The 54,326-nt window shown below is 71.5% G+C and carries 61 protein-coding genes and 1 pseudogene (2 of these 62 cut by a window edge); 33 read left to right on the top strand and 29 right to left on the bottom strand.

Translation table 11 applies throughout. The annotated features are described in order from the left end of the window. A protein-coding gene (locus QF037_RS38990; RefSeq protein ID WP_307033523.1) for a sensor histidine kinase crosses the window boundary here: on the bottom strand, positions 1-27 show its start. Its footprint begins 1,197 nt before the window's first position; only the first 27 of its 1,224 coding nucleotides appear in the window; the start codon lies at positions 25-27; the stop codon falls past the left edge of the window. 100 nt (positions 28-127) lie between these two features. Then, the gene (locus QF037_RS38995; protein ID WP_307033526.1) at positions 128-1,252 is read right to left on the bottom strand and encodes an ABC transporter substrate-binding protein; all 1,125 of its coding nucleotides are present in this window, start codon (positions 1,250-1,252) and stop codon (positions 128-130) included. A gap of 214 nt (positions 1,253-1,466) precedes the next feature. On the opposite strand from QF037_RS38995, the gene QF037_RS39000 reads away from it, so the two are divergent. Then, the gene (locus tag QF037_RS39000; protein WP_307033528.1) at positions 1,467-2,093 is read left to right on the top strand and encodes a PadR family transcriptional regulator; all 627 of its coding nucleotides are present in this window, start codon (positions 1,467-1,469) and stop codon (positions 2,091-2,093) included. 73 nt (positions 2,094-2,166) lie between these two features. On the opposite strand, the gene QF037_RS39005 is transcribed toward QF037_RS39000, so the two are convergent. Together QF037_RS39005 and QF037_RS39010 are read right to left on the bottom strand one after the other, a co-directional pair. Next, a complete protein-coding gene (locus QF037_RS39005) occupies positions 2,167-2,595 on the bottom strand; it encodes a type II toxin-antitoxin system Rv0910 family toxin (protein WP_266832712.1) in 429 nt (142 codons plus the stop codon). A gap of 114 nt (positions 2,596-2,709) precedes the next feature. Continuing rightward, a complete protein-coding gene (locus QF037_RS39010) occupies positions 2,710-2,835 on the bottom strand; it encodes a hypothetical protein (RefSeq protein ID WP_307033531.1) in 126 nt (41 codons plus the stop codon). Between the two features lie 198 nt (positions 2,836-3,033). Here QF037_RS39010 and QF037_RS39015 point away from each other — a divergent pair, with 198 nt between their 5' ends. The 3 genes from QF037_RS39015 (at position 3,034) to QF037_RS39025 (ending at position 5,819) form a co-directional block, all read left to right on the top strand. Further along, positions 3,034-3,564, top strand: a complete 531-nt coding sequence (locus tag QF037_RS39015) for a Clp protease N-terminal domain-containing protein (RefSeq protein ID WP_307033533.1) — start codon at positions 3,034-3,036, stop codon at positions 3,562-3,564. Between the two features lie 141 nt (positions 3,565-3,705). Further along, positions 3,706-4,710, top strand: coding sequence for an EamA family transporter (locus QF037_RS39020; protein WP_307033535.1), 1,005 nt, complete (start codon positions 3,706-3,708; stop codon positions 4,708-4,710). Positions 4,711-4,883: 173 nt separating this feature from the next. Beyond that, positions 4,884-5,819 (top strand): DMT family transporter, encoded by a 936-nt coding sequence (locus QF037_RS39025; protein WP_307033537.1) that lies wholly within the window; start codon positions 4,884-4,886, stop codon positions 5,817-5,819. Between the two features lie 39 nt (positions 5,820-5,858). Here QF037_RS39025 and QF037_RS39030 read toward each other — a convergent pair whose 3' ends face one another. Both QF037_RS39030 and QF037_RS39035 read right to left on the bottom strand, forming a co-directional pair. After that, positions 5,859-6,491 (bottom strand): FMN-binding negative transcriptional regulator, encoded by a 633-nt coding sequence (locus QF037_RS39030; RefSeq protein WP_307033539.1) that lies wholly within the window; start codon positions 6,489-6,491, stop codon positions 5,859-5,861. Next, positions 6,491-7,174 (bottom strand): pyridoxamine 5'-phosphate oxidase family protein, encoded by a 684-nt coding sequence (locus QF037_RS39035; protein ID WP_307033540.1) that lies wholly within the window; start codon positions 7,172-7,174, stop codon positions 6,491-6,493. Before QF037_RS39035 ends, QF037_RS39030 begins: the two co-directional genes overlap by 1 nt. Positions 7,175-7,222: 48 nt before the next feature. On the opposite strand from QF037_RS39035, the gene QF037_RS39040 reads away from it, so the two are divergent. Beyond that, a complete protein-coding gene (locus QF037_RS39040) occupies positions 7,223-8,554 on the top strand; it encodes an aminotransferase class I/II-fold pyridoxal phosphate-dependent enzyme (RefSeq protein WP_307033542.1) in 1,332 nt (443 codons plus the stop codon). 105 nt (positions 8,555-8,659) lie between these two features. On the opposite strand, the pseudogene QF037_RS39045 reads toward QF037_RS39040, so the two are convergent. Next, a pseudogene (locus QF037_RS39045) lies at positions 8,660-9,550 on the bottom strand (DMT family transporter); the annotation flags it as partial. 73 nt (positions 9,551-9,623) lie between these two features. Here QF037_RS39045 and QF037_RS39050 point away from each other — a divergent pair. Continuing rightward, the gene (locus QF037_RS39050) at positions 9,624-10,526 is read left to right on the top strand and encodes a LysR family transcriptional regulator (RefSeq protein ID WP_307033544.1); all 903 of its coding nucleotides are present in this window, start codon (positions 9,624-9,626) and stop codon (positions 10,524-10,526) included. A 6-nt stretch (positions 10,527-10,532) separates the two neighbouring features. On the opposite strand, the gene QF037_RS39055 is transcribed toward QF037_RS39050, so the two are convergent. Then, positions 10,533-11,000, bottom strand: a complete 468-nt coding sequence (locus QF037_RS39055; protein ID WP_307033546.1) for a pyridoxamine 5'-phosphate oxidase family protein — start codon at positions 10,998-11,000, stop codon at positions 10,533-10,535. A 139-nt stretch (positions 11,001-11,139) separates the two neighbouring features. Here QF037_RS39055 and QF037_RS39060 point away from each other — a divergent pair, with 139 nt between their 5' ends. Further along, complete coding sequence (locus tag QF037_RS39060) at positions 11,140-11,793, top strand: cysteine hydrolase (RefSeq protein WP_307033548.1); 654 nt, start codon at positions 11,140-11,142, stop codon at positions 11,791-11,793. Here the strand turns inward: QF037_RS39060 and QF037_RS39065 are convergent. Further along, on the bottom strand, positions 11,759-12,178 hold the full coding sequence (locus QF037_RS39065; protein WP_266895305.1) for a Rieske (2Fe-2S) protein: 420 nt from the start codon (positions 12,176-12,178) through the stop codon (positions 11,759-11,761). The genes QF037_RS39060 and QF037_RS39065 overlap by 35 nt on opposite strands. Positions 12,179-12,271: 93 nt before the next feature. On the opposite strand from QF037_RS39065, the gene QF037_RS39070 reads away from it, so the two are divergent. From QF037_RS39070 to QF037_RS39100, 7 genes are all read left to right on the top strand, one after another. Further along, positions 12,272-13,036 (top strand): HipA family kinase, encoded by a 765-nt coding sequence (locus QF037_RS39070; RefSeq protein WP_307033551.1) that lies wholly within the window; start codon positions 12,272-12,274, stop codon positions 13,034-13,036. Next, positions 13,033-13,449, top strand: coding sequence for a DUF3037 domain-containing protein (locus QF037_RS39075; protein ID WP_307033553.1), 417 nt, complete (start codon positions 13,033-13,035; stop codon positions 13,447-13,449). Before QF037_RS39070 ends, QF037_RS39075 begins: the two co-directional genes overlap by 4 nt. A 125-nt stretch (positions 13,450-13,574) precedes the next feature. Next, positions 13,575-14,336: a 3-oxoacyl-ACP reductase FabG gene (gene fabG, locus QF037_RS39080; RefSeq protein ID WP_307033555.1), complete on the top strand. Its 762-nt coding sequence runs from the start codon at positions 13,575-13,577 to the stop codon at positions 14,334-14,336. An 11-nt stretch (positions 14,337-14,347) separates the two neighbouring features. After that, entirely contained in the window at positions 14,348-15,109 is a 762-nt protein-coding gene (locus QF037_RS39085; RefSeq protein ID WP_307033557.1) for an SDR family oxidoreductase, read from the top strand. 192 nt (positions 15,110-15,301) lie between these two features. Then, a complete protein-coding gene (locus QF037_RS39090; RefSeq protein WP_307033559.1) occupies positions 15,302-16,885 on the top strand; it encodes an ABC transporter substrate-binding protein in 1,584 nt (527 codons plus the stop codon). Positions 16,886-16,954: 69 nt separating this feature from the next. Next, complete coding sequence (locus tag QF037_RS39095) at positions 16,955-17,638, top strand: uracil-DNA glycosylase (protein WP_307033561.1); 684 nt, start codon at positions 16,955-16,957, stop codon at positions 17,636-17,638. Between the two features lie 111 nt (positions 17,639-17,749). Further along, a complete protein-coding gene (locus QF037_RS39100; RefSeq protein WP_307033563.1) occupies positions 17,750-18,271 on the top strand; it encodes a hypothetical protein in 522 nt (173 codons plus the stop codon). A 475-nt stretch (positions 18,272-18,746) separates the two neighbouring features. Here the strand turns inward: QF037_RS39100 and QF037_RS39105 are convergent, their stop codons facing one another. The 3 genes from QF037_RS39105 to QF037_RS39115 form a co-directional block, all read right to left on the bottom strand. Further along, positions 18,747-19,232, bottom strand: coding sequence for a hypothetical protein (locus tag QF037_RS39105; RefSeq protein WP_307033565.1), 486 nt, complete (start codon positions 19,230-19,232; stop codon positions 18,747-18,749). 112 nt (positions 19,233-19,344) lie between these two features. Next, a complete protein-coding gene (locus QF037_RS39110) occupies positions 19,345-19,857 on the bottom strand; it encodes a DinB family protein (RefSeq protein ID WP_307033567.1) in 513 nt (170 codons plus the stop codon). 41 nt (positions 19,858-19,898) lie between these two features. Next, positions 19,899-20,495: a TetR/AcrR family transcriptional regulator gene (locus tag QF037_RS39115; protein WP_307033569.1), complete on the bottom strand. Its 597-nt coding sequence runs from the start codon at positions 20,493-20,495 to the stop codon at positions 19,899-19,901. A gap of 74 nt (positions 20,496-20,569) precedes the next feature. Between QF037_RS39115 and QF037_RS39120 the strand changes: the two genes are divergently transcribed. Continuing rightward, positions 20,570-21,751 carry an FAD-dependent monooxygenase gene (locus QF037_RS39120; protein ID WP_307033571.1) on the top strand — a complete coding sequence of 394 codons (1,182 nt, stop codon included), beginning with the start codon at positions 20,570-20,572 and terminating at the stop codon, positions 21,749-21,751. Positions 21,752-21,764: 13 nt separating this feature from the next. Beyond that, positions 21,765-22,670, top strand: coding sequence for a Gfo/Idh/MocA family protein (locus QF037_RS39125; RefSeq protein WP_307033573.1), 906 nt, complete (start codon positions 21,765-21,767; stop codon positions 22,668-22,670). Here QF037_RS39125 and lnt read toward each other — a convergent pair. From lnt to QF037_RS39145, 4 genes are all read right to left on the bottom strand, one after another. Further along, on the bottom strand, positions 22,594-24,159 hold the full coding sequence (gene lnt, locus QF037_RS39130; protein ID WP_307033575.1) for an apolipoprotein N-acyltransferase: 1,566 nt from the start codon (positions 24,157-24,159) through the stop codon (positions 22,594-22,596). The two genes, QF037_RS39125 and lnt, sit on opposite strands and share 77 nt — an antisense overlap. 86 nt (positions 24,160-24,245) lie before the next feature. Then, positions 24,246-24,725 (bottom strand): nuclear transport factor 2 family protein, encoded by a 480-nt coding sequence (locus QF037_RS39135; protein ID WP_307033577.1) that lies wholly within the window; start codon positions 24,723-24,725, stop codon positions 24,246-24,248. 76 nt (positions 24,726-24,801) lie between these two features. Next, positions 24,802-25,980, bottom strand: coding sequence for an FAD-dependent monooxygenase (locus QF037_RS39140; protein WP_307033579.1), 1,179 nt, complete (start codon positions 25,978-25,980; stop codon positions 24,802-24,804). Positions 25,981-26,133: 153 nt separating this feature from the next. Beyond that, positions 26,134-26,703, bottom strand: coding sequence for a chloramphenicol phosphotransferase CPT family protein (locus QF037_RS39145; protein ID WP_307033581.1), 570 nt, complete (start codon positions 26,701-26,703; stop codon positions 26,134-26,136). A gap of 50 nt (positions 26,704-26,753) precedes the next feature. On the opposite strand from QF037_RS39145, the gene QF037_RS39150 reads away from it, so the two are divergent. Further along, entirely contained in the window at positions 26,754-27,335 is a 582-nt protein-coding gene (locus QF037_RS39150) for a hypothetical protein (RefSeq protein WP_307033583.1), read from the top strand. Between the two features lie 14 nt (positions 27,336-27,349). Here QF037_RS39150 and QF037_RS39155 read toward each other — a convergent pair whose 3' ends face one another. Further along, a complete protein-coding gene (locus QF037_RS39155; protein WP_307033585.1) occupies positions 27,350-27,529 on the bottom strand; it encodes a hypothetical protein in 180 nt (59 codons plus the stop codon). Positions 27,530-27,643: 114 nt separating this feature from the next. After that, on the bottom strand, positions 27,644-28,519 hold the full coding sequence (locus QF037_RS39160) for an undecaprenyl-diphosphate phosphatase (RefSeq protein WP_307033587.1): 876 nt from the start codon (positions 28,517-28,519) through the stop codon (positions 27,644-27,646). Positions 28,520-28,791: 272 nt separating this feature from the next. On the opposite strand from QF037_RS39160, the gene QF037_RS39165 reads away from it, so the two are divergent. From QF037_RS39165 to QF037_RS39180, 4 genes are read left to right on the top strand one after another with little or no spacing between them, the layout of a single operon-like run. Continuing rightward, a complete protein-coding gene (locus tag QF037_RS39165) occupies positions 28,792-29,937 on the top strand; it encodes a Gfo/Idh/MocA family protein (RefSeq protein ID WP_307033589.1) in 1,146 nt (381 codons plus the stop codon). Continuing rightward, the gene (locus QF037_RS39170; protein WP_307033591.1) at positions 29,934-30,860 is read left to right on the top strand and encodes a DUF6807 domain-containing protein; all 927 of its coding nucleotides are present in this window, start codon (positions 29,934-29,936) and stop codon (positions 30,858-30,860) included. Before QF037_RS39165 ends, QF037_RS39170 begins: the two co-directional genes overlap by 4 nt. Beyond that, a complete protein-coding gene (locus QF037_RS39175; RefSeq protein ID WP_307033592.1) occupies positions 30,854-31,561 on the top strand; it encodes a cupin in 708 nt (235 codons plus the stop codon). Before QF037_RS39170 ends, QF037_RS39175 begins: the two co-directional genes overlap by 7 nt. 50 nt (positions 31,562-31,611) lie before the next feature. Beyond that, entirely contained in the window at positions 31,612-32,400 is a 789-nt protein-coding gene (locus QF037_RS39180) for an alpha/beta fold hydrolase (protein ID WP_307033595.1), read from the top strand. Positions 32,401-32,415: 15 nt separating this feature from the next. On the opposite strand, the gene QF037_RS39185 is transcribed toward QF037_RS39180, so the two are convergent. Next, complete coding sequence (locus tag QF037_RS39185; RefSeq protein WP_307033596.1) at positions 32,416-32,886, bottom strand: winged helix-turn-helix transcriptional regulator; 471 nt, start codon at positions 32,884-32,886, stop codon at positions 32,416-32,418. Between the two features lie 145 nt (positions 32,887-33,031). Here QF037_RS39185 and QF037_RS39190 point away from each other — a divergent pair, with 145 nt between their 5' ends. Beyond that, positions 33,032-34,201 carry a thiolase family protein gene (locus tag QF037_RS39190; protein ID WP_307033598.1) on the top strand — a complete coding sequence of 390 codons (1,170 nt, stop codon included), beginning with the start codon at positions 33,032-33,034 and terminating at the stop codon, positions 34,199-34,201. Between the two features lie 98 nt (positions 34,202-34,299). On the opposite strand, the gene QF037_RS39195 is transcribed toward QF037_RS39190, so the two are convergent. Further along, the gene (locus QF037_RS39195) at positions 34,300-35,067 is read right to left on the bottom strand and encodes a TVP38/TMEM64 family protein (protein WP_307033600.1); all 768 of its coding nucleotides are present in this window, start codon (positions 35,065-35,067) and stop codon (positions 34,300-34,302) included. Between the two features lie 49 nt (positions 35,068-35,116). Between QF037_RS39195 and QF037_RS39200 the strand changes: the two genes are divergently transcribed. The 3 genes from QF037_RS39200 (at position 35,117) to QF037_RS39210 (ending at position 38,229) form a co-directional block, all read left to right on the top strand. Further along, positions 35,117-35,839 carry a DNA alkylation repair protein gene (locus QF037_RS39200; protein WP_307033601.1) on the top strand — a complete coding sequence of 241 codons (723 nt, stop codon included), beginning with the start codon at positions 35,117-35,119 and terminating at the stop codon, positions 35,837-35,839. Positions 35,840-36,092: 253 nt separating this feature from the next. After that, positions 36,093-37,262 (top strand): elongation factor Tu, encoded by a 1,170-nt coding sequence (gene tuf, locus QF037_RS39205; protein WP_307033603.1) that lies wholly within the window; start codon positions 36,093-36,095, stop codon positions 37,260-37,262. A 121-nt stretch (positions 37,263-37,383) separates the two neighbouring features. After that, complete coding sequence (locus tag QF037_RS39210; RefSeq protein WP_307033606.1) at positions 37,384-38,229, top strand: spermidine synthase; 846 nt, start codon at positions 37,384-37,386, stop codon at positions 38,227-38,229. Here the strand turns inward: QF037_RS39210 and QF037_RS39215 are convergent. The 4 genes from QF037_RS39215 to QF037_RS39230 form a co-directional block, all read right to left on the bottom strand. Continuing rightward, on the bottom strand, positions 38,191-39,531 hold the full coding sequence (locus QF037_RS39215) for an MFS transporter (RefSeq protein WP_307033608.1): 1,341 nt from the start codon (positions 39,529-39,531) through the stop codon (positions 38,191-38,193). The two genes, QF037_RS39210 and QF037_RS39215, sit on opposite strands and share 39 nt — an antisense overlap. Positions 39,532-39,552: 21 nt before the next feature. After that, a complete protein-coding gene (locus QF037_RS39220; protein WP_307033610.1) occupies positions 39,553-40,518 on the bottom strand; it encodes a hypothetical protein in 966 nt (321 codons plus the stop codon). 72 nt (positions 40,519-40,590) lie between these two features. Then, on the bottom strand, positions 40,591-41,610 hold the full coding sequence (locus QF037_RS39225; RefSeq protein WP_307033611.1) for a hypothetical protein: 1,020 nt from the start codon (positions 41,608-41,610) through the stop codon (positions 40,591-40,593). 66 nt (positions 41,611-41,676) lie between these two features. Further along, on the bottom strand, positions 41,677-42,561 hold the full coding sequence (locus QF037_RS39230; RefSeq protein WP_307033613.1) for a hypothetical protein: 885 nt from the start codon (positions 42,559-42,561) through the stop codon (positions 41,677-41,679). 71 nt (positions 42,562-42,632) lie between these two features. Between QF037_RS39230 and QF037_RS39235 the strand changes: the two genes are divergently transcribed. Further along, positions 42,633-43,085, top strand: a complete 453-nt coding sequence (locus QF037_RS39235) for a DUF4442 domain-containing protein (RefSeq protein ID WP_307033615.1) — start codon at positions 42,633-42,635, stop codon at positions 43,083-43,085. Positions 43,086-43,137: 52 nt separating this feature from the next. Here QF037_RS39235 and QF037_RS39240 read toward each other — a convergent pair whose 3' ends face one another. Then, complete coding sequence (locus tag QF037_RS39240; RefSeq protein ID WP_307033617.1) at positions 43,138-44,019, bottom strand: UTP--glucose-1-phosphate uridylyltransferase; 882 nt, start codon at positions 44,017-44,019, stop codon at positions 43,138-43,140. Between the two features lie 458 nt (positions 44,020-44,477). On the opposite strand from QF037_RS39240, the gene QF037_RS39245 reads away from it, so the two are divergent. The 3 genes from QF037_RS39245 (at position 44,478) to QF037_RS39255 (ending at position 48,673) form a co-directional block, all read left to right on the top strand. Beyond that, positions 44,478-46,184, top strand: coding sequence for an RICIN domain-containing protein (locus QF037_RS39245; protein ID WP_373463867.1), 1,707 nt, complete (start codon positions 44,478-44,480; stop codon positions 46,182-46,184). A gap of 177 nt (positions 46,185-46,361) precedes the next feature. Further along, positions 46,362-47,963 carry a carboxylesterase/lipase family protein gene (locus QF037_RS39250; protein WP_307033621.1) on the top strand — a complete coding sequence of 534 codons (1,602 nt, stop codon included), beginning with the start codon at positions 46,362-46,364 and terminating at the stop codon, positions 47,961-47,963. 65 nt (positions 47,964-48,028) lie between these two features. After that, positions 48,029-48,673 carry a DedA family protein gene (locus QF037_RS39255; protein ID WP_307033624.1) on the top strand — a complete coding sequence of 215 codons (645 nt, stop codon included), beginning with the start codon at positions 48,029-48,031 and terminating at the stop codon, positions 48,671-48,673. 97 nt (positions 48,674-48,770) lie between these two features. Here QF037_RS39255 and QF037_RS39260 read toward each other — a convergent pair whose 3' ends face one another. After that, on the bottom strand, positions 48,771-49,298 hold the full coding sequence (locus QF037_RS39260) for a gamma carbonic anhydrase family protein (RefSeq protein WP_307037591.1): 528 nt from the start codon (positions 49,296-49,298) through the stop codon (positions 48,771-48,773). A gap of 109 nt (positions 49,299-49,407) precedes the next feature. Here QF037_RS39260 and QF037_RS39265 point away from each other — a divergent pair, with 109 nt between their 5' ends. Continuing rightward, positions 49,408-50,160, top strand: a complete 753-nt coding sequence (locus QF037_RS39265; protein WP_307033626.1) for an acyltransferase — start codon at positions 49,408-49,410, stop codon at positions 50,158-50,160. 11 nt (positions 50,161-50,171) lie between these two features. Here QF037_RS39265 and QF037_RS39270 read toward each other — a convergent pair whose 3' ends face one another. Continuing rightward, positions 50,172-51,029 (bottom strand): EamA family transporter, encoded by an 858-nt coding sequence (locus QF037_RS39270; protein ID WP_307033628.1) that lies wholly within the window; start codon positions 51,027-51,029, stop codon positions 50,172-50,174. A gap of 93 nt (positions 51,030-51,122) precedes the next feature. Between QF037_RS39270 and QF037_RS39275 the strand changes: the two genes are divergently transcribed. Both QF037_RS39275 and QF037_RS39280 read left to right on the top strand, forming a co-directional pair. Further along, positions 51,123-51,695 (top strand): helix-turn-helix domain-containing protein, encoded by a 573-nt coding sequence (locus QF037_RS39275; RefSeq protein WP_307033630.1) that lies wholly within the window; start codon positions 51,123-51,125, stop codon positions 51,693-51,695. 20 nt (positions 51,696-51,715) lie between these two features. Then, positions 51,716-52,273: a YbaK/EbsC family protein gene (locus QF037_RS39280; protein ID WP_307033633.1), complete on the top strand. Its 558-nt coding sequence runs from the start codon at positions 51,716-51,718 to the stop codon at positions 52,271-52,273. 10 nt (positions 52,274-52,283) lie between these two features. On the opposite strand, the gene QF037_RS39285 is transcribed toward QF037_RS39280, so the two are convergent. Continuing rightward, a complete protein-coding gene (locus QF037_RS39285) occupies positions 52,284-53,303 on the bottom strand; it encodes a cation diffusion facilitator family transporter (RefSeq protein ID WP_307033635.1) in 1,020 nt (339 codons plus the stop codon). A 61-nt stretch (positions 53,304-53,364) separates the two neighbouring features. On the opposite strand from QF037_RS39285, the gene QF037_RS39290 reads away from it, so the two are divergent. Further along, on the top strand, positions 53,365-53,724 hold the full coding sequence (locus QF037_RS39290; RefSeq protein ID WP_307033637.1) for an ArsR/SmtB family transcription factor: 360 nt from the start codon (positions 53,365-53,367) through the stop codon (positions 53,722-53,724). A gap of 6 nt (positions 53,725-53,730) precedes the next feature. Here the strand turns inward: QF037_RS39290 and QF037_RS39295 are convergent, their stop codons facing one another. Beyond that, positions 53,731-54,326: the 3' portion of a 4-hydroxybenzoate 3-monooxygenase gene (locus QF037_RS39295; protein ID WP_307033639.1), read on the bottom strand. The gene runs 628 nt beyond the window's last position; 596 of the gene's 1,224 nt are visible here — the last part of the coding sequence; its start codon lies beyond the right edge, outside the window; it ends in the stop codon at positions 53,731-53,733.

Genomic DNA, 54,326 nt, shown 5'->3' on the forward strand with positions numbered 1-54,326 from the left:
GCCGCGGACGGGAACGCGGTCGGTCACGGCAGATCCCCTTGGACTCACTGATCCACTTGGACAGGGCGTCCGAGTCTATCCGGGGGCTGTATGACCGATGTGAAGGGTTGGGGCGCGCTGTTCGCCCCTACGCGCCGGGGTGCAGTCCCAGCCAGCCGGGCGTGGGGTCGCCCTTCACCTCGCCGAAGTACAGGGCGAAGGTCTGCTTCCAGCGCTCGATCGCGGCACGGTCGGCCATGAAGCGGGGGAAGCCGTCGAGGTGCGCGTCGGCATACTCCCAGACCGGCTTGAGGCCTGCCGGGGGAGTGACGTCGGTGCGCACGGACCAGCCGTTGGAGGACCCCTGCTGGGTGGCGAGCGACAGCTGCCAGTTGAGGTACAGCTTGGCCGCGGTCGGGTTCGCGGCCTGCTTCAGGATCGCCGCGCGCTGGCCCCAGGCCATGAACGGGGCGCCTTCCGGCATGACCCACTTCACGGGCCCGGAGGCCAGCGGGGCGCCCCCGCCGCCGATACCGATCGCGTGGGTGCCGGAGCGGACCGCAATGCCGGGGGAGTTGCTGCCTCGTGCGAAGCGTACGTCCTGGGCGGCGAGCCCGGCCGTCCACTCCCAGCCGTACTTCTGGACGTAGAGCGAGTAGAGGTAGAGGACCGCGTCGTCGTCGTGCGGGTAGGAGGAGGCGATCTTGCCCTTCCACTTCGGGTCGACCAGGTCCAGCGGAGTGCGCGGACCGTCCGAGCCGACCGCCGCGGTGTCGTACATGAAGCTGAAGCCGATCGCCCCGATGGCGACCCAGGCGCCGTGCGGGTCCTTGAACTTGTCGTACACCTTGGAGAACCCGGCCGGCTTGTACCGCAGGAGCCTGCCCTGCTCCTTCCAGCGCGTGAAGTCCTGGAGGGTCTGCAGCTGTACGACGTCGGGGACCAGGGTGTCGGTCGCGAGCTGGTTGTCGACGCGGACGTCGTGGTACTTGCTGTAGTCCACGACCAGGGTCAGGTCGATGTCCGGGAACCGCTTGAGGTACGCGGCCTTGGTGAGGTCCTGCTGGGTGGGGGTGTCCCCGCCGGTGCGGACGAGCTTCCCGCCCTCCGCGAGGGTCGCCCGGTAGAGCTCGTCGAGGGTCCTGGTCTCTTCGGATCCGGTGGTGCGCGAAGCGGGGGCGGCCTGGGCCGAGGTGGCGCCGAGCGCACCGATGCCGATGGCCGCACCGGCGCCGGTGGCGAGGACACGTCGCCCGCTGGGGAAGCCGGACATGTTGCGGGACCTCTCTGCTGGGGGGTGACGTACGCAGCTTGTCCGTTGCGGGCGGGTGTTCGCGTCCGCCGGGCGGAGCGATGGGCGCGCTGGAGTGGTAACCGCGGTTCAACCGAACGCTTGACCAGGCCTTTCGACAGAGGCTTGCCATGCGAACTATTCCGATATATCGTTGACGCATCGCGACAGATCAACGATGGATGGAGTGGTAGCGATGCGTTCCCATGGATTCGAACGTGGACACGGTGGACCCGGCCCCCGCGGCGGCCGAGGCGGCTTCGACGGACGGCGTGGTGCCTTCGGCCCCTTCGGGCCGGGCGGCGGCCCCGGTGGTTTCGGCGGACCCGGCTTCGGCGGCCCGGGCCCCTGGGGGCCTCGAGGGCGTGGCGGACCGAGGGGGAGGGCGCGGCGCGGCGATGTACGCGCGTCGATCCTGGCCCTGCTCAGGGACCGGCCCATGCACGGGTACGAGATGATCCAGGAGATCGCCGAACGCAGCGGCGGGGCGTGGAAGCCCAGCCCGGGTTCGGTGTACCCCACCCTTCAGCTGCTGGAGGACGAGGGCCTGATCGCCAGCGAGAGCGAGGGCGGCAAGAAGCTGTTCGCGCTCACCGAGGCGGGCCGCACCGCGGCCGAGGAAGGTCCGGACGCGCCCTGGGAGGAAGCCTCCCGCGGGGTCGACTTCGAGGCGCTGAACGAGGTCCGCCAGGCCGGCTTCGGGCTGATGGAGGCTTTCGGTCAGGTCTGGAAGACCGGCAGCAAGGAGCAGCGCGAGAAGGCCCTCGCGGTCATCACCGATGCCCGCAAGAAGCTGTACCTGATCCTCGCCGACGAGGATTGACGGTCGCAGAGCAGTGAAAAGGCGCCCCGCGGAGCGATCCGCGGGGCGCCTTCGTGTGCGCTGCCGGCCGCCGTCAGGTCACCAGCCCGGCCAGCTTGCGCAGCGACTCGTTGAGCGCGGCGGTCGCCGAGTCCTTGAGCTTGCCCGCCATCAGCGCCACCGCGGCGCCCGTGAACTCGCCGTCGATACGGACCGTCGTCGCGTCGCCGTCCGGGGTGAGGGTGTAGCGGTTGGCGACGGTCACCGCCATCGGACCCTTGCCGCGGATGGCCAGCACCCGGGCCGGCTCCAGTTCCTCGATGGTCCACTCGACCTCGGCCGGGAAGCCCATCAGCTTCATGTTCTCCTGGAACGTGGCGCCTACTTCGAGGGCCGTGGGGCCGCCCTGCGGGAAGCTGGTGTGGGTGGCGTTCCACTCTCCGTACGCGGGCCAGTCCGTGAGCTGCGCCCACACCTTCTCGGCCGGTGCCTCGATGCGTGCCTCGGCGCTGACTTCGGCCATGCGACCACCCCTTCGGATCGGGCTACGGTGTCGCGGAACGTAGCCGCAGGGCCTGAAACATTCAATGCTGATGAACCGTCAGAAAGTGTGGAGGCCCCTGACCGGCCGTGCCGCTCAGGCGACGAGCCGTATCACCGCCGCGTCGAACAGGTCCCACGCGTCCGCCGGGGCGTACACCCGGTACACGTACTGCCTGCCGTCGATGGCCGGCAGAGCCACCAGCCAGAACCTGCTCTCCATGTCCGTGTCGGACGAACGGGACAGCGGGGTGGTTGCGTTCGGGGCGCGGGGCAAGCAGGCGTGCGCCGCCGCCCGGTGAACGGCCTGATCTCATCCGTAAGGAGGAGATTCCGGCCCTCGGGGTCCACTCTGTGTGGGACGCGAAAATGGTTCCCTCCGGGGATGACCCGGGTCGGCGTGGCTGATGAGGTGGGGGATGTGCCACCCCGTATCCCCCGGCAGTTTGTGAACGAGCCGGGCAGCAACCGCGCGGACATCGATGCCAGGCTCGGCGAAGAGCTGGCGGCGGTGGTCTCCGGAGCGCGCCGCCGATCGGTCCGGGACGGGGACCGGCAGATCGACACGGCCCATCTGCTGCACTCGCTCCTGGAGCACGACCCCGAGGTGCGCACCGTCTTCGAGGACGGCCCGCAGCTCGCGCGGCTGCTCGGCTATCTCGTGCAGCGCAGTATCGGCTACGGGCTGCGCTGGCAGGGCAGCGTCGAGGACTCCGGCCCGGTCCCCGTGGTCCCCGAGGCGGAGGGCCTCTCGCCGCTGGCCTCCGGTGCGATGGAGTACGCCCGTGAGCGCGCCGTCCGCCGCGGCGCCGACCGCGCGAACGGGACCGACCTGCTGGCGGCCCTCGTCGCCGACCCGCAGGCCCGAGCCGTCGAGGTCCTCACCCGCGCGGGCATCGACGCGGGGGCGGTGCTGGGCCGGATCGAGAGCCGGGCGCAAAGCCCTTCCTGAGCTCGACGCGGCACCCCTTTGGGTCTGCCCGCGGGCACCCCTCGTCCCACCTGTGCGGCACCCCCTTGTCCCGGTCGTGCCGGTCCAGCCGCTGAGACAGGTGTCATCGGAGGTGACGCTCCTGTCGTCCCCTGTCATCATGTGTCGGTGCATACGACTGACAGCAGGGGCGGCAACCGCGGAAAGGGCATCGGGCTCGGGCTCGCGCTCGCGTCGGCGGTCGCCTTCGGAGGATCCGGTGTCGCGGCCAAGCCGCTGATCGAGGCGGGGCTCGACCCGCTCCATGTGGTGTGGCTGCGCGTGACCGGCGCGGCGCTCGTGATGCTGCCGCTCGCCGTCCGTCACCGCGCGCTGGTGCGCAGCCGCCCCGCGCTGCTCGCCGGGTTCGGACTGCTGGGCGTGGCCGGCGTCCAGGCGTTCTACTTCGCCTCGATCTCCCGCATACCCGTCGGCGTCGCGCTGCTCGTCGAGTACCTCGCCCCCGCCCTCGTCCTCGGCTGGGTCCGCTTCGTGCAGCGGCGGCCGGTCACGCGGGCCGCCGCGCTAGGGGTGGTCCTCGCGGTCGGTGGACTCGCCTGTGTCGTGGAGGTCTGGTCGGGGCTGAGCTTCGATGCCGTGGGCCTGCTCCTGGCACTGGGCGCCGCCTGCTGCCAGGTCGGCTACTTCGTCCTGTCCGACCAGGGCAGCGACTCCGGTGCCGATGCCCCCGATCCGCTCGGCGTCATCGCGTACGGCCTTCTCGTCGGCGCCGCCGTGCTCACCGTCGTCGCCCGCCCCTGGACGATGGACTGGTCCGTCCTCGGCGGCACCGGGGACATGAACGGCACCCCGGTCGCCGCCGCGCTGCTGCTGTCCTGGATCGTTCTGATCGCCACGGTCGTCGCCTACGTCACCGGCGTGGTCTCCGTGCGCCGCCTCTCCCCGCAGGTCGCCGGCGTCGTCGCCTGCCTCGAAGCGGTCATCGCGACCGTCCTGGCCTGGGTCCTGCTCGGCGAGCACCTGTCCGCCCCGCAGATCATCGGCGGCGCGGTCGTCCTGGCCGGGGCCTTCATCGCGCAGTCCTCGGCGCCCGCCCATCCCGCCCCGGAGCCGGTGGCGAGCGGCGGCCCGGAAAGGGAGTTGTCGGCCCGGTCGAGCGCCCCCTAGGCTGCCGATCATGCATTCCCACCGCGTCATCCTCGCGCCGCCCGCCGCCTGAGGCGGGCCCTCCGGAGATCACGCCCGGCTGTGCGCCGGGCGGAACGGTGCTGCCCGCGGACGAAGTCCACGGACCCCGCTGAGCCGGGCTCCTCACTTCTCCATGTCTGCGGAGACGACACGTGTCGAATGCTGCTTCCGGCCTGCCCATCGGGCGAGGCCTTCTCTACCTGTTCATCGCCGGTGCCGCCTGGGGCACCGCGGGCGCGGTCGCCGCGCTGGCCTACGAGGTCAGCGACCTGGGACCGGTCGCCCTGTCCTTCTGGCGCTGCGCATCCGGACTCGTCCTGCTCACCGCCGTACGCCTGGTGCGCCCACGGCCCCTGACCGCCGTACGGGAACCGTTCCGCCGCAAGGCACTGCGGGCGGGTGCCACGGGCCTCGGGCTCGCCGTGTTCCAGACCGGCTATTTCGCGGCGGTGGAATCCACCGGACTCGCCGTGGCCACGGTCGTCACGCTCGGCGCGGGTCCCGTCTTTGTCGCGCTCGGCGCACGACTGACCCTGGGGGAGCGGCTCGGGCGCGGCGGGGCCGTCGCCGTCGCCGGCGCGCTCGCCGGGCTCGGGGTACTGACGCTCGGCGGCGGGGGTTCGGCCGTCCGTCCGTCGGGCGTACTGCTCGGGCTGGTGTCGGCGGCCGGAGGGTCGTCGATGACGCTGCTCACGCGCCGCTGGGGTCGTGACGGCGGGGCGGACGCCGCCCGTACGTCCGTCGGGGTGTTCGCCGTCACCAGCGTGCTGCTGCTGCCGTTCGCCCTGGCCGAGGGCCTGGTGCCGCACACCGCGCGACCCGATCTGCTGCTCTGGCTGCTGGCCTACCTCGCGGCCGTCCCCACGGCCCTCGCCTACGGCCTCTACTTCGCGGGCGCGGCCGCCGTACGGTCGGCCACCGTGTCCGTGATCATGCTGCTCGAACCGGTCGGCGCGGCGGTGCTCGCCGTCGTCCTGCTCGGCGAGCGGCTGACGATGCCGACCCTCGCCGGCACTCTGCTCATGCTCGGGGCCGTCACGGGGCTGGCGGTGACGGAGGCACGCGGAGCGCGACGGCCGGCGGTCTGACGCCGAGGGGCCCTCACCTGGTGGTGAGGGCCCCTTCGCTCAGGCTCCGCGGCGGCGCAGCAGATGCTCGCGCGCCGCCGCGTCACCCGGCCCCGACCGTTCCGTCAGCCCCTCCACGATCCGGTCCTGCACCTCCGGCGTCCGATGGTTCGCGTACTTGAACTTCGCGCGTACACCGGTGACTTCGAGCCGCACACCCCGCAGACCGGACAGCAGCCGACCGTACGGCGCCTCGCCGACCGCCGCCTCGGCGGAGCCGCCTTCCGGCTGGAAGTGGCCGACCTGGCGGTTGAGCAGCGCAGCCTTCTCCGCCGGGTCGTCCACGACATGGGCCCGGCAACGGAGTTGGACCGCCGCGTAGAAGCTGGTCGGTGTGCCGTGTTCGGGTGGGCTGTCCGGGGGCGCCTGCCAGGGGCCGGGGATGTACGCGTAGTCGTCGACCACGCTCAGCACGACCTCCGGGTCCGCCAGCAGCGCGGGCCACATCGGGTTCGGCCGGGCCAGATGGGTCAGAACCACTCCGCTGGGGGCGTCGTACGTGAAGTGCAGCGGCTGGGCGTACGGCGGCTCGCCGTCCAGGCCGTTGACGACCAGCGTGCCGAAGTCGTGCACGGCCAGCCACTGTTGCCATTCGGCGTCGTCGTGGGGCGCGTCCCAGGGGTGGATCAGCATCACAGCGCCCGGAGGTAGTCGGGCAGTTCGGTCCCCGGGGCCAGGAGCGGGTCGGCGACCGGGGTCTCGTAGCCCTTGCGCAGCGGGACCACTCCGGCCCAGTGCGGGAGGTCGAGGTCCTCGGGCTCGTCGTTCACGCCACCCGTACGGATCTTCGCGGAGACCGCGTCCAAGTCGAGGCGGATCACGGCGGTGGCGGCCAGCTCCTTCTTGTTGGCCGGCCGCGAGTCCTTGGAACGGCCGGCCACCACCTGGTCGACGAGCGCGTCCAGGGCGAGGAACTTCTCCTGCGGGTCCGTCACGTCGTACGCGGTGCCGTGCACCACCACGGACCGGTAGTTCATCGAGTGGTGGAAGCCCGAGCGGGCCAGGATCAGCGCGTCGACATGGGTCACCGTCAGGCACACCGGCAGCCCCGGGTCGGCCTGGCCGGTCATCCGCAGCGGACGCGAGCCCGTCGAGCCGTGCACATAGAGCCGTTCGCCGACCCGGCCGAAGAGCGTGGGCAGCACGACCGGCGCGCCGTCCCGGACGAAGCCGAGATGGCAGACGCAGGCCTCGTCGAGTATCGCGTGCACGATCTCCTTGTCGTACGACGCCCGGTCCGCGGAGCGGGTGGGGACCGTGCGGTCGGTCGCCGGGTAGGCGGTCGGCTGAGGCGTCGGCTGCTGGGTCCCCTGCATGGCTCTCTCCATTTGCGGTCTATATTGCACTAGTGCATAATCTGCTTTGTGCTAGGAGGATACAAGATCCAAGGGCGTCGCGCAGCTGAGATCGCGGCGAGCGTCGAGCGTGCGGTGGGTTCCGGCGAGCTGGAACCGGGCCAACTGCTGCCGCCCATGAGGGAGTTGGCGGCCGAGCTGGAGGTGAATCCCAACACCGTCGCGGCCGCCTACCGAACCCTGCGGGAGCGCGGGGTCATCGAGACCGCGGGACGCCGGGGCAGCAGGGTGCGGCCCCGACCGGCCACGACCGGGCGCGAGGCCGACCGGACGGATGTGCCCGAGGGGGTGCGGGACGTGGCGAACGGCAACCCGGACCCCGGGCTGCTGCCACCGCTGGCGAAGGCGTTCGCGGCGGCGGCCGAGCGGAACGACCGGGAGCCGGTCCTGTACGGCGACGCCGCCGTCGAGCCGGAGCTGGCACGCCTGGCGCGGGCCGCGCTGGACGCCGACGGGGTACCGGACGGGCCTGTGCACGTCGCCTCCGGTTCGCTCGACGTGGTCGAGCGCGTCCTCGCCGTCCACCTCAAGCCCGGCGACACCGTCGCCGTCGAGGATCCCGGCTGGGGCAGCCTGCTCGACCTCGTCCCGGCGATCGGGCTGCGCACGGCTCCCGTCCGCGTCGACGACGAGGGGCCGCTCCCGGACGACGTGCGGCGGGCGCTGGGAGCGGGGGCGCGGGCGCTGATCGTGACCGACCGGGCGCAGAATCCGACCGGGGCGGCGGTGAGTGCGGGGCGCGAGAGGGCGCTGCGGGCGGTGCTGAAGGAGTACCCGCAGGTGCTGCTCATCGAGGACGACCATGGGCACGGCATCGTGGATCTGCCACTGCACCCCTTGGCGGGTGTCACGCACAGCTGGGTTTTCGTGCGGTCGGCGGCCAAGGCGTACGGGCCGGATCTGCGGCTGGCCGTGTTCACCGGCGACGCCGTGACGGTCGACCGGGTGCGGGGGCGGCAGCGGGTGGGCCCCGGCTGGGTGAGCCGGATCGGTCAGCGGGCCCTGGCGGGGCTGTGGTCCGAGGGCGCGGTGGACACCAGGGCCGTGTCGGCGGCGTATGCCGGGCGGCGGGACGTGCTGATCGGGGCTCTGGCGGAGCGCGGGATCGCCGCGCACGGCCGCAGCGGCATGAACGTGTGGATTCCGGTGCCGGACGAGACCGGGGCGGTGGCACGGCTGCTGCACGCGGGGTGGGCGGTGGCCCCCGGGGCCCGCTTCCGGACGGGCGCGGGTCCCGGGATCCGGGTCACGGTGTCCACGCTGACGCGGAGGGAGGCGGTGTCGCTGGCGGAGGCCATCGCCGCGGCGGTCGGGGCCGGGCCGGTGCGGGGGTACGCCTAGCGGGCGGCGAGGTCGCGAGGGGGGTGCGGCTCGGCCGGGGGTCGGTCGCGCCGCGCGGCGGAACCGCGCGTCGATACGGCCCCGCGCCCCTGACGGGGCGCTGCGGCGCACCTGCGTCAGAGCCGCTCCCGCCAGGACGATCACCGCTCCCACCGGGGTCGACCAGCTGAGCGACTCGCCGAGGATCGCGACGCCCGCGGCGGTGGCGATGACCGGGATGAAGTACGTGACCATCTGCGCGGTCGTGGGACCGACCTCCGCGACCAGGCCGTACTGGACGAGGAGGGCCAGGCCCGTACCGAGGGCGCCCAGGGCGGCGATCGCCAGCAGGGGCGGCACGGCGAAGCGGCTGGGAAGGTCGGTGAACAGCGGGGTCACGATGGCCAGTTGCAGGGTCGCCAGCAGCAACTGGGCACCGGTCATGGAGAGATGGGAATGGCCGGCCCCGGCCAGCGTGCGGCGGACGTAGATCCAGCCGATCGGGTAGCTCAGCGAGGCCAGCAGGGCCATCGCGGTGCCCCGGGCGTCCAGGCCGTGGAAGCCCTGCCAGGCGCCCAGGACCGTCAGGACGCCGAGGAAGCCGAGGCCGAGACCGGCGACCCGGGTCCGGGTGGGGCGGTCCTCCGACAGGGCGACCAGCGACAGGGTCATGCCCCACAGCGGCGAGGTCGCGTTGCAGATGCCCGCGAGCGTGGACGGGATCGTCAGCTCCGCGTAGGCGAAGAGGGAGAAGGGCAGGGCGTTCACCAGGAACGCGGCCACCGTCAGATGGCCCCAGGTGCGCGCCCCGCGCGGCAGCCGCTCCCGCTTCACCGCCATCGCCGCCGCCAGGACCGCCGTCCCGAACAGCAGCCGGCCCAGCGTGACCTGGAAGGGGGCGTACCCCTCGGTGCCCACCTTGATGAGCAGGAAGCTGAAGCCCCAGATCAGCGAGAGGACGGCGAAGCGCAGACGCCAGTCGAGGGCGCGGGTCCGGGTGGGGACGGCAGTGGTCATGGGGCAACCCTGACGCCGATCACCGCGTAGCACAATCGAGATTTTCACCCCGGTATCTCGTAGCATTGCTTACATGTTGAATCTGGAGCGCCTGCGCACCCTCGACGCCCTCGCCCGGCACGGCTCGGTGAGCGGCGCCGCCGAGGGGCTGCACATCACGACCTCGGCCGTCTCGCAGCAGATGTCCAAGCTGGAGCGTGAGGTCGGCCAGCAGCTTCTCGCCAAGAACGGCCGGGGGGTGCGGCTCACGGACGCCGGCCGGCTGCTCGCGGAGCACGCGGCCCGCATTCTGTCCCAGGTCGAGCTCGCCCAGTCCGATCTGGAGGCCCAACGCGGGCAGGTCGTCGGCGAGTTGCGGCTCTCGGCGTTCCCGACCGCCGCGCGCGGACTGTTCCCCGCCGCACTCGCCGCCCTCAAGGCGGAGCACTCCGCGCTGCGGGTCCGCTCGTGCGAGCTGGAGCCGGAGCTCGGCATCGCGGGGGTGGTCCGCGGTGACCTCGACCTCGCCGTGGTCCTGGACTGGTACAACAAGCCGATGCCGCTGCCGGACGGCCTGGTCAAGGCGTCCGTCCTGGACGACCCGGCGGATGTCGCGATGCCGGTCGGGCACCGGCTCGCCGACCGTGACGAGGTGGACCTCGCCGAGTTCGCCGACGACGAGTGGATCACCTGGGGGCAGGGCGAGTTCTGTCACGAATGGCTGATGTTCACCCTGCGTTCCAAGGGCATCGAGCCCATCGTCGGCCACCGCGCCGCCGAGACCCACACCCAACTCGGGCTCGTCGCCGCCGGGTTGGGCATCTGCATCGCCCCGCTGCTGGGCCGGCACCCGATGCCCGACGGCGTCGTCACCGTCCCGCTCAAGCAGCGGGTCCGCCGGCATGTCTACGTCGTCTGGCGCGCGGACGCCGACCGCCGCCCGTCGATCAGGGCGGCGGTCGAGGCGCTGCGCGAGGCCGCGGCGAACGTCGGCTGAACTGCCCTACAGGGCGGCGAGCTTGCGGAAGTCCCAGGACACGATCTTGTCCGGCGTCAGCCGCATCCACGCATGCCGTCCGTCGTGCGGCATCTCGTCGAGCCCGAAGTTCTTGCGCGCGAACAGCGTCTCCGGGACGTCGAGTTCGGCGTGCAGATCCCCGACGCGCGGGGCCTCGCCCACGAACTCCACGGCACCGGACAGCTCGACGCCGCGCAGCTCGTCGTACTCCTCACCGGTGTCGACCACGATCGCGACCCGAGGATCGCGGCGCACGTCGGTCCAGCGCTTGCTCTTCACCACCGAGTACAGCCACAGCGAGGTGCCGTCCCAGGCGAACCAGAGCGTGCTGACATGCGGGGCGCCACCCGTCGACACGGTGGCGACCCGGCAGGTGCGCTGGCTGGTGAGGAACTCGTCCAGCTCGCCCGGCGTCATCATGATCTTCCGGCCCCGGCGCTGAGTGACGGTCATGCGGCCCCCTCTTCCTTCTCCCACGTCGTGCCAGAGGAGAGATCCTCTGACATCACGTCAGAAAAGGATGCGGCGTCTTCCGTCCCCACGCAATGGTGGCTACGCTCCCGGCTCCACCGTCGGCTACCAGGGGGCGAGAGTGCCGTCGAACGAACAGCTCAGCGACCTCCTCGCACCGCACTCCACGGTGCTGCTCACCGTCGAGTGCCAGCAGGGTGTCGTGGGCCCGGACAGCGCACTGCCCGAACTCGCCGAAGAGGCACGGTCGTCGGGCGCCCTCGCCAACGTCGCTCGGCTGGTGACCGCCGCCCACGAGAGCGGGACCCAGGTGATCCACGCCCTCGCCGAACGCCGCCCCGACGGCCGCGGCGCCAACCGCAACGCCCGGCTGTTCCGCGCCGCCGAACGGCTCCCCGTCCAGCAGCTGTCCGGCACCACGGCGGTCCGGATCGCGGCCCCGATCGAGGTCACCGAGGAGGACTTCGTCGTACGACGACTGCACGGCCTGTCGCCGATCCAGGGCACCGACGTCGACCCGCTGCTGCGCAACCTGGGCTGCCGCACCCTCGTCGTCGCCGGTGTCTCCGCCAACGTGGCGATCCCCAACGCCGTGTTCGACGCGGTCAACCGCGGCTACACCGTGGTCGTCCCGACGGACGCGATCGCCGGGGTGCCCTCCGACTACACCTCCGCGATGATCCGCAACACCCTTGCCCTGGTGGCGACCCTGGCGACCACGGCCGACGTGGTGGGCTGTCTCACGCGAGCGCGATCGAGTCGCCGCTCACCGTGATCTTCTGCTCGGGCAGCGGCTGGGTGGCGGGTCCCTTCTGCACGCTGCCGTCGCTCACCGAGAACTCGCTCTTGTGGCACGGACAGGTGATGACCCCGTCGGAGATCCCCGTCACCGCGCATCCCTGATGGGTGCACTTCGACGAGAAGGCCTTGAACTCACCCGCCGCGGGCTGGGTGACCACCACGCCCGCGTCCTTGAAGATCTTGCCGCCGCCCTCGGGTATGTCCGACGTCTTCGCGAGTGCGGTGCCGGAGGCGGCGGCGGACCCGTCGTCGTCCGACCCGCACGCGTTCAGCGTGAGGGCGAGCCCCGCCGCCCCCACCGCCGCCACGACGGTGCGCCGACTCGGTGCCGAGGTGGGATGAAGCGATTCGCTGGACATGGGCACGTCCCCTTCCACGGATATCTCGTGAGCTGCCCAGGGGTACGGACCCGGCGTGCCCGTTGTTCAGCCACCCCTCGGTAACCTGGGGCGATGCTCAAGGAAGCCATCGCGACCCGCTTCATCACGCCCCTGCGTGAGGGCGGCTCGCTGCCGGGGCTCGTCGAGGCCGACGATCTCGGGACCTACGTCCTCAAGTTCACCGGCGCCGGGCAGGGCCGCAAGACACTCGTCGCCGAGGTCGTCGTCGGTGAACTCGCCCGCCGCCTCGGCTTCCGGGTGCCCCGGTTGGTGACGCTCGCCCTGGACCCGGTGCTCGGCCTCGGCGAGCCCGAGCAGCAGGTGCAGGACCTGCTCCGCGGCAGCGGCGGCGCCAACCTGGGCATGGACTTCCTCTCCGGCGCCCTCGGCTTCGACCCGCTCGCCTTCACGGTGGACCCGCGGGAGGCCGGCCGGATCGTCTGGTTCGACGCGCTGGTCAACAACGTCGACCGCTCCTGGCGCAACCCCAACCTGCTGATGTGGCACGGCGATCTGTGGCTCATCGACCACGGCGCGACCATGATCTGGCACCACAACTGGCCCGGCGCCGAGGCCTCCGCGGCCCGCCCGTACGACGCCTCCGACCACGCCCTCGCGCGCTTCCGGCCGGACGTCGAGGCCGCCGCCGCGCACCTGGCACCCCTCGTCACCGAGGACCTCCTCGCCGAGGTCACCGCCGAGATCCCGGACGTCTGGCTGGCCGGCGAACCCGGCTTCGCCACCCCGGACGACCTCCGCCGCGCCTACGTCCGCCCGCTGCACGCCCGTGCCGCCGTCATCCACGACCGCATCAACGGCATCGAGGGAACCAAGTGACCGAGCGCCACATCATCCGGGGGAGCGAGCGCAACGACCGGGACGTGTACGAGTACGCGCTGCTGAGGATCGTCCCCCGCATCGAACGCGGCGAGTGCATCAACGCCGGGGTGCTCGTGTACTGCCGTGCCAAGGCGTACGTCGGCGTCCGCACCCACCTCGACGAGGCGAAGCTGCTGGTCCTCGACCCGGAGGCGGACGTGGCCGGCGTACGTGCCGCGCTCCGTGCCGTCGAGGGGATCTGCGCGGGCGGCGAAGCGGCAGGCCAGGCGGCTTCCGACGACGCGGGCCGACGCTTTCGCTGGCTCATCGCGCCGCGCTCGACGGTCGTCCAGCCCGGGCCCGTGCACACCGGACTCACCGCCGATCCGACGGCCGAGCCGGAGCGCTTGCTGAACCTCCTGGTGAGGTAATGGATCACACTCGGCTCATGTGACGTTGACACCGCGTGCCAGGGCTTCTAGCGTCACGTCTGCTGAAGGTACTAAGCGGTCGCTCACCAGACGGGCGTCCTTCTCGAGGGCGAGGAGAACCAGCAATGTCCACCACTGAGCAGCGGGTCGCCGTGGTCACCGGCGGAGCGCGGGGCATCGGCGCCGCCACCGCCGTACGACTGGCCGCCGAGGGCCGCGCGGTCGCCGTGATCGACCTCGACGAGGCCGCCTGCAAGGACACCGTGGAGAAGATCACCGCGGCGGGCGGCAAGGCGATCGCGGTCGGCGCGGACGTCTCCGACGAGGCCCAGGTCGAGGCGGCCGTCGCCCGGGTCGTCGCCGAACTCGGCGCCCCGACGATCCTCGTCAACAACGCGGGCGTGCTCCGCGACAACCTGCTGTTCAAGATGAGCGTCTCGGATTGGGACACCGTCCTGGGCGTCCATCTGCGCGGCTCCTTCCTGATGACGAAGGCCGTCCAGAAGCACATGGTCGACGCCGGCTTCGGTCGCGTGGTCAACCTGTCCTCCTCCTCGGCGCTCGGCAACCGCGGCCAGGCCAACTACTCCGCCGCCAAGGCCGGCCTCCAGGGCTTCACCAAGACCCTCGCCATCGAGCTCGGCAAGTTCGGCATCACCGCCAACGCCGTCGCCCCCGGCTTCATCGCCACCGACATGACCGCCGCCACCGCGGCCCGCGTCGGCATGGACTTCGAGGAGTTCAAGGCCGCCGCCGCCAGCCAGATCCCCGTCGCCCGTGTCGGCTACCCCGAGGACATCGCCAACGCGATCGCCTTCTTCACCGACGAGGCCGCCGGCTTCGTCTCCGGCCAGGTGCTGTACGTGGCCGGCGGACCGCTCGACTAGGGATCACGGACATGACTGAACTTCCTGAGCTCTCCGGCAAGGTCGCCCTCGTCACGGGCGCCAGCCGCGGCATCGGCTACGGCGTCGCCGAGGCGCTCGTCGCCCGCGGCGACCGCGTGATCATCACCGGCCGCAACGAGGACGCCCTGAAGGAGGCCGTCGAGCAGCTCGGCGCCGACCGGGTCGTCGGCGTCGCCGGCAAGGCCCACGACGAGGAGCACCAGGCCGTCGCCGTCGCGCGTGCCATGGAGGCCTTCGGCCGCGTCGACTACCTGATCAACAACGCCGGCACCAACCCGGTGTTCGGGCCGATCGCCGACCTCGACCTGAACGTGGCCCGCAAGGTGTTCGAGACCAACGTGATCTCGGCGCTCGGCTTCGCGCAGAAGACCTGGCACGCCTGGCAGAAGGACAACGGCGGCGCGATCGTCAACATCGCCTCCGTCGCGGGCGTCGCGCCCTCGCCCTTCATCGCCGCGTACGGCGTCAGCAAGGCCGCCATGATCAACCTGACCGCGCAGCTCGCCCACGAGTTCGCGCCCAAGGTGCGGGTCAACGCGATCGCCCCGGCGGTCGTGAAGACCAAGTTCGCGCAGGCCCTGTACGAGGGCCGGGAGGCCGAGGCCGCCGCGTCCTACCCGCTGGGCCGGCTCGGTGTGCCCGCCGACATCGGCGGCGCCGCGGCGTTTCTGACCTCCGCGCAGTCCGACTGGATCACCGGCCAGACCCTCGTCGTCGACGGCGGCATCTTCCTCAACGCCGGCGTCGGCTGACCGACCCCGCACACACCACGGGCGCCACTGGACACCAGTGGCGCCCGTGTCCATGTACAGCACCTGCACAGGCCCTCGACAACGCCGACACAGCAGCACCTCCTGTCCACACGCCGGAGGACCCGGTTCAGGTCGCGTAAAGCTGCGGTATGGTCTGCCAACCCTTGGTATGGCAGCTCGAGGAGCGTGCGCGTGTTCAACCGGATCAGAGGCCTTCGGCGGATAGCAGCCATCGCATCCATATCGTCGCTGGTGGCCGGATGTGGTGTGTTCTCCTCGGATTCCTCCGATGGCGGGGACCCGATCGTCGTCGGAACCACCAGTGCCCCGGCCACGCTGGACCCCGCGGCCTCCTGGGACAACTCCTGGGAGCTGTTCCGCAACGTCTATCAGACGCTCCTGAACTATTCCCCCGGTGGCACCGACCCCGAGCCCGACGCCGCCGAGAGCTGCGAGTTCACGGACACGTCGAGCACCGAGTACAGCTGCACGCTGCGCGAGGGCCTGAAGTTCTCCAACGGGCACACACTGGACGCCAAGGCCGTCAAGTACTCGATCGACCGGATCAAGAAGATCAACGTCAACGGCGGCCCCGCGGGCCTGTTGGGCACTCTCTCCCGTGTGCAGGTGAAGAGCGATCTCGAGGTCGTTTTCCATCTCAGCCAGCCCGACGCCACGTTCCCCCTGGTGCTCACCACGCCCGCCATGTCGATCGTGGACCCCGAGGAGTACTCCGCGACCGAGATCCGTAAGGACGGCGAGATCAGTGGCTCGGGGCCCTACACCCTCGACGCCTACGACGAGGGCAAGAAGGCCGAACTCGTCAGCAACGACAACTACAAGGGCATAGCGGATCCCAAGAACAGCGCCGTCACCATCCGCTACTTCCCGCAGTCGGACGACATGGTGGACGCCCTCAGGAGCAAGGAGATCTCGGTCGTCTACCGCGGTCTCGCCGCCTCCGACACCGTGGACATCGAGGAGAACCAGCGCAAGGAAGGGCTCCAGCTGGTTGAGAACGCCACCTCCGAGATCAGTTACCTGGTGTTCAACCCCAGCGACCCGTGGGCCGCGAAGCCCGCGGTCCGCAAGGCCGTCGCCCAGATCGTCGACCGCGCGGCGCTCGTGCACAAGGTCTACAAGGACACCGTCCAGCCGCTGTACTCGATGGTCCCGGCCGGACTCACCGGCCACACGACGGGCTTCTTCGACGACTTCGGAAGTCCCAGCGTGGCCAAGGCCAAGCGGCTCCTCACCCAGGCGGGGATCACCGAGCAGGTCCCGCTGACCCTCTGGTACACCAACGACCGCTACGGCTCGACGACCAAGCCCGCCTTCGAGGAGCTGAAGAAGCAGCTGGAGGCCTCCGGCCTGTTCACGATCACCCTCAAGAGCCGCCCGTGGAAGACCTACGTCGAGGGCTACCAGAAGGGCGAGTACCCGGTGTTCGGGCGCGGTTGGTTCCCCGACTTCAACGACGCCGACAACTTCATCGCACCCTTCGTGGGTGAGCAGAACGCGCTCGGCACCCCGTACGACGCCCCCGAGATCACCGGGAAGCTGCTGCCGGAGTCGCGCGCGGAGAGCGACCGCGGGGCCGTGACCCAGCAGATCGAGGACGCTCAGCAGATCCTCGTGGACGACGCACGGCTGCTGCCGCTGTGGCAGGGCAAGCAGTACGTGGCCGCGGACGAGGAGGTCGGCGGTCTGGAGAACGTCATCGACCCGGCGACCATGATGACGATGTGGGAGCTGTACCGGAAGACCAGCTGGTAGCGGCGCGATGTCAGTGGTCGCCTGTAGGTTCTGAGACCTGAAGTGACCGCACGACATAAGGACGTTGACGTGACCGACATCGCCATGCTGCCCGAGTCCTGGCGCGGGGTCCTGGGCGACGAGCTCCAGCAGCCCTATTTCAAGGAGCTGACCGAGTTCGTCGAGGAGGAGCGGGCGAAGGGTCCCGTCTATCCGCCGCGCGAGGAGGTCTTCGCCGCGCTGGACGCGACGCCGTACGACAAGGTGAAGGTCCTGATCCTCGGTCAGGACCCGTACCACGGCGAGGGCCAGGGTCACGGCCTGTGCTTCTCGGTGCGCCCCGGGGTGAAGACCCCGCCCTCCCTCCGGAACATCTACAAGGAGATGAAGGAGGAGCTGGGCACCCCGATCCCGGACAACGGCTATCTGCTGCCGTGGGCCGAACAGGGTGTCCTGCTGCTCAACGCGGTGCTCACCGTCCGGGCCGGCGAGGCGAACTCGCACAAGGCCAAGGGCTGGGAGAAGTTCACCGACGCCGTCATCCGCGCGGTGGCCGACCGGCCCGACCCGGCGGTCTTCGTGCTGTGGGGCAACTACGCACAGAAGAAGCTCCCGCTGATCGACGAGAGCCGGCACATCGTGGTCAAGGGCGCGCACCCCTCGCCGCTGTCGGCGAAGAAGTTCTTCGGCTCCCGTCCGTTCACGCAGATCAACGAGGCGGTGGAGCTCCAGGGCCACGAGGCGATCGACTGGACGATCCCGAACCTGCGCTGACTGCCGCCGGGCCGGTTCCGCGTCGGACCGGCCCGGTGCCGCCTGACCGGGATTGTCGGTGGGGGCCGTTAGCGTCGGGTGGTATCGACCGACGAGTGCCCGGAGGACGCGGTGGCGGAGCGACAGGAGCAGACGGCGCCCGATGCCGTGATGACGCGGATCGGGCAGGTCGTCATGCTGCATCACGCGGGGGACCGCGAGGAGGCCCGGCACCGCTTCCTGGATCTGTGGGCGGAGATCGGCGAGGACGGCGACCCGCTGCACCGCTGCACCCTCGCCCACTACATGGCCGACACCCACGATGACCCCTCGGACGAACTCGCGTGGGATCTCAGGGCGTTGACGGCCGCCGAGGAACTCACGGACGACCGTCTCGCCGAGCACGAGAGCACGCTCGCGGTCAGGGCGCTGTACCCCTCGCTGCATCTGAACCTCGCGGCCGACTATGTGAAACTCGACCGCTCCGACGCCGCCCGCACACATCTGCGCCGGGCGCGAGGGGCGGCGGAATCACTCGCCGACGACAGCTACGGGGACGGGGTACGGGCGGCGATCAGCAGACTGGAGCTCCGGCTCGGGGAAGGCGGTTCCTCCGGGACCGGGGGGTGGGGGCCGCCGCGACAGCGGCCCTGAGTCGGCGGAGGTCGGGCGGCGCGGGCCGGTGGGGTGCCCATCCGATCGGCCAGCACCCTGCGGCGCCTCGGCCGGCACCGGCGCTTGGTCCGGTGCCTCGCGGGGTCTTGGTCTGATACCTCGTGGCGGCTCGCCCGGTAGCTCGCGGGGCTTGGTCCGGTGCCTCGTGGCGCCTCGCCCGGCACCCGCGCCGCCTCGGCCGCCGACTTGCGGCGCTTGGCCCGGTACCTCGTGGCGCCTCGGCCCGCCGATCTGCGGTGCTTGGGCCGGTACATCCTGGTGCCTCGGTCGGCACGCAAAGTGCCCCGGCCGACACCGTCGCGTGGCTCGGCAGGTGCCCGCCCTCGCACGCGGGCGACTGCCCGGCGCGCGCGTGTGGCGACTGCCCGCCGCGCATGTCTGGCGACCGCCCGCCCTCGCACGTCCGGCGACCGCCCGCCGCTCAGGCCTGGCTGACGCCTGCCATGTCGCCCGGTTAGCGCCCGTATGTCCGCTCGCAGAGCATCACCTCCGGACTGTCCTTGCGCCACCCGCCGTACTGCTTGCCGAGCTTGCAGACGTCCGGGTTCTTCGGGACCTGGGCGGCGACGTCGGGGATCTCGACCCGGGGCCGCGGGGCCTCGGGGCGTGCGGGCTGGGGATGGGCCGGCCGGGCGTGCGGGTGTGAGCGCGGTGCCTGCTGTCCGGGTGCCGGCGCGGTGGCGAGGGAGGGGCGTGCCTCCTTCGGCGAGGGCGCGCTCCGTCTCGACTTGCGGGTCGACTCGATCAGTTGCAGGGCCTCCTGGGCCGGTGCCTGCACGACCTGCGGCTCCGGCCGGCCGTCGGGCCGGGGCGCCGCCGGCTGGGACGGTGCCACCGGCCGACCCGGGGCGACGGATGGGTGCTGGACGGTCACACAGCCGGAGAGGGCCGAGACAGCCACGGTGACCAGGAGCGTTGCGGTCGTCGTCGTTCGATGCACCCGCGCAACTCTGCTGGGTCGCGCCGGATTCGGGACAGCGGACGAGCGGAGGTTGCCCCGCACGGGTGATCTCCGGCCCCGTACGGAGGGCGTGCTCTCCGTGAGGGTGACGTCAGTCGCCGGTCGCGCCGTCGAGGCGCTCGCGGATCAGGTCGGCGTGGCCGTTGTGGCGGGCGTACTCCTCGATCATGTGGGTGTAGATCCACCGCAGGCTGAAGCGTTCGCCGGTGCGCCGGTGCTTGCCCGCGGACAGGTCGTCCAGCCCGAAGCCGGCCGCGTTGCGCCGGGCGACCTCGATCTCGGCCTGCCAGGTGGCGTGGGCCTCCTCCCAGGTGTCCGCCTCGGTGAGATGGAACTCGCCGTCCGGGTCCTCGTCGCTGTAGTAGAGCGGCCCCTGATCGTCGTCCGTCAGCACCTTGCGGAACCAGCCCCGCTCGCACTCCGCCAGATGTCGCACCAGCCCCATCAGGGACAGCTCGGAGGGCTCCACGGCGGCGGTCCTGAGCTGGGCGTCGGTCAGGCCCTGGCACTTCCAGGCCAGGGTCTGCCGGTGGTAGTCGAGCCAGCCCTCCAGCATGGTCCGCTCGTCGGCGTCGGTCGCGGGTTCGCTTCGCTGCGTCGTCATGCCCGCATCGTGTCCCAATCCACCTGGCCCGGCCACGTATTTCAGGTGCCGAGCATCCCGTCGAGCAGTTCCCGCAGTCCCGCCCGCACCTCCTCCGGTCCCGGCAGGCGCGTACTGAACGACCCGGCCACGCAGGAGAACATCAGCCCGTCCGCCCAGGCCACCAGGGACAGCACATGCCGGTCCGGTTCGGTGGAGCCCATGGCCGTGAGGAGGACGGCGAGCTGGTCCCGGAAGCGGGCGCCGGTGGCGTCGAAGTAGGCCCGCAGTTCGGGGCGGCGGGTGGCTTCCAGGGCCAGTTCGTAGCGGGCGAGGGTCAGTTCGCGGTGGTGGGTGAGGGCGCGGTGCGTCGCCAGAGCCAGCGCCTCCACCAGCGCGGGGAGGCCGGCCCGCGGGTCCGGCATCTCGTCGAGCGCCAGCACCTTGGCCTCGCGGTCGGCCAGCCGGCGCACCGCCAGCTCCAGCAGCGCCTGTCGGGTGCGGGCGAGATTCGACGTGGAGCCCTGGGGCAGTGCGGCCGCCTCGTCGACGGCCCGGTGGGTGAGCCCGCGCATTCCGCGCTCGGCGAGCAGGGCGAGCGCGGTGTCGGCGACGAGGTCGGTGCGGGAGGCCGGGGCCGGGTCGGTGCGTACGGGCATGGAGCTCAATCTACCCGGCGCACTACAGCTGTAGTACGGTTGGTGCGGAACTACACCTGTAGTGAGGAGTGGTCATGACACAGATCCGGCGAGTGGTCGTCATCGGCGGCGGCATAGGCGGCCTGACCGCGGCCGCCGCCCTGCACCTGAGCGGCCGCCAGGTCACCGTCCTGGAGCGGGCCCGCTCCCTGGCACCGGTCGGCGCCGCCATCTCCCTGGCACCCAACTCCCTGCGCGCCCTGGACGTCATCGGCCTCGGCGACGAGATCCGCGACCTCGCCGCCTGGACGGGAGACGGAGGCCTGCGCACCCCCGGCGGGCGCTGGCTCTCCCGTTCCAGCGCCGCCGCCGCGGCCGAGCGCTTCGGCGGCCCGCTCGTGCTGCTGCACCGGGCCACCCTCATCAACAGTCTGGCCGCTCTGCTCCCCCCGGACGCCATCCGCACGGCAGCCGGGAGCACCCTCGCCGACCCCGGCGACGCCCGCCGCCCGGCCCGCGTGCGGACGCCCGACGGCGAGCTGGAGGCCGACCTCGTCGTCGCCGCCGACGGCGTCCGCTCCGCCGTACGCGCCACCCTGTTCCCGGACCACCCCGGCGCCGTCTACTCCGGGTTCACCACCTGGCGCGCGGTGATCCCCGTGCCCGCCACGGAGTTCGCCTCGCACGAGACCTGGGGCCGCGGCCGCCTCTGGGGCACCCACCCGCTCAAGGACGGCCGGGTCTACGCGTACGCCGCCGCCCTGGCGCCCGCGGGGGAGCGCGCCCCGGACGAGAGGGCCGAGCTCGTCCGCCGCTACGGCGACTGGCACGACCCCATTCCCGCCGTGCTCGCCGCCGCCCGCCCCGAGGACGTCCTGCGCCACGACGTCCACCACATCGCCGAACCTCTGCCGGCCTTCCACCGCGGCCGGGTCGCCCTCCTCGGTGACGCCGCGCACGCCATGCCCCCGACCCTCGGCCAGGGCGGCAACCAGGCGATCGAGGACGCGGTCGTGCTGGCGCACCATGCGGACGACCTGGCCGCGTACACGGCCGCACGCCTTCCCCGTACGACCGCGATAGCCCGCCAGGCCGTCAGGATCGGACGCCTCAACATGACGCCGAACCGCGCCCTCATGGCCGTACGCGACTCCGCGATCGCCGCGCTCTCCCTCGCCGGTCCGGCCCTCTTCCTGCGCGGATTCGACGGCATCGCCGACTGGCGGCCGCCGCAGCCGCCGTATGCTTCGGTCGTGTCAGGCGCGGGCGAGCGGTAGGGAGAACCCAGTAGTGAAGGTCGGCTGCATCGGACTCGGCGACATCGCCCGGAAGGCCTATCTGCCGGTGCTCGGCGGTGTGCCCGGCGTCGAACTCCATCTGCAGACCCGCACCCCGGCCACGCTGGCCCGGGTCGCCGACGGCCTCCATCTGCCCGGGGCCCAGCGCCATCAGGACCTCGACTCACTGCTCGCCGCCGGACTCGACGCGGCCTTCGTGCACGCGCCCACCGTCGTGCACCCCGAGATCGTGACGCGGCTGCTGGAGGCGGGCGTACCGACGTACGTCGACAAGCCGCTGGCGTACGAACTCGCCGACTCGGAGCGGCTGGTGATCCTCGCGGAGGAGCGGGAGGTGTCCCTCGCGGTCGGCTTCAACCGGCGCTACGCGCCCGGGTACGCACAGTGCGCCGACCACCCCCGCGAGCTGATCCTCATGCAGAAGAACCGGATCAGGCTGCCGGAGGAGCCGCGGTCGATGATCCTCGACGACTTCATCCATGTCGTCGACACCCTGCGCTTCCTGGCTCCGGGCCAGGTCGACGACGTCACCGTGCGCGCCCGGGTCCAGGACGGACTGCTGCACCACCTCGTGCTCCAGCTCTCCGGCGACGGCTTCACCGCGCTCGGTGTGATGAACCGGCTCAGCGGCTCGGCCGAGGAGATCCTGGAGGTGTCCGGGCAGGACACCAAGCGTCAGGTGGTCAACCTCGCCGAGGTCATCGACCACAAGGGGCAGCCGACCGTGCGACGGCGCGGGGACTGGGTTCCGGTCGCCCGGCAGCGCGGCATCGAGCAGGTCGTGATGGCCTTCCTCGACGCCGTGCGCGCGGGGAAGGTGGTCAGCGCCCGGGATGCGCTGGCGACCCATGAGCTGTGCGAACGGGTGGTGCGCGCGGTCCAGGAGCGGACCGCCTGAGCCGCAGGACCCGGACTCCCTGCCCCGCGCACCAGACGGCGAGGATGAGCAGCGCCGCGTGGGGCACCCAGTCGCCGAAGCGGACGTACGGCGTGACACCCGTGGCCAGCGGTACCTCGTAGACCGTCGTCGCGCTCGCGCTCGTGCCCAGCCATGAGCCGACCCGCTGTCCCTCCGGGCCGTAGACGGCCGAGACACCGGTCAGGGTTGAGTGGACCATCGGGCGGCCCGTCTCGGCGGCGCGCAGGGCGGCGAGCGAGGCGTGCTGCTCGGGGGCCCAGCTGTGCTGGAAGCTCGACGTCGACGACTGGGCGATCAGCACCTCGGCACCGTCCTCGGCCAGATGCCGGCTCATGTCGGGGAACGCGGACTCGAAGCAGACCATCGGACCGATCCGCAGACCGTGGCCGACGTCCATCACGACCTGTTCGGAGCCCTGCCTGCGGTTCACGCCCGCAGCCTTGCCCACCGAGGTCGCCCAGCCGAGCAGTGAGCGGAAGGGGATGTACTCGCCGAAGGGCACGAGCCGCATCTTGTCGTAGCGATCGCCGGTGAGCCCGGCGGGGCCGACGAGCACCGAACTCTTGTAGATGCCGGGCTTGTCGGAGCGCCGGGCGTCCACGTTGACGAGGATGTCGGCGCCGGTCTCGCTCGAGAGCGCGGCGAGCCTGCGGGCGAGGTCGGGCCGGTCGACGAGGTCGAAGCCGACACTGCTCTCGCCCCACACCACCAGGTCCACGTCCTGCCCGGCCAGTCGACGGGTGAGCTGTTCCTCGCGGGCGAAGCGCCGGTCGACGCCCTCGATGACACCCGGCTGTACGACGGCGATCCGTACGCCGCCGTCGGCTTCCGGGCGCGGCGACCACATCCAGGCCGCCGAGGCGGCGGCGGCCGCGGCCAGGAGAGCGGCCAGCGCGGGAACGCGGGACTGCCGGACGGTGATCAGCACGGCGACGGCGACGTTCACGGCCACCACCAGGAAGCTGATCAGCCACACCCCGCCCACCGAGGCCAGCCGCAGCGCCGGCTCCACCTCCCACTGACTGGCGCCGAGCATGCCCCAGGGCCCGCCGAGGCCCTGCCAGGAACGGACGAGCTCCACCAGCAGCCAGCCCGAGGGCAGCACGAGGAGGGCGCCGCAGATCCGGCCGCGCGAGGGCGTCCCGGCGAGGAAGCTGCGGACCAGCCATCCCCAGGGCAGCCACAGTGCGCCGAGGAGGGCCGCGATGACGAAGGTGAACACATGCAGGCTCGGCAGCAGCCAGTGGTGCATGGCCAGCATGAACCCGAGCCCGCCGAACCAGCCGTCGTACGCCGCCCTCTTCCCGGTCGGTGCGGAGCGGACCAGGACGATCCAGGGGACCAGGGCGACGTAGGCGAACCACCACAGGGACGGGGCGGGGAAGGCGAGCACGGGCAGGGCGCCGGCGAGCGCGGCGGCGGTGGAACGTCGCCAGGGGGAGGTGAGCCAGTGGCCGAGCGTCTTCATACGGCGCCTCCTACCCCGTGCGTCCCTCAAGTGTGCGTGGTGCGTGGTGCGGACGCCCCGGGGACAGCGGGAGCCGACTCAGTTGATCACGGACGGGGGGTGGGGGCAGGGAGGCGCCGCCACTTCTCCTGTACGACGACCTCGCGGAGCCGCCAGCCGTCGTGCGTGCGCAGCAGCCCGAAGGCGTAGCGGCCGCCGCAGATGAAGTCCGGGGCCGCACCGGCTCCGTCGCCGTCCCGGTCGATGCGCATCGGATTGACGTAGTCGGCCTGGACGCGGGCCGTGTCGCCTGTGTCGTGGTCCCACTGACCGAAGGCGATACGCCGGTTGACGATCAGATGCTGCCGCATCGAGAACACCCGCAGGCTCTCCGCGAGCCAGGTGGCGACCTGCCCGGCGTCTCCCTCGACACCGCCGGCCGAGCGGTAGTCCGCGCGTCCGTCCGAGGCGAACAGCTTTCGGTACCCCTCCCAGTCGCCGTCGTCCACGGCCACCGCGTACTCGGTGATCAGTTCGTCGACGGCCAGCCGGTCCATCACGGTGGCGAGCTCCACACGCTGCGTCATCGGCTCAGTGTTGGGCACGGGGCGGGCGGGGCCAAGAGGCGTGCGGTGACATTCGGGTGGCGGGCCGGGTGGCGGCTCATGGCGTCGCCTCCTCGTCGAGGACGTCGGCCGCCCATGCGGTCGCCACCGGCAGGAACTCGTGTTCGGCCGCGTGCGCCGCCATCCGGGCGTTCCGTGCCCCGGCCTCCGGCCCGTCCGGGAGGTGGAACTCGTCGCCCGCGTGCGCGGAACGGGCCTGCATCCGCGTGGCGGTGGTCAGCCGGCGGCGTACGTACCGGTCGAGTGCGGCGGGTACGTCGGCGGGGTCCGCGTCCGTGAGGCAGTCGCCGAGCACGGCCGCGTCGAGGATCGCCTGGGCCGCACCCTGGGCCTGGAACGGCACCATCGCGTGGGCGCTGTCGCCCAGCAGGGTCACCCGTCCGGCGTTCCAGCGGGGGAGCGGGGAGCGGGTGTGGACGCCCCAGCGGTACATCCGCCCCGCGCGTTCGAGGACCCGGACGATCCGGGGGTCCCACCCCTCGAAGGCGTGCAGCGGCTCTCCGGGCTCCGCGAGGGCGGTCCACGACTCCTGTGCCGTCTTCGTCCCGAACACGGCCACGACGTTGAGGAGTTCGCCACGGCGCACCCGGTAGTGGACGAAGTGCCGGCCGGGGCCGAGCCAGATCCCGGTGTCGGGCAGGTCCAGATCGGCGACCTGCCCGGCCGGGAGGAGTGCCCGGTACGCGGCGGTGTTGGAGAACACCGCCGCGTCCGCGCCGAAGAGCCACTGGCGGGCCGCCGAGCGGATGCCGTCCGCGGCCACGACGAGGTCCGCCGACAGCCGCTCGCCACCGGCCGTCGTCACCTGGGCGGACCCCTCGTCCTGGCCGATCCCCACGACCTGGGTGCCGAGCCGCACCGACTCGGACGGCACGGCGGCGGCCAGGGCCTGCTGCAGATCGGCCCGGTGCAGTTGCAGATAGGGCGCCCCGAACGCGTCGTCGACCTCGCGGCCGAGCGCGTAGTGGCAGATCTCCGTCCCGTCGGACCAGGCGCGGAAGCTCAGCCGGCCGGGCGGGGCGGCCTGCGCGGCGACCGCGTCGAGCCGGTCCAGGAGGCGCAGCACCCGCGTGGCGTTGGGCGCGAGCTGGATCCCGGCGCCGGTCTCGGTGAACCGCGGCAGCTGCTCGACCAGCGTGACCTCGTGCCCGGCGCGGCGCAGACTCAGCGTCGCGGCCAGCCCGCCGATGCCCGCGCCTATGACGATGGCTCGCATGACACGACGGTAGCGAAGGGAACTCCGGTGCCGTACGGGGGATTTCGGGCGTCGGTACGACCACGGCCGAGGGCTCGCGGTACGCCGGCCGCCTGCCCCCAGGGGTGAAGAGGTCTCCATCGTGGCAGGTGGGAGGACCGGTGACCCGGCAGGTCAGAGGAGCACACGCAACCGCTCGAACGCCGTCGGTGTCGGGCGGTCCGGCAGGAACTCCTTGATGCGCAGGGCGCATTCCCTCGGGGTGGCGCTGTCGGTGTCGCACTCGATGTCGTAGATCCCGTGGGAGTGCACCTGCTCCAGTTGGCCGGCCGCGAGCCCGGGCGGCCGGTCGCCCCGCTCGCTCTCCCGGCGCGCCAGCTCCAGGGGCGGGCAGTACACGCCGACGAACACCACGTCCCGGGGTGCGAACAGCGACAGGCAGTCGTGGAGCCGCCACTGGGCGCTCAGCACATGGTCGACGACGACGTTGTTCCCCGCGGCCGCCATCCCCGCGACCGCGCGGTGGAAGCCCTGCCAGGTGCGGTGCAGCAGGGCGGCCACCTGGTCCGGCGGCACGGAGGCACTCGAGCGCATCGCGTGGAACGCGTCCACGGGCATGTGGAACCAGGGTTCGTCCAGGATCGACAGCAGTTCGGTCGCGATGCTCGACTTGCCCGAACTGGAGGTGCCGTTCAGGAAGATGACGAGGCCCTGGCGCGCGGGGACGCTGTCGAGATGCTCCATGGGGTGGATCTTAGGGGGCGCTTCGGCGACCGGTGAGGGATCATCGTGCGATGACGCATGCCGCTTCCTTCCGCCACCAGTTCCGGTACGGCGGTTTCTACGAGTTGGGCATCGAGGTCGGTTCGACGGACGACGCCGGGCTTCAGGCCGTCCTGAGCGCGGTGTGGGCCGCGGCAGGCGTGCAGGGGTGCTACGGGCACGGGGACCGGGAGCCGGAGGAGCAGGAGGCCGTGCCCTGCACGGTCGCCTCGCTGCAGGAGTTCGGGCATCTCCACGGCCGGGTCCGGCTGCCTTCGGGGGACCTCGCCGCGTGCGGGGTCATGGCGGTCCGTGGCGGTGACGACAGCAGTGACTGGCTGGACTTCTATGTGCCGGACAGCGCGTTGGACGCTGCCGGAGTCTCCTACTGGGACGGTCGGTCCTTCTACCGCTCCGCCCTGATCGACGACTGGCTGGCCGGCATCGCCGCCGAGGCCTTCCGCAGCGCGCCGTTCAGTTGTGCCGCCGTCGGCTGGGAGGTCTCCGGATGCATCGACGCGGCGTCATTGGCCGGTGAGCTGCCCGAGAAGCGGGGCGTGGGCTATCTGGTGCCCCGCGACGGTGTCCTGCGCTATGGCCCGGCCAACGACTAGCCGCAGGCCTTGGTTCAGGCCGCCTTGGTGACTGTCGCTCGGATCGCGGCCGCCCACTCGACCACCAACAACTCGTATTCCTCGCGCTCCTGGGCCGACAGCGATCCGCCCGCCCGCAGCCACAGCGCACGGATCTGCTCGTTCACTTCGGCAGCAGACCGCACGGAACCAGAGGCCACGGAATAGGGGGGCATGAGGACAAGCCTAAGGGCAGGAACTGACACTCCGCTACCGAACGGCTACACACAACGTATGTGATGGGTCACGGTGTTCGCTGTGTGAACGTGTTGACTCCGCTGTCGTGGGCGTCAGCCGGACGACTCCGCCGCGTGCGGGCTCAGCCCGCCGAACGTCACCAGCAGGATGATCACGATGCCGAGCACGATGCGGTACCAGACGAACGGCATGAAGCTCTTGGTCGAGATGAACTTCATGAACCACGCGATGACCACGTATCCGACGATGAACGCGATGATCGTCGCGAAGATCGTCTGGGGCCAGTCCACGTGGCCGCCCTCCATCGCGTCCTTGGTCTCGAAGAGGCCGGACGCGAGAACCGCGGGGATGGCGAGGAGGAAGGAGTAGCGGGCCGCGGACTCGCGCTTGTAGCCCATGAAGAGGCCGCCGCTGATGGTGGCACCGGAGCGGGAGACGCCCGGGATGAGAGCGCAGGCCTGGCAGAGGCCGAAGATCAGGCCGTCCCGTATGCCCAGGTTCTCCAGGCCCTTGCGCTGCTTGGCCGCGCGGTGCTTGCCGCCGCTCTCGTCGCGGGCCGCCATCCGGTCGGCGATGCCGATGATGATGCCCACCACGATCAGCATGGTCGCCGTGATCCGCAGATCGCGGAACGGCCCCTCGATCTGGTCCTTGAGCGTCACGCCGAGCACCCCGATGGGGATCGAGCCGACGATGACCAGCCAGCCCATCTGGGCGTCGTGGTTGCTCCGCATCTCCTTGTTGAACAGGGACCGGGTCCACGCCGAGATGATCCGCCCGATGTCCTTGCGGAAGTAGATCAGTACGGCCGCCTCGGTACCGATCTGCGTGATCGCTGTGAAGGCCGCGCCGGGGTCGTCCCACTTCGCGAAAGCCGCGGTCAGCCGCAGGTGCGCGCTGGAGGAGACGGGGAGGAACTCGGTCAGCCCCTGGACGAGTCCGAGGATGAAGGATTCAAACCAAGACATGAAGGTAGGGAGTCCAAGCGCTGATCGGGGGGAGGAGTAATGGGCACACCGAGCCGTCCGGGCGCGGTGATCACAGGTGTGGAGGGCAGCCTAGCGGCCTCGGATGACGGGGCTGGCACAGGGTGCGGGCCGAGCGCCGGTGAGCAGGGAGTACGGGCTGTTGACCGGCCAGGGTGCCGCCGCTTAGGTTGCTGCGGAGAGAAAGCGCTTGCTGCTCCCATGGCAGGTGTCGGCGCTGTCCGCCGTTCGTTCGAGGAGTGCTGATCGCGTCCATGTCACCCACCACTCCCTACGACGGGCGCCGCATCCGGGCAGCCGTCATCGGTACCGGCGCCATCGCCCGGGGCTCCCATCTGACCGCGCTCGGCGCACTCGCCGAGCAGGGCGAGGTCGAGGTGGTCGCGGCGGTTGACATCGATGCCAAGGCCGTCGAGGCGTTCTGCGCGGCGGGCGGTGTCCCGCACGGCTATACCGATCTGGACCGCATGCTGCGCGAGCAGCGCCCCGACCTCGTCACCATCTGCACCCCGCCGACCCTGCACCGCGACCAGACGGTCGCCGCGCTGCGCGCCGGGGCCTGGGTGTGGTGCGAGAAGCCGCCGGTGCCCACCCTCGCCGACTTCGACGCCGTGGAGGCGGAGGAGGGCAAGGAAGCCGGCCCGTACGCCTCCATCGTCTTCCAGCACCGCTTCGGCTCCGGCACCCGGCATGTGCGCCGCCTGCTCGACGGACAGGACCTCGGCCGCCCGCTCGTCGCGCACTGCCAGACCACCTGGTACCGCGACACCGCGTACTACGCCGTGCCCTGGCGCGGCCGCTGGGAGACCGAGGGCGGCGGCCCGGCGATGGGCCACGGCATCCACCAGATGGATCTCCTCCTCGACCTCCTCGGCCCGTGGAGCGAGGTGCGCGCCATGGCCGGGCGGCTGGTCCACGACGTACAGACCGAGGACGTCTCCACCGCGCTGGTCCGCTTCGAGAGCGGCGCGCTGGCCACGGTGGTGAACAGCGTGCTGAGCCCCGACGAGGTCAGCCGCATCCGCATCGACTGCGAGCGCGCGACCGTCGAACTCACCCATCTGTACGGTCACAGCAACGAGAACTGGGCCATCACCCCGGCGCCCGGCGTGCCCGACGAGCAGGCCGCCACCTGGCGGGACTTCGGCGCGGACGTGCCCAGTTCGCACACGGAACAGCTGCGCGAGCTGGTCGCCAGCATGCGCGCCGGGGAGCGGCCGCGCAGCAGCGGTGCCGACGGACGTGGCAGCCTGGAACTGATCGCCGCGCTGTACAAGTCGGCGTTCACGGACGTCACGGTGCGGGCGGGCGAGATCGGCCCGGGCGACCCGTTCTACACGGCCATGCACGGGAACGCGCCCGGCTGGGCCCCCGTCGTCAGCGAGGAGGTGCCCGTATGACCGGGCTGCGCATCGTCCACGCGCACGGCGACCGCATCACCGTGACCGACCCGGCCACCGGCGTGGAGCTGCTCGCCTACGTCTACCGGCCGGAGGCGGCCTGGGAGGCCCCCAAGCCGTACATCCACCCGCTGCGGACCCTGGCCGGCGACGTCGTCACCGACTACCGCCCCAACGACCACCGCTGGCACAAGGGCCTGTCCCTGACCGCCTCGCACCTGTCGGGCGCCAACCTGTGGGGCGGCAACTCGTACGTGCACGGCGAGGGCTACCTCGAACTCCCCGAGCGCGTCGGGTCGATGGCGCACGTCGGCTTCGACGAGGTCCGCGCCGACGACGACCGGGTCGTTATCGCCGAACGGCTGACCTGGCACCCGTACAGCGGCGAGCTGTGGGCCGAGGAGCAGCGCCGGATCGAGATCCACGACGTGGACCAGCAGTCCGGATCGTGGGCGCTGACCTGGACGAGCGCCATCACCAACCGGCGTGACGAGCCGCTGGTCTTCGGCAGCCCCACCACCGCCGGGCGCGAACTCGCCGGGTACACCGGCCTGTTCTGGCGCGGCCCGCGCGCCTTCCGCGACGGCCGCATCATCGCGCCGGACGCCGAGGGCCCCGGCCTGCTCGGCGCGCAGGCCCCCTGGCTGGCCCTGTCCGGCGAGCACGACGGCACGGACGGCCACGCCACCCTCGTCTTCGAGCACGCCCCGGAGAACGACCACCTCGGCACCGAAGGCGCCCACCCGGCCCACTGGTTCGTCCGCAACGAGCCGTGGGCCGGCGTGGCCCCCTCCTGGGCCTTCTACGACGAGCTCGAACTCGCCCCCGGCGACACCCTCACCCGCCGCTACCGCGTCGTCGTCGCCGACGGCGCCTGGGAGCGGGAGGAGATCGCCAAGTACCTGGAGGCACACCCGTGGTGACCGCCTTCGAGGGACTGCCCGGCGGGGTCGCCGTCTCGCATCTGTGCGTGTACGACTGGCCCGCCGCCGACGGCGTCTCCGGCGGAACCCCCCATATGCACCTGACCTGTTCGGAGGCGCACGTCGTCACCGGCGGCCGGGGTTCGGTGCAGACCCTCACGACGTCCGGGTACGACGGCACGCCCCTCGTACCCGGCACGGTCGCCCGGTTCACGCCGGGCACCGTCCACCGGCTGGTCAACGAGGACGATCTGCGCATCACCGTCCTGATGCAGAACAGCGGGCTGCCGGAGGCGGGGGACGCGGTGCTCACGCTGCCCCCGGTGCACCTGGCCGACCCGGAGGCGTACGCCGCCGCGACCGTCATCCCCGCGGACGCGCCCGAGGAGGAACGCGAGCGCATCGCCCGGGCCCGCCGCGACCTCGCTCTGGAGGGCTACCGGATGCTGCGGGAGGCTCCCGAGGGGCTGGCCGACTTCCATCGCGCGGCCGCCGCGCTCGTACGGCCGCGACTGGCCGAGTGGCGGGAACGCTGGCGCAACGGTGCGGCGGCCGCCGCCGCGGCGACGGGGGAGCAGCTCGACCGCCTCGAACAGGGCGACCTCTCCCACCTCGCCGACGCCGTCGTACGCGCGGAACAGCCGTCGGAGTACGGCAAGTTCGGGATGTGCGGACGGCTGGACGTCTACCAGGGAGTCTGATCCGGCTGCTCCGTCGCGACACCGTGGGCGGACGCGCCTAGCCTGGAGTCATGGCCACGGTGCAGGTGGGCGGCCTCGAAATCGCCTACGACCGCGTCGGACAGGGGCCGCCACTGGTCCTCGTGCACGGCGCGGCCGTCTACGCGCGCATATGGCAGCCGCAACTATCCGGACTGGCCGATGAGTTCACGGTCGTGGCCTGGGACGAGCCGGGGTCCGGACGGTCCTCGGGCATCCCTCCCGGCTTCGGCCTCGCGGACTACGCCGACTGTCTCGCCGCGCTGATCGAGGGGCTGCGACTCGGTCCGGTCCACGTCGCCGGCCTCTCCTGGGGCGGGACGGTCGTGCTGGAGCTGTACCGCCGCCATCCGTCGCTCGTCAAAACGCTGCTCCTGGCCGACACCTACGCCGGCTGGAAGGGCTCCCTGCCCCCGGAAGAGGTGGCGGCCCGCGTCGAAGGGGTGCAGCGGATGCTCGCCCTGCCCCGGGACCGGTTCGATCCGACACTGCCGGGGCTGTTCGCCGGGGAGCCGCCCGGCGAGCTCGTGCCGCTGCTCGACGCCATGGCGCGGGACGCGCGCCCGGAGACTCTCGGGGCGCAGCTCTCGATCATGGCCGGGACCGATCAGAACGACCTGCTGCCCGGGATCACCGTGCCGACGCTGCTGCTCTGGGGCGAACTGGACGCGCGCTCGCCGTTGAGCGTCGCCCACGCGTTCCGTGCGGCGATCCCGGGCGCCGAACTGGTGGTGCTGCCCGGCGCGGGACATGTCAGCAACCTGGAGCGCCCGCAGGACTTCAACCGGGCGGTTCGCGCGTTCTGCCGCGCGCACAGCTGACCGGCCCGCACGCCCTTACGCCGCCGAAGGCCCCGCGACCGTCCAGCCGGGTGTCTGCGGATGGGCCGTGAGGTCCTCGTGGCGGACCTGCCCGCCGCATGCCGCGCAGGTGACGACCGGGGCCAGTTCGTTGCCGCAGACGTGCTCGACCACCATGGGGCGGTCGCCGTCCCCGCGGAGGTGGCGGTCGCCCCAGGCCATGAGGGTGACCAGGACCGGCTCCAGTTCGAGTCCCGCCGGGGTGGGCCGGTACTCGAAGCGCTGCGGCCGCTCGCTGTAGGCCCTCTTGGTGAGGATGCCGGCGTCGACGAGCCGGCGCAGACGCGTGGCGAGGACGTCGCGCGGGGCGCCGATGTTGCGCACCAGCTGGTCGAAGCGACGGTTGCCGAGGCAGACCTCGCGCAGGACGAGCAGGGAGTACTTCTCGCCGACGAGCGCCAGGGTGTCGGCGATGGAGCAGGGGCGCGGGTCTTTGGTGGCGGCCATGATGCCGATTCTAGGGGGGTTCCGGGAGAGGGTTTGAATTTCCAACCTACAGAGCTATGGTGAGTTTGGATTTCCTACTGACCGGTAGCGCCCGGTTCTCAGTGCCGGTTCTCAGCGCCCGGCTCTCTCGTACTGGAGGCCGTCCATGCGTGACGCAGTCATCGTCGAAGCCGTACGCACCCCGATAGGCAAGGGCAAGCCGAACGGTGCCCTCGCGCACGTCCACCCCGTCGAACTCCTCGCCCACACCCTGCGCACCCTCGTCGAGCGCTCCGGCGTCGACCCGGCCCTCATCGACGATGTCATCGGCGGCACCGTCGACCAGGTCGGCGAACAGGCCATGAACACCACCCGGTACGCCCTCCTGTCGGCGGGCTTCCCGGAGACGGTCCCCGCGACCACCGTGGACCGCCAGTGCGGCTCCTCCCAGCAGGCCGTGCACTTCGCGGCCCAGGGCGTCATCTCCGGCGCCTACGACCTCGTCGTCGCCTGTGGCGTCGAGTCGATGAGCCGGGTGCCGATGTGGTCCAACGTGCCGCCCGGCAAGGACCCCTTCGGCCCCGGCGTCGCCGAGCGCTATCCGGAGGGGCTCGTCCCGCAGGGCATCAGCGCCGAACTCATCGCGGCGAAGTGGTCGATCGCGCGCGAGCAGATGGACGCGTTCGCGGTGTCGTCCCATCTCAAGGCCGCCGAGGCCTGGGAGAAGGGCCTGTTCGACGCGGAGGTCGCGCCGTTGGAGGGTGTGGCGCGCGACGAGTGCGTACGGCCCTCCAGCACGGCGGAGATCCTCGCCGGGCTCAAGCCCGCGTACTACGACCCCGCCTTCGCCGAGCGCTTCCCGCAGATCGAGTGGAACGTCACGGCGGGCAACGCGAGCCCGATCAACGACGGCGCGTCGGCCGTGCTGATCACGTCGAGCGAGACCGCGGCCCGGCTCGGCCTGCGGCCGCTGGCCCGGCTGCACAGTTTCGCCGTCACCGGGTCCGACCCGATGCTCATGCTCACCGGTGTCATTCCGGCCACCGAGAAGGTGCTGCGGAGGGCTTCACTCACCCTGGACGACATCGACCTGTTCGAGGTCAACGAGGCGTTCTCCAGCGTGGTGCTGGCGTGGCGGCAGGAGACCGGGGCGGACCTGGACAAGGTCAATGTGCACGGGGGTGCCATCGCGATCGGGCATCCGCTGGGGGCGAGCGGTACGCGGCTTACGACGACGCTTGTGCATGCCATGCGGGAACGGGGCGCTCGCTATGCCTTGCAGACCATGTGTGAGGCGGGTGGGCTCGCCAACGCCATGGTGCTCGAAGGTGTGTGAGCGGCCGCGGGTCGGTGGGGGCTGGTCGCGCCACGCGGCGGAGCCGCAAATCGATACAGCCCCGCGCCCCTGAAGGGGCGCGTCAGCGCCCCGCGTTCTCAGCGGCCCCGCAGATGATGGCGCTTACGCCACGCCACCGCCGCTCCCACCAGCGCCGGGACCGCGATGGCCGCCATCGCGATCAGGAACGCCGGGGACGTCGGCGTCGACGCACGGGCCCCCGCCACGACGTAGGCGGCGGTGTTCGGGATCGAGCCGAGCGCCGTCGCCAGCAGGAACGGCAGATAGCCCATGCGCGAGACGGCGGCGCAGTAGTTGGCGGCGGCGAACGGGACGCCGGGGAACAGCCGGATCGCCAGCATCGAGCGGAAACCGTGACGGCTGAGCTGGCCGTCCGCGCCCTGCAGCAGGCGACCGCGCAGCAGCGGGCGGAGGGCGCTCTGGCCCAGCACCCGGCCCAGCGTGAAGGCGATGCCGGCGCCGAGCACCGTGCCCGCCAGCGCGGCACCGAGACCCAGCTGCGAGCCGAAGAGCGCGCCTGCGGCCAGGTTCAGCAGCGGACGCGGCACGAACGCCACCGCGCACAGCCCGTACGCCACCGCGTACACCAGGGCGGCCGCGGCCCCGCCGAGCTCCGGTGGCCAGCCGTCGGCCAGCAGCCGCTGTGGCTCCAGGAGCAGCACGGTCGACCCGGCCGCCACAAGGAGCGCGACGAGCAGGGACAACCGCGACCAGGGCGAGAGCAGCACTCTCGAGCAGCGTGCGGCGAGACCGACCGTGACGGGTGCGGCGAGGGCGAGCTCCGTGGCGGCGGCCGGGGGAGGGGCCGTGGCTGTGCCCCCAGAGCGGGTGGTGGCATCGAGCATCCGGTGACACTAACCGACCAATGTGTGTGATCGCCGTATGGTTCGTCTCATGAGCGTCACAGGTGTGGGATCTCCCTCACTGCCGCACAGCACTCTTGCGGACACCGTGCTGGAGCGGCTCACCGCCGTCTACGGCGCCGCGGCCGACCCCGAACGGGCCGAGCCCATGCGCGCGTACATGAAGGACGTCGCCCCCTTCCTCGGCCTCACCACGCCCGTGCGTCGCTCCCTGTCCCGCACCGTCCTGGAGGGCACGCCCCGCCCCGACGCCGCCGACTGCACCGCGATCGCCCTGCGCTGCTGGGAGCTGCCCGAGCGCGAGTACCAGTACTTCGCCGTCGACTATCTGCGCCGCCACGCGCGCGTGCTCCCGTCCGGCTTCCTGCCGGTGGCCCGGCACCTCGTCTCGACAGTCCCCTGGTGGGACACAGTCGACCTGCTCGCCGCGCACGTCGTCGGCGCGATGGTGACCGCCGACCCGAAGCTCACGGCCGACATGGACGCCTGGATCGTGGACGACGACCTGTGGATCGCCCGCACCGCCCTGCTCCACCAACTGCGTTACAAAGAACACACCGACGCCGACCGCCTGTTCACCTACTGCCTGCGCCAGTCCGGGCACCCCGACTTCTTCATCCGCAAGGCGATCGGCTGGGCGCTGCGCGAGTACGCCAAGACCGACCCCGAGGCCGTACGGGCCTTCCTCGCCCGGGAGAAGGGCCGCTTCGCGCCGCTGTCGGTGCGGGAAGCCCTCAAGAGCATCGGCGCCTGACACCCGTAGCTCGAAAAACCATTCGACTCCGGGCGGGGCGTCGGCAATGATCGGCCTCATGTTCCGGCACGCCTTCCTCTTCGCAGCATCCGCAGTCGCGGATGCACCGAAGGCTGCCGTTGAAATCTTCCTGGCCGCTGTCGACGGCGCCCGAAGCTGACCCTCTCCGGATTGTCCGGCGGACCCCGCAGGGGGAGGGTCGGCCAGTTCCCCGGGGTCCCCGTCACCAACGAAGAGGCTTCGAGGAATCGCCATGCCCAAGACGGCATACGTGCGCACCAAACCGCATCTCAACATCGGCACCATGGGCCACGTCGACCACGGCAAGACCACCCTGACCGCCGCCATCACCAAGGTCCTCGCCGACCGCGGCACCGGCACTTTCGTCCCGTTCGACCGCATCGACCGGGCCCCGGAGGAAGCCGCGCGCGGCATCACCATCAACATCGCGCACGTCGAGTACGAGACCGACACCCGGCACTACGCGCACGTGGACATGCCGGGCCACGCCGACTACGTCAAGAACATGGTCACCGGCGCCGCGCAGCTCGACGGGGCGATCCTCGTCGTCTCCGCGCTCGACGGGATCACGCCGCAGACCGCCGAACACGTGCTGCTCGCCCGGCAGGTGGGCGTGGACCACGTGGTCGTCGCCCTGAACAAGGCGGACGCGGCGGACGACGAGCTCGTGGAACTCGTCGAGCTGGAGGTCCGCGACCTGCTCACCACGCACGGGTACGGCGGCGACGCGGTGCCTGTCGTACGGGTCTCCGGGCTCAAGGCGCTCGAGGGCGACCCGCGGTGGACCGCGTCCATCGACGCGCTGCTCGACGCGGTGGACACGTATGTGCCCATGCCGGAGCGGTACTTGGACGCGCCGTTCCTGTTGCCGGTGGAGAACGTGCTCACCATCACCGGCCGCGGGACGGTCGTCACCGGTGCGGTGGAGCGGGGCACGGTCCGGGTGGGCGACCGGGTCGAAGTGCTCGGGGCCGCCGTGGACACGGTGGTCACCGGGGTGGAGACCTTCGGCAAGCCCATGGACGAGGCGCAGGCCGGGGACAACGTGGCGCTGCTGCTGCGGGGCGTTCCCCGGGACGCCGTACGGCGTGGGCATGTGGTGGCCGCGCCGGGCAGCGTGGAGCCGCGACGGCGGTTCTCGGCGCAGGTGTATGTGCTGTCCTCGCGTGAGGGAGGCCGTACGACGCCGGTGTCGACGGGGTATCGGCCGCAGTTCTACATCCGTACGGCGGATGTGGTCGGGGACGTCGACCTGGGTGAGGTGGCGGTCGCCCGGCCCGGGGAGACGGTCAGCATGACCGTCGAGCTGGGGCGGGACGTGCCGCTGGAGCCCGGGCTCGGTTTTGCCATCCGTGAGGGTGGCCGGACCGTCGGTGCGGGGACCGTGACAGCCGTCGTGTGAGGGCGGCTGATGCGTGTGGGGGACTGCGGGGCCGTCGTGGCCGGTCGCGCAGTTCCCCGCGCCCCGTTTGGGGCGCGTCCCCGCTGTCCCTGGACAGAAGGGGCACCGGCACAATGACCGAGTGACCGAGCCGATCCCCGTCGCCCGTGCCGTCGATCACGGGTTCGCCAAGCTCATGCCCGACGTCGACCGTGCGCGGGCCTGGCTGCTCACCGTCGACGGGGCGCCCCAGTCGTACGTCGATCTGGACGAGCCGACGCATCTGGAGTTCGAGTACACCCGTCGCCTCGGGCATGTGCTGGACACCGTCGCGGAGGCGGGGCGGCCCCTGGACGTGCTGCACCTCGGGGGCGGGGCGCTGACGCTGCCGCGCTACCTCGCCGCCACCCGTCCCGGGTCCCGGCAGGACGTCGTGGAGGCCGATCAGGAGCTGTTGCGGTTGGTCGTGGAGCATCTGCCCTTGCCCGACGGGGCCTCGATCGCCCTGCACGGCGCCGACGCGCGGGCGTGGCTGGAGGCGGCCCCGGCCGACTCCGCGGACGTGCTGGTCGCCGATGTCTTCGGAGGCTCGCGGGTGCCCGCGCACCTCACCTCCCTGGGGTACGTCCGGGAGGCCGACCGGGTGCTGCGCGACGGCGGCGTCTATCTGGCCAACCTCGCCGACGCGGCGCCCTTCACCTTCCTGCGGTCCCAACTGGCCACCCTGGGCACGGTGTTCCCGGAGCTCGCGCTGATCGCCGAGCCGGGGGTGCTGCGGGGCCGGCGGTTCGGGAACGCCGTGGTGGTCGCCGCCCGAGAGCCCTTCGACACGGCCGCGCTCGCCCGGCTCACCGCCTCCGACGCCTTCCCCGCCCGTGTCCGGCACGGGGCCGCCCTGCGGGACTTCACCGGCGGTGCGCGGCCCGTGCGGGACGAGGACGCCGTGCCGTCACCCGAGCCCCCCGACGGGGCGTTCGGCATCGGCTGAGTCGACCGCGGCGGACCGCGCCACCGGCTTGCTCCGCCGTCTGAGGTTCCGTACGTCCGGTACGCACAGCACCGCCGCGGTCACCACCACGACCAGCGCCGCGCAGCCCCACAGCGCGTGGGAGCGGCCGAACGCCGACTCCGCCGGACCGGCCAGCGCGGTCGCCAGCGGCACCATCGCGACGGAGCCGAACCAGTCGTAGGCCGAGACCCGGGAGAGCTTGTCCTCCGGAATTTCCTGATGGAGGGCGGTCATCCAGCTCACCCCGAAGACCTCCACCGTCACGCCGGTCAGGAACATCACCGCGCACAGGACCCCGGCCGACGTGGGCACCGCGAGGGCGGCCGAGGGGAGGGCCAGGGGGAAGACACCGAGAGTGCCCCAGAGCAGCAGGCGGCGTGGCTTCCAGCGGGTCATCAGCAGGGCGCCGGCGACCGTGCCCGCGCCGAAGAAGCCCAGGGCCAGGCCCCAGGGGCCCGCCCCGCCCAGATGGTCGCGGGCGACCAGCGGGCCGTAGACCGCGTCGGCGGCGGCCACGACCGCGTTCGCGATCGAGAACTGTACGACGATGCCCCACAGCCACGGCCGGCCGCTGAACTCCCGCCAGCCCTCCCGGAGGTCGGCGAGCAGGCCGCCGCCCGGCGTGCGTGGCGCGATATGGCTCACGTCGAGGAAGGCGCGCAGGGCTCCGGCCGCCGCGAACGCCGCCGCGTCCGCCGCCAGCACCCAGCCCGGGCCGATCGCCGCGACCATCGCGCCGCCCAGCGCGGCCCCGCCGACGGTCGCACCCTGCATCGCCATCCGGAACACCGCGAAGGCCCGGCTCGCCTGCTCGCCGGAGACCGAGGACATCAGCATGCCCTCGGCCGCCGGGCTGAAGAACGCCTGGCCGGTGCCGCCCAGCGCGGTGAGCAGCATCATCTGCCACAGCTGCGGATCCCCGGCGAGGACGAGCACCGCGAAGACGCCCTGCGACACACAGTTGAGGGCGTTCGCCGCGACCATCACGCGGTGCCGGGGGAGCCGGTCCGCGATCGCGCCGCCGATCAGCAGGAACACCACCAGTGGCAGCGTCCGCGCGGCGGCCACCAGTCCCACGTCGCCGCCGTCGCCTCCGGTCTCCAGGACGGCGAACGCGGCGGCGATCAGCGCGCCGTGGCTGCCGAGGCCGGTGACGACCGCCGAGGCGGTCAGCAGGCTGTAGTTGCGGCCGGCCCAGTCGGGTCTGCGGCGGCGTATCGGGGCGTCGGCGGTGGTCACCGGCCGACTATCCCCGGTCCGTACCCGGCTTGCCAAACGCATTCCCGGCCGACGGCATGCCGGTCAGCCCGTGGGTTCGCCGTACAGCCGGACCGTGCGGAGGATCTTCTGGACCGTCGCGTCCGGCACGTCGTCAGCGGTGCCCTTCACCCCGTGGAAGGTCCAGGAGACGAAGTCACCCGCGGAGTTCTTGAACGCGAACGTCGTCGCCTTGCCGTTCGTGTCGCACTTGTCCGTCTTCGGTACGCCCGTCGAGTAGGTCGTGGCGACGCTGCCCTCGATGCCCGAGGCCGTGGTGTAGGCCTTCGCCTTGCCGATGGTGAGGAGCTTCTTGGAGGCGTCCTTCTGGTCGGTGTATCCGCCGAACACCCACCAGGCCGAGTCGTTGCGGGCGACGTCGGCGGTGTTCTTGGCGCCGTTCTGGCCCTTGGTGCCGGCCGTGCCGAGCGCCTTGTCGCCGGTGGTGCCGTCCTTGTCGGAGTCGGAGGTGCACCACTTCTCCTGGACGTACGCCGGCGCGGACATGCCGATGAGGGCCGAGCCGTCGCCCTTCTTCTCGTCCTCGAAGCCGATGAACACGCCGGGCGACTCGACCTGCCAGTCCGCCGGGACGTCGAAGGCGGTGCCCCACTTCGGGTTGACCACGACCTTCCAGCCGTCGACGGTCGCCTTCGCCCCGTCACCGCCCCGCGGATCGTCCCCGGTGTCCGGGCTCGCCGAGGTGGGCACCGGGGTCGTGGCGGTCGGGGTCGGGTCGCCGCCCTCGTCCGCCGTGTCGTCCTTGTCACCGCCGAGGACGAGGAAGCCGGTCACACCGGCGGCCACGACGACGGCCAGGGCGGCCACGATCGCCGTGATCTTCGTACGGTTGCCGCCGCCACCGGGACCTCCGGGCCGCGGCGGCTGGGGCGTGTCCCACTGGGTCTGCTGCCCGTAGGGGTTGGCCTGCTGATAGCCGGGTTGTTGGTACGGATTGGGCTGTTGGTACGGGTTCTGCTCGCCCCCGGGCGGCTGCTGTTCTGGCCACATGGCCGACCACCCTAGGGGGGCGGGGAGGCCGGTGCTCCGCACATCCGCGAAGCGGCGGCCTCCCCGGGGGGCTCAGCCCGTCGGCTCGCCGTGCAGCCGGACCGTGCTCAGGATCTTCGTGATCGTCGCGTCCGGGAGCTCATCGTCGACACCCGTGGCCCCGTACAGGCTGAACGCCACGAAGTCACCGGCGGAGTTCTTGAACCCGAACGTGACCGCCTTGCCGTCGCTCGCGCACTTGCCCTTCTGGGGCGTGTTCTTCGAACGGGCCCAGGCGATGCTGCCCTTGACGCCCGACGTCGTCGTGAACGCCTTGGCCTTCTCGTCGAACGTGAGGCTCTTCTTGTCCGGCTGCGTGTAGCCGCCGTACACCCACCACGCGACCTGGTTGACGGCCACCTGGTCGGTGCTCTTGGCGCCGTTCGCGCCCTTGGTGCCCGCGGTGGCGAGGGCGGTCTCCTCCTTGTCACCGTCCTTGTCGTCGTCGGAGGTGCACCACTGTTCCTTGAGGTACGCCGGCGCCGACATGGTGATGATGGGCTTGTCGCCGGCCTTGGCGTCGTCCTCCTCGAAGCCGATGATCATGCCCGGCGACTCGACCTTCCAGTCCGCCGGGACGTCGAAGGCGGTGCCCCACTTGGGGTTGATGACGACCTTCCAGCCGTCGATCGTCGCCTTCTCCTCCTCGCCGCCGCGCGGGTTGTCGTCCGAGCCGGAGGCCGACGCGGACGGATCGGTCGAGGCGGACTTCGACGGAGGCGCGCTCTGGCCGGTCTGCTTGTCCGAGCCGCCGTCCGCCTCGTCGTCCTTGTCACCGCCGAGGACGAGGAAGCCGGTCACACCGGCGGCCACGACGACGGCCAGAGCAGCCACGATCGCCGTGATCTTCGTACGGCTGCCACCGCCGCCACCGGGACCTCCGGGCTGCGGCGGCTGGGGCGCGTCCCACTGGGTCTGCTGCCCGTAGGGGTTGGCCTGCTGATAGCCGGGTTGTTGGTACGGATTGGGTTGCTGGTACCCCGGCTGCTGGTACGGGTTGTTCTGGTCCTGCGGGTTCTGCTCGCCCCCGGGCGGCTGCTGTCCTGGCCACATGGGCAGTCACCTTAGTGGCGTCCGTGCATCGATTCGGTCACCGCCCCTTGTCAGGGACGTAGCAAGTCAGGACTCCTCGGGCGTGAACACGCGTACCGTGCTCAGGATCTTCTCGACCGTGGCCTGCGGAACCTCCGCGTCGACGCCCGCGGCGCCGAAGAAGGACCACGACGCGAAGTCACCCTTGGCGTTCTTGAAGGCGAAGGTCGTCGCCTTGCCGTCCGTGTCGCACTTGTCCCGCCGCTCGACCCCGGAGGACTCCGACGTGGCGACGCTGCCGGTCAGGCCCGACGCGGTGGTGAAGGAGGTGGCGGCCGCGGTGGTCACCTTCTTCCTGTCCGGCTGGGTGTACATGCCGTAGACCCAGGCCGCGGAGTCGGCGCGGGCGATCTCCTCCGTGCTCCGCGCGCCGTTGTTGCCCCGTGATCCGGCGCTCGCCAACGGGGTGTCGTCGGTCCTGCCGTCCTTGTCGTCGTCCGAGGTGCACCACTGCGCCTTGAGGACGGCGGGGCCCTTCATGGCGACCAGCGGTGTCTCGTCGGGATCGTCGTCCTCCGCGACGTAGGACACCCAGTCCCTCGACTCCAGCGCCCAGTCCGCCGGAACGTCGAAGGCGACGCCGAGGTCCGTGTTCACCACGGCCTTCCAGCCGTCCACGGTCGGCTTCCGGCCGTCGGACGCGGTCGGCGAGGCCGAGGAGCGCGTCGGGTCCGGTGCCGTCTCGTCGTCGCTGCCGCCGCCGAGGAACACGGCGCCGGTCACCAGGGCGGCGACCACAACGGCCGCGGTCGCGGCGAGGGCGACGGTTCTCGTACGCCGGTTCCCGCCGTCCGGCGCGGGCGGCGGTTGCGCGGTGTACGGGTTGGGCTGCTGATATCCCGGCTGCTGATAGGGATTCGCGTCCTGCTGCGGATTCGTTCCGCCCCCCGGCGGTCGCTCTCCTGGCCACATGGGCGGTAAGGATACGACGATCATCACACCGACCTGGTCATTCGAGGCTACTCGTGGGTAACATGCCGGTCATGAGCGCAGACCAGATGTCGATCGGCGAGATGCTGTCCGCCACCGTGCCCATGGCCCGGACCCTGCACCTCGAGTTCCTGGAGACCACGCCGGACAAGGCCGTGGTGTCCCTGCCGGACCAGGGCGAGTACCACAACCACGTGGGCGGCCCGCACGCCGGCGCCATGTTCACGCTCGGCGAGACCGCCAGCGGCTCCATCGTCCTCGCCGCGTTCGGGGACCAGCTCTCGCGAGCCGTGCCGCTCGCCGTCAAGGCCGAGATCGCGTACAAGAAGCTCGCGATGGGGGCCGTCACCGCCACCGCGACCCTGGGCCGCCCCGCCGCCGACGTGGTCGCCGAGCTGGACGCGGGGGAGCGCCCCGAGTTCCCGGTGACGATCGAGATCCGCCGTGCCGACGGGGCGGTGACCGGTGAGATGACCGTGGTCTGGACCCTGCGTCCCAACGGCTGAGCCACGCGTTCCTGGCACGGCCCCGGCCGCCGGTCGGGGCCCTGGTGTGTGATCAGGCCGCGAACCGCCGGTGTCCGGTTCCGCCGTTCTCGGCCGCCGCGACGAACTCCTTGAGCCAGGCGAGGAATTCGGGCCCCAGATAGGGCCGGTCGAAGGCCGGCCGGACCACCGTGCGCAGATAGTCCGCCTTGTCGCCGGTGTCGTAGCGCAGTCCCTCGAAGACGACCCCGTGCACCGTGCCGCCCACGGCGAGTTCCTGGAGGGCGTCGGTCAGTTGGATCTCGCCGCCGCGGCCGGGCGGGGTGCGCTCCAGGGCGGCGAAGACCGCGGGGTCGAGGACATGGCGGCCGATGACCGCGTAGGTGCGGGGCGCGTTCTCGGGCGACGGCTTCTCCACGAGCCCGGTCACGCGGACGACGTCGTCATCGCCCGTCCTTTCCACGGCCGCGCAGCCGTGGAGAGGGATCTGTTCGCGGGCCACCTCCATCAGCGCGACGACGCTCCCGCCGTGCGCGTCGCGGACGTCGAGCATCCGGCTGAGCAGTGTCTCGCGCGGGTCGATGAGGTCGTCGCCGAGCAGGACGCCGAACGGCTCGGCGCCGACGTGCCGACGGGCGCACAGCACCGCGTGGCCGAGGCCGAGGGGTTCGCCCTGGCGGATGTGGTGGATGCCGGCGAGGCGGGCCGGGTCGCGCACGGCGTCGAGGCGGACCGTGTCGCCCTTCGCCGCGAGGGCCTGCTCCAGTTCGAAGGCGTGGTCGAAGTGGTCCTCGATGGCCCGCTTGTGGCGACCGGTGATCATCAACACGTCGTCGAGACCGGCCGCGGCCGCCTCCTCCACGACGTACTGGATGGCCGGCTTGTCGACGACCGGCAGCATCTCCTTCGGCGTCGCCTTGGTCGCGGGCGGGAAGCGCGTGTGGGGGACGATCATGCGGCCCATGCCGACCGACGGGAATGAGAGCTTCCAGGGAGAAGGCTGGGAGCGTGCTGTGTGTCGGGCCCGGGGCGGCGGAAGTTGGAGATTTCGTGTGCCAACTGTCTTTGGTCGCACACAACTTGGCGTCGGCCGGTTCGGGGCTTCGAATGCGGGTGCGGATACCGCCGGTAACTTATCTGAATTCACTGCGTTTTGAACCTTGGTCACTCGAACTTCTTGTTTCCTGTGATTCACGTGTGCGAAAGTGACCGCCCCGAATGACCGCACCGTACCTGACGCGACATAGGTATGCACCAATCACGCACCTGCTTTCCGGCGGACGCGCAATAGCCATGCCGTCCTGCGGCTTGGAAGGAAATGGTTCAGTGCAATCCCCATACCCCCCAAGGCCCCCCTATCCGCCGCGCCCCGGAGCGACTCCGGGGGAGACCGACCGAAATCTCGTCGCCCAATTGGGCGATGCCGAGGGCGGTGACCGCGCCGTCGCACTGCTGATGGCCCGGCACTGGCGGGCCACCCATGACTACGCCGTCATTTGTCTGGCCTCCTCGTCCGGTTCGGCGGAGCTGGTGGCCGCCGCGGCGTTCCACCGGGTGCTCGGACGGGCGGGCGGGGGCGCGGTGCGGCCCCAACTCCTGGCCGCCGTACGGGACACGGTGAAGGAGTGGGCCGCCCAGGACCGCATTTCCGCGGCGCTGCCGGAGCTGGGCAAAACGACCGGCGGCCGCGGACTGCGCGCCGCACGGGGCGCCACCCCCGAAAGGCGACAGCTCGCCGAGCGCGCATTCCAGGCCCTTCCGGGTGCCTCGCAATGCCTGTTGTGGCATGTCGAGGTCGAGGCCGAGCACATATCCGTACCGGCCGGTCTGCTGGGGATCGACATCCCCCAGGCGGCGGACGGGCTGGAACGGGCGCGCGACCAATTCCGGGAAGGCTGTGTACGAGCCCACCGGGAACTCGCGCCCTCCAAGGGCTGCGGTTTCTACAACCGCCTCCTCGACGTCCCGATTCGCCGTGGCGGCGCTCTGCTCCCCGATGTCCAGCAGCATCTGATGGAGTGCCGCCACTGCCGGCACGCCGCCGAACAGCTCAGCCATTTCGACGGCGGCCTCGAGGCGCTGCTCGCCGAGACCGTGCTCGGCTGGGGCGCCCGGCGCTATATCGACTCCCGGCCCGGCCGCGGCGGTTCGAGCCAGGCGCCGACCGTGCGTCCGCGCGGCGGCCGGCACCGGCCCACACGTGGCGCCGCACCGAGACGGCACACCAAGGCGGTGATGGTCGTGGGCCTGACCTCCTTCGCCCTGCTCGCGACCGTCCTCGTCACCAAGGGCTGGTCCGATGACAACGGTGTCCCCGACCCCGGCGTCACCTGGGGCGCACCCAGCGGCAACGACGTCGTGCCCAGCCCCGACTCGGCGCCCTCGTCCGACGGTTCCCCGTCGGCCGCCTCCGCGAGCGACCCCGTGGAGATCGGCCAGGGCAGACTCCGCAGCCGCGCCGCCGATCTCTGCCTCGACATCCGTGGGAACAAGGCCGAGGCGGGCTCCGCGACGGTGCTCGCGGCCTGCTCCTCGGCGCTGTCGCAGCAGTGGTCGTACCAGGACGACGGTCTGCTGCGCAGCCTCGCCGATCCCGCACTCTGCCTCGGCGCCGACACCGACAAGGGTTCGGTCGCCCTCGCCGGATGCCTGGTGCACGCCGGTGAGATTCAGTACGACCTCACCGTCCGCGGTGAACTCCTGCTCCGCTGGAGCAAGGGATTGGTCGTCGCACCCGACAAGGATCTCGATGTCGTAGTGGTCGAGCGCGACGGCTCCGCGGACCAGGGATGGCTGTTCGAGACGGCGGACAGACCCACCGCGGAGACGCGGAAGAAGGACGGGACGGAAGAGAAGGAAGACAAGACGGAGAAGACGGAGAAGGGTGGGACGAAGGAGAAGGGCGAGGATCGCCGACTCCCGGGCACCACCTCGCCGTCACCCACCGCCGCGCCGGTGCGCCCCGAGGAGCCCGACGACCACGCTCCGGGCGAGGCGGGGGAGTACGAGCCACGCGCGGCCCAGGTCGACCACCGGGACGAACCCGAGGACCCGGGCGTCCTCCAGGACGTGCCGGTCGCGGGAACCGTCGTCACCGCGGTCGGAACCCTCCTTCACTGACCCGGGGGCCGCCTCGTCGAGGCGGCCCCTTCTTCGGTTCTTGTCGGCATCCGGCCGCTTCTCGTTCACCTCATTGACACGAGTCACCGACGGTCATAGTTTTCCCGCCGCGCCCCTGGCGTTTCTCACCGGATGTGTTCACAAAGTCGTGCCCGCACACCGAAGGAGTGACGGCTCATGACCGGCACCGTCTCCAGGCGATCGGCCCCGCGTCAGCTGGGCGGGGTGATCACCGCCGCCCTGACGGCACTCGCGGCCGCGCTCATCGCGCCCGCACCCGCTCAGGCGGTCGGCTCGTCCGACCCCGTCGTCCGTACCCAAGCAGGTCTGGTACGGGGTGAAGTCACCGCCGAGGGACGGCAGTTCCTCGGCATCCCGTACGCCGAGCCGCCCGTCGGCGCGCTCCGCTGGAAGGAACCGAGAGCGGTCCGGCCGTGGCAGGGGGTGCGTACCGCACAGGACTTCGGCAACAAGTGTGTCCAGGCGACGAGTTGGGACCCGGGGTACGAGCAGCCCTCGCACACCGAGGACTGCCTCGACCTCAATGTGTACGTCCCCGAAGGCGCGGGACACCGCTCGGTCATGGTCTGGTTCCACGGCGGCGGGCTCACCGCAGGGGCCGGACAGGACATCGTCCCCGACACCTTCGCCCGGCAGACCGGCGCGGTCGTGGTCACCGTCAACTACCGCCTGGGAGCGATGGGTTTCCTCGCCACCACAGGTCTCGACGACGAGGCCCGCGACGGGGTCTCCGGCAACTTCGGCATGCTCGACCAGCAGGCGGCGCTGCGCTGGGTGCGCGCCAACATCGGCCGCTTCGGGGGCGACCCGGGCCGGGTCACCATCGCCGGTGAGTCCGCCGGCGGCCGCTCGGTCTGTACCCAGCTTGCCTCACCCACGGCGAAGGGGCTGTTCCGGGCGGGCATCATCGAGAGCGGGGCGTACGACGACTGTGCCGCCCGGACGCGGGAGACGGCCGTGAGCCAGGGGGCCGCGTTCGCGCGGCAGCTCGGGTGCGAGACGGGCGCCTGTCTGCGCGGCAAGTCCGCCGCCGAAGTCCTCGCCGCTCAGGGGGAGTTCGACTGGGGACCGGTGGCCGGTGGACGCTTCCTGCCCACCCAGCCGTCGGACGCCTTCGCCCAGGGCGCCGCCGCCGGGGTATCGGTGATGAACGGGGCGAACCAGGACGAGGGCCGGCTCTTCGCCTTCGCCCGCTTCGACCTCGGCGGGACCCCCCTCACGGTCGAGCGGTATCCGACGGTCATGCGGGAGGAATTCGGCGAGGAGGCACTCCGGCACTACCCGGTCACGGCCTACCCGACGCCGACGATCGGCTATGCCACGGCCCTCGGCGACGCACTCTTCGCGTGCAGCGCGCTACGACTCGACGGCGTGCTCGCCGGGCGCGGGCCGGTCTACGGGTACGAGTTCGCCGACCGCACCTCCCCGCCGTTCGCCTCACTGCGCAACCTGGGAACCGACTTCGACTTCGGGGCGACCCATGTCAACGAGTTGCAGTACCTCTTCAAGCACTTCGGCCTCCGGTCCCCGCTGAACAGCGAGCAGAAGGTGCTGGCGCGGCAGATGGTCCAGTACTGGGGAACCTTCATCCGCGGTGGGGTGCCGCGGGCGGACGGACAGCCCTCGATGCCCGGCGGGACGGGGACGGTGCTCTCGCTGCGGACCGTCTCCGCCGGAGGTAACGCCTTGAGCGCGACCGTGCACCGTGAGCACCGGTGCAACCTGTGGGACTCCGCCACCGTCACACTCAACGGGTAGGCTGCCCCGGCGCACGCTCGCGAGGAGCGTGCGCCGGAAACACAGGACAACGGGAGGAACCGGCCGTGCACGTCCAGGAATGGCTCGAGACCGTACCCGCGGTCAGCATCTATCTGCTGGTGGGCCTGGTCATCGGTCTGGAGAGCCTGGGCATTCCGCTGCCGGGCGAGATCATCCTCGTCTCGTCCGCGCTGCTTGCTTCCCAGCACGGTGAGATCGACCCGTTCATCCTCGGCGCCTGCGCCAGCGCGGGAGCGATCATCGGCGACTCGATCGGTTACGCGATCGGCCGCAAGGGTGGCCGGCCGCTGCTGGCCTGGCTGGGCAGGAAGTTCCCCCGGCACTTCAGCGAGGGGCACATCGCCACGGCCGAGCGGTCCTTTGAGAAGTGGGGCATGTGGGCCGTCTTCTTCGGCCGGTTCGTCGCCCTGCTGCGGATCTTCGCGGGGCCGCTGGCGGGTGTGCTGCGGATGCCGTACTGGAAGTTCCTGATCGCCAACGTTCTCGGTGGGATCCTCTGGGCAGGCGGTACGACGGCCGTCATCTACTACGTGGGCATCGTCGCGGAGTCGTGGCTGAAGCGGTTCTCGTGGCTGGGCCTGGTGCTCGCCGTGCTGATCGGGCTCACCTCGATGCTGGTGCTCAAGCGCAAGGCCGCGAAGGCTCAGGGTGCGGTGCGTGAGGCCGAGACCGTAGGGGCTTCTGACTGACGTCAGGCGCGGGTGGTCTGTGGCCGGTCGCGCCCGCGCGGCGGTAGTCGCACATCGACACAGCCCCGCGACCCTCAGGGCGTCGGTCTAGCCGGGTCTAGCCGTGGATTTCTCCGTGAGCCTTCGCCAGGTCCGAGTACAGGGTGCCGTTGAGCGTCACTCCCTGCTTCTCCTCTTCCGTCAGCTCACGCCTCACCTTCGCCGGTACGCCTGCCACCAGTGACCCCGGCGGCACCTGCATCCCCTGCGGGACCAGTGCCTGTGCCGCCACCAGCGACCCCGCGCCGATCACCGCGCCGTTCAGCACGGTCGCGCCCATCCCGATCAGACAGTCGTCCTCGACCGTCGCCCCGTGCACCACCGCGTTGTGCCCCACCGACACCCGCTCGCCGATCGTCACGGGGAACCCCGGGTCGGCGTGCAGGGTGCAGTTGTCCTGGATGTTGCTCCGCGCGCCGACGGAGATCCGCTCGACGTCGCCGCGGGCCACGGCGCCGTACCAGACGCTCGCCCCCGCCTCCAGCGTCACATCGCCGATCACCGAGGCGGTGGGGGCCACGAAGGCCTCGCCGTCGATCTCCGGTTCCCGGCCGCCGATGCCCGTGATCAACGCCTTGTGCGTCATCGCCTGCTCCTCGTCGTCGCTGACACCGGCACCGTACGCCACGCGCGTGGGGCGAAGATCACAGGCCCGGTCACCCAGCGCCCCACCGCACCGTGAGTACGGTGACCTCGTGCCGAAGAAGAACACGTTCTCATCCTGGTGTCGCAGCCTCGCGCAGCGTGCCGTCCACGCGGGCTGGGCCTGGGTGCAGCGCACGGGTTCCGTGACCGCCGAGCACCCGGGACGGTTCCGCTTCGGCGCGCTGGGCGAGCACTCGCGGCTCGCGTTTCCGCTCGGCACGGTCTTCGGGGAGCCGTGGATCACGCTGGGTTCGCACTGCATCGTCGGTGAGCAGGTGACCCTGACCGCCGGTCTGATGCCCGACCTGGACCTCGGTCCGGAACCGATCCTGCGGATCGGGGACGGTGTCGTCCTCGGCCGCGGCAGTCATGTCATCGCCGACACGACGGTCACCATCGGCAGCGACTGCTACTTCGGGCCCTATGTGTATGTCACGTCCACGAACCACTCCTACGACGATCCCCACGAGCCCATCGGCAAGCAGTGGCCGCGCATGGAGCCGGTGGAGATCGGCCCCGGCTGCTGGATCGGCACCGGCGCCGTGATCCTGCCGGGGGCGCGGATCGGGCGGAACGTCGTCGTGGCGGCCGGGGCGGTGGTGCGCGGTGCGGTGCCCGACCACGCCGTGGTGGCGGGGGCGCCCGCCAGGGTCGTACGGCGATGGACGCCCGAGGACGGCTGGCAGCCGCCGCTTCGGACCCCGGCGCCCCGGCCGATCCCCGAGGGGGTCACGCCGGAGCAGCTCAACGCGCTGGCCGGGCTGGACGAGGAGAGCGCGGCGAAACTCGCCGAGCTGGACTGATCCGGGGACGCTCAGCCGGTCGCCAGCAGCAGTGTGCCCACCAGGGCCAGGCCGGCGCCGGCCGCCTGGACGGCCCGCAGCCGTTCGCTGAGGAAACCGCGTGCGGCGAGGGCGGTCACCACGGGGTAGAGCGAGGCGAGCACCGCGGCCACGGTGACCGGGCCCAGTCCGGCAGCGACCGCGTAGGTGCCGTTCGCCGCGACGTCCGCGAGGCCGACGAAGGCCAGCGCCGGGAACGAGGCCCAGGGGAAACCGCCCGCCGGGAGCGCCGGGGCGCCCTTGCGGACCGAGGCGTACAGGACGGCGCCGCCCACGGCGACGTTCACCACACGCTGCACGAAGAGCGCGAGGAACAGGCCGGTGACCGTGGTGGACGCCTCCGCGATCAGGGCGAACACCGTGCCGAAGCCGAACGCCGCGACCAGGGTGAGCAGGATGGTCCGCCGCTGCACGGGGGCGCCCCGGAGTTGCGGGCCGCCCGCGAGGACGACACCGAGGACGGCGACCCCGATCCCCGCGAACTGCGCCGGACCAGGGCGCTCACCCAGGAAGAGCCCCACGCCGACCGGGACGGCCACGCCGAGGGTGCCGAGCGGGGAGACCACGCCCATCGGGCCCAGGGCGAGCGCCTTGTAGAAGCAGATCAGGCCGACGGGGCCGACGAGTCCGGCGGCGACCGCGAACCACAGCCGCGGCCCGGCCTCGCTCCAGCCGCCGGTGGCGACCACGGTCACGCCGAGCACGACCGCCGCGATCGCCTGTGAGACGACCACCACCGTGAGCGCGGGGATGCGCCGGGCCAGCAGTCCGCCGCCGAAGTCGGCCAGCCCCCACAGGAGGCTGCTGGCCAGGGCGAAGAATGCTGTCACGGGGCGCCTCGCAGTACAGTTCGGTGAACGATCGGGTGCACCTCACCGTAGTTCAGCAGGGTGCACTGTGTCATACAGAATATTGGACGTGATGTGTCGGATCTCGATCTGCTGACCCAGTCCCTGGCGCGCAATGTCAAGCGCTGGCGGACCGAACGCGGCTTCACCCTCGACGCGCTCGCCGCACGCGCCGGAGTCAGCCGCGGCATGCTCATCCAGATCGAACAGGCCCGGACCAATCCGAGCATCGGCACGGTCGTGAAGATCGGCGACGCCCTCGGGGTCAGCGTCACCACCCTGCTCGACTACGAGCAGGGCCCGAAGGTGCGCATCGTCCCGCCCGAGCAGGTCGTCCGGCTGTGGCACACCGACGCGGGCAGCTACAGCAAGCTCCTCGCGGGCACGGAGGCCCCCGGCCCACTGGAGATGTGGGCGTGGAAGCTCATGCCGGGTGAGAGCAGCTCCTCCGATCCGCACCCGGTCGGCACGGTCGAGATCGCCCATGTCACGGCCGGCGAACTGACCCTCACCGTCGACGGTGTCGAGTACCGCGTCCCGGCCGGTTCCAGCGTCACCTTCGAGGCCAACGCCTCGCACACCTACGGCAATCAGGGTGACGTCCCGATGGAACTGCTGCTGGCCATCTCGGTGCCGGCCGCCCCCTGAACGGCTGTTAACGTGCGGCCATGGACGCACCCATCGGACACTTCGACAACGCCCGGCCCGCCCCCGACTGCCTCGACGAGCTGACCGCCCCCGTCGCGGACGCCGTACGCCGCTGGAGCGGCAGCGTCCCCGCCGAGCAGATCGTCTATGTCGAGACCGACCCGCAGTGGGCCGACACGGCCGTCTTCGTGCAGCACTACGGGCAGGAGCTGCTCGAACAGTCCGCGAACTGCGTCGTCGTCGCGGGCAAGCGCGGCGGAGAGTCCCAACTGGCCGCCTGTGTCGTCCTGTCCACCACCCGCGTCGACGTCAACGGCGTGGTGCGCCGCCAACTCGGCTCCCGCAAGGCCTCGTTCGCCTCGATGGACACGGCGACGGGGGAGAGCGGCATGGAGTACGGCGGCATCACCCCGGTGGGACTCCCCGCCGACTGGCCCGTGCTGGTGGACTCGGCCGTCGTCGACCTGCCGTACGTCCTGGTGGGCAGCGGACGACGGCGCGGCAAGCTGCTGGTGCCGGGGAAAGCGTTCGCGGAGCTGCCCGGCGCGGTGGTGCTGGAGGGGCTCGGGATCGCCTGAGTACCCGAGCTCAGGCCGCGGCGTGATGGGCGAGGGTGTGATGCGGGTCGTCCTCGCCCGGCAGCGGTGCGGGGTCGGCGTGCACCAGGGCCGCGGTGAGCCGGGGGACCGCGTGCAGCAGGGCGTGCTCGGCCTCGACGGCCACCGCATGGGACTGACGTACCGTCATGTCGCCGTCGACGACCACCGCGACCTCGGCGCGCAGCCGGTGCCCGATCCAGCGCAGCCGCAGCTCACCGACCTCGCGCACGCCCTCGACCTCCCGCAGGGCATGCTCGGCCCGGTCGACGAGCGCCGGGTCGACGGCGTCCATCACCCGCCGGAACACCTCGCGCGCCGCGTCCCGCAGTACGAGAGCGATGGCGGCGGTGATCGCCAACCCCACGACGGGGTCGGCGAGTTGCCAGCCCAGGGCCGAACCGCCCGCCCCCAGCAGCACGGCCAGTGACGTGAATCCGTCCGTGCGGGCGTGCAGTCCGTCCGCGACGAGCGCGGCCGAGCCGATGTCCCGGCCGACCCGGATCCGGTACCGGGCCACCCACTCGTTGCCCGCGAAGCCGACGAGCGCGGCGACGGCGACCGCCGGGACGTGCTGGACGGGACGCGGGTCGAGGAGCCGCTCGATCGCCGTCCACCCGGCGAACGCCGCCGACGCGGCGATCGTCAGCACGATCGCGATGCCCGCGAGATCCTCCGCCCGCCCGTACCCGTAGGTGAAACGCCGCGTCGCCGCACGTCGGCCGAGCACGAACGCGATCCCCAGCGGCACGGCGGTCAGCGCGTCCGCGGTGTTGTGCACGGTGTCCCCGAGCAGTGCGACCGACCCGGACATCACCACCACGACCGCCTGCGCCGCCGCCGTCACGCCGAGCACCGCGAGCGAGACCCACAGGGCGCGCATGCCGCGCGCCGAGGACTCCAGGGCGGAGTCCAGCTTGTCGGCGCTCTCGTGGGAGTGGGGGGTGAGGAGATGGCCGAGGCGGTGGCGCAGCCCCGCATGCCGGTGATGGTGGTGGTGTCGGTCGCTCACGTCGTTGCCCTTCCGGTGCGCGATGGTGGACGCGGGAAGCCCACGACGTCATTATGTGCGTATGAGCGCACGCATGCACCTATCACCTGCGCATCATGCGCACCCGCGTACTCCCGGCGACGAACAGTTCGCCCTCGCCGCCGAACTCCTCGCCCTCCTCGGCGACCGCACCCGCCTCGCCCTGCTGCACGCGCTGACGACCGGAGAGGCCGATGTCACGACCCTCACGGAAGCCTGCGGAGCGGCGCGTCCCGCGGTCAGCCAGCACCTGGCCCGGTTGCGGCTGGCGGGGCTGGTGACCACACGGAAAGAGGGACGACGGGTGATCTACGCACTGCGGGACGGGCATCTGCGACGGCTGGTGGACGAGGCGCTCAGTGTGGCGGACCACCGGCTCGACGACCGGCCGGTGCACGACTGAGACGGCTCAGTACCCGGACCCCTTGCCCAGGTACTGCTCCGCGAAGGCCGACGCCGCGGACGGCGAGCCGAAGAGGCGGCGCAGACGGGCCAGGGTGGTGCCCGCGCGGTAGGGGTCGCCGGAGGAGGTGCCGTGGTAGATGTCGGAGAGCCACTGGGAGAACTCCTGGTAGTCCCAGACCCGGCCCAGGCATGCGGCCGAGTAGCCGGACAGGCCCGTGCCGTCGCCCTTGCCGAGCTGTGCGACCAGCGCGTCGCCGAGCACGAACGCGTCGTGCAGGGCGAGGTTCATGCCCTTCGCCGCGATGGGCGCCGTGAGATGGGCGGCGTCCCCGGCGAGGAAGAGACGGCCGAACACCATCGGCTCGACGACATAGCTGTGCATGTCGAGGACGCGCTTCTCGATCAGCCGGCCCTCCGTGAGGGGCGGTGCGCCCGCCGCCCCCAGGCGCTCCCGCAGCTCCGACCAGACGCGGTCGTGCGACCAGTTCTCCGGGTCGTCGCCCGGCGGGCACTCCAGGTAGTAGCGGGTCACCTCGGGGCTGCGGGCCATGTGGCCGGCGAAGCCGTTCGGGTGCATGCCGAACACCACGCAGTCGTTGG

The sequence above is a fragment of the Streptomyces canus genome (genome assembly GCF_030815415.1).
Lineage (GTDB): Bacteria > Actinomycetota > Actinomycetes > Streptomycetales > Streptomycetaceae > Streptomyces > Streptomyces canus_F.

What these genes read in the sequence shown, in the direction of transcription:
- QF037_RS38995 (WP_307033526.1), bottom strand. Translation starts at nt 1,252, where the DNA reads ATGTCCGGCTTCCCCAGCGGGCGACGTGTCCTCGCCACCGGCGCCGGT.
- QF037_RS39000 (WP_307033528.1), top strand. Translation starts at nt 1,467, where the DNA reads ATGCGTTCCCATGGATTCGAACGTGGACACGGTGGACCCGGCCCCCGC.
- QF037_RS39005 (WP_266832712.1), bottom strand. Translation starts at nt 2,595, where the DNA reads ATGGCCGAAGTCAGCGCCGAGGCACGCATCGAGGCACCGGCCGAGAAG.
- QF037_RS39010 (WP_307033531.1), bottom strand. Translation starts at nt 2,835, where the DNA reads ATGGAGAGCAGGTTCTGGCTGGTGGCTCTGCCGGCCATCGACGGCAGG.
- QF037_RS39030 (WP_307033539.1), bottom strand. Translation starts at nt 6,491, where the DNA reads ATGCTGATCCACCCCTGGGACGCGCCCCACGACGACGCCGAATGGCAA.
- QF037_RS39035 (WP_307033540.1), bottom strand. Translation starts at nt 7,174, where the DNA reads ATGCAGGGGACCCAGCAGCCGACGCCTCAGCCGACCGCCTACCCGGCG.
- QF037_RS39050 (WP_307033544.1), top strand. Translation starts at nt 9,624, where the DNA reads ATGTTGAATCTGGAGCGCCTGCGCACCCTCGACGCCCTCGCCCGGCAC.
- QF037_RS39055 (WP_307033546.1), bottom strand. Translation starts at nt 11,000, where the DNA reads ATGACCGTCACTCAGCGCCGGGGCCGGAAGATCATGATGACGCCGGGC.
- QF037_RS39065 (WP_266895305.1), bottom strand. Translation starts at nt 12,178, where the DNA reads ATGTCCAGCGAATCGCTTCATCCCACCTCGGCACCGAGTCGGCGCACC.
- QF037_RS39070 (WP_307033551.1), top strand. Translation starts at nt 12,272, where the DNA reads ATGCTCAAGGAAGCCATCGCGACCCGCTTCATCACGCCCCTGCGTGAG.
- fabG (WP_307033555.1), top strand. Translation starts at nt 13,575, where the DNA reads ATGTCCACCACTGAGCAGCGGGTCGCCGTGGTCACCGGCGGAGCGCGG.
- QF037_RS39085 (WP_307033557.1), top strand. Translation starts at nt 14,348, where the DNA reads ATGACTGAACTTCCTGAGCTCTCCGGCAAGGTCGCCCTCGTCACGGGC.
- QF037_RS39110 (WP_307033567.1), bottom strand. Translation starts at nt 19,857, where the DNA reads ATGACGACGCAGCGAAGCGAACCCGCGACCGACGCCGACGAGCGGACC.
- QF037_RS39115 (WP_307033569.1), bottom strand. Translation starts at nt 20,495, where the DNA reads ATGCCCGTACGCACCGACCCGGCCCCGGCCTCCCGCACCGACCTCGTC.
- QF037_RS39120 (WP_307033571.1), top strand. Translation starts at nt 20,570, where the DNA reads ATGACACAGATCCGGCGAGTGGTCGTCATCGGCGGCGGCATAGGCGGC.
- lnt (WP_307033575.1), bottom strand. Translation starts at nt 24,159, where the DNA reads ATGAAGACGCTCGGCCACTGGCTCACCTCCCCCTGGCGACGTTCCACC.
- QF037_RS39135 (WP_307033577.1), bottom strand. Translation starts at nt 24,725, where the DNA reads ATGACGCAGCGTGTGGAGCTCGCCACCGTGATGGACCGGCTGGCCGTC.
- QF037_RS39140 (WP_307033579.1), bottom strand. Translation starts at nt 25,980, where the DNA reads ATGCGAGCCATCGTCATAGGCGCGGGCATCGGCGGGCTGGCCGCGACG.
- QF037_RS39145 (WP_307033581.1), bottom strand. Translation starts at nt 26,703, where the DNA reads ATGGAGCATCTCGACAGCGTCCCCGCGCGCCAGGGCCTCGTCATCTTC.
- QF037_RS39150 (WP_307033583.1), top strand. Translation starts at nt 26,754, where the DNA reads ATGACGCATGCCGCTTCCTTCCGCCACCAGTTCCGGTACGGCGGTTTC.
- QF037_RS39155 (WP_307033585.1), bottom strand. Translation starts at nt 27,529, where the DNA reads ATGCCCCCCTATTCCGTGGCCTCTGGTTCCGTGCGGTCTGCTGCCGAA.
- QF037_RS39160 (WP_307033587.1), bottom strand. Translation starts at nt 28,519, where the DNA reads ATGTCTTGGTTTGAATCCTTCATCCTCGGACTCGTCCAGGGGCTGACC.
- QF037_RS39165 (WP_307033589.1), top strand. Translation starts at nt 28,792, where the DNA reads ATGTCACCCACCACTCCCTACGACGGGCGCCGCATCCGGGCAGCCGTC.
- QF037_RS39170 (WP_307033591.1), top strand. Translation starts at nt 29,934, where the DNA reads ATGACCGGGCTGCGCATCGTCCACGCGCACGGCGACCGCATCACCGTG.
- QF037_RS39180 (WP_307033595.1), top strand. Translation starts at nt 31,612, where the DNA reads ATGGCCACGGTGCAGGTGGGCGGCCTCGAAATCGCCTACGACCGCGTC.
- QF037_RS39185 (WP_307033596.1), bottom strand. Translation starts at nt 32,886, where the DNA reads ATGGCCGCCACCAAAGACCCGCGCCCCTGCTCCATCGCCGACACCCTG.
- QF037_RS39190 (WP_307033598.1), top strand. Translation starts at nt 33,032, where the DNA reads ATGCGTGACGCAGTCATCGTCGAAGCCGTACGCACCCCGATAGGCAAG.
- QF037_RS39195 (WP_307033600.1), bottom strand. Translation starts at nt 35,067, where the DNA reads ATGCTCGATGCCACCACCCGCTCTGGGGGCACAGCCACGGCCCCTCCC.
- QF037_RS39200 (WP_307033601.1), top strand. Translation starts at nt 35,117, where the DNA reads ATGAGCGTCACAGGTGTGGGATCTCCCTCACTGCCGCACAGCACTCTT.
- tuf (WP_307033603.1), top strand. Translation starts at nt 36,093, where the DNA reads ATGCCCAAGACGGCATACGTGCGCACCAAACCGCATCTCAACATCGGC.
- QF037_RS39215 (WP_307033608.1), bottom strand. Translation starts at nt 39,531, where the DNA reads ATGCGTTTGGCAAGCCGGGTACGGACCGGGGATAGTCGGCCGGTGACC.
- QF037_RS39220 (WP_307033610.1), bottom strand. Translation starts at nt 40,518, where the DNA reads ATGTGGCCAGAACAGCAGCCGCCCGGGGGCGAGCAGAACCCGTACCAA.
- QF037_RS39225 (WP_307033611.1), bottom strand. Translation starts at nt 41,610, where the DNA reads ATGTGGCCAGGACAGCAGCCGCCCGGGGGCGAGCAGAACCCGCAGGAC.
- QF037_RS39230 (WP_307033613.1), bottom strand. Translation starts at nt 42,561, where the DNA reads ATGTGGCCAGGAGAGCGACCGCCGGGGGGCGGAACGAATCCGCAGCAG.
- QF037_RS39235 (WP_307033615.1), top strand. Translation starts at nt 42,633, where the DNA reads ATGAGCGCAGACCAGATGTCGATCGGCGAGATGCTGTCCGCCACCGTG.
- QF037_RS39240 (WP_307033617.1), bottom strand. Translation starts at nt 44,019, where the DNA reads ATGATCGTCCCCCACACGCGCTTCCCGCCCGCGACCAAGGCGACGCCG.
- QF037_RS39250 (WP_307033621.1), top strand. Translation starts at nt 46,362, where the DNA reads ATGACCGGCACCGTCTCCAGGCGATCGGCCCCGCGTCAGCTGGGCGGG.
- QF037_RS39260 (WP_307037591.1), bottom strand. Translation starts at nt 49,298, where the DNA reads ATGACGCACAAGGCGTTGATCACGGGCATCGGCGGCCGGGAACCGGAG.
- QF037_RS39280 (WP_307033633.1), top strand. Translation starts at nt 51,716, where the DNA reads ATGGACGCACCCATCGGACACTTCGACAACGCCCGGCCCGCCCCCGAC.
- QF037_RS39290 (WP_307033637.1), top strand. Translation starts at nt 53,365, where the DNA reads ATGAGCGCACGCATGCACCTATCACCTGCGCATCATGCGCACCCGCGT.